The sequence below is a fragment of the Bartonella saheliensis genome (assembly GCF_902162175.1).
The window spans coordinates 1-57671 of record NZ_LR607202.1 but is presented as its reverse complement, the minus strand read 5'-3'; the positions used below and the strand labels follow the sequence as shown (position 1 = coordinate 57671).

The following is a 57671-nucleotide window of genomic DNA, read 5'->3' as shown; positions in this document are numbered from 1 at the left end:
CAGCGAGCCTTTATACAATTGGTCTTGCTCACCTAGGCGCACGTCTTAGGGGGCAAGAACTTGCTGCTGCTAATTCTGCTTTTACTTTTTGCTACGGAATTGGTATGCTCATAGGACCAACTTTCATCGGAAAGTCCATGGATATCTTTGATCTTTTTGGTTTTTCAATAGCTATGGCTGTTTTTTTTGGTTTATATGTCATTTTGGTATTTATCCAACTTATGAGAAAACTAATCAGCTCTTGACTTTTTTGAGAACATCCGTACTGTTGCCGGAAAATTTGATGATGTCGGAAATAAGTTCTGACAACAATGATATTTTTTCAATATAAATAGGGTTTTTACATTATGGCTAAAGCAGCAACCATTAAGATCAAGCTTTTATCAACTGCAGATACTGGTTTTTTCTATGTAACAAAGAAAAACAGCCGTACAATGACAGATAAAATGAGCAAACGTAAATATGATCCAGTTGTAAAAAAGCACGTTGAATTTAAAGAAACGAAAATTAAATAAATAAGCCAATCATTATTGATAGGTTTTATCCTCCAAAGGAAATGCGGGATTATTACTCTTCAAAGTTATTTTTTGAGGAGTATTTTTTGTTTTTTTTTATTTTATTTTAAAATCTGCATAACTTTAAATTTGTATAGCTTATACGGATTTAACTAAGTTGATTTATCGTTTAAGTCGCTTACATATTATACCAAATGCATATTTTATTTTGTAATATCTAACAAAAATTTTATCATTAAAACGGAATGTTTTTTCGTCATGTGAATAAAATTTTTTGAAAGAATTATAAGCAATGCTCAATAGAATGCATTATAATAATAGTGGCAGTTTCTTTATTTCATGAAAAAAAATTTTTCCCATTTTAATTTAAGAAACTTAAATAAAATTATCGGTTTTAGCATTTTTATCACTGCTAGCATTCTTATCATGATGGCAACTTATTTTAAGCCGACTCAACCGTTTCCTTCAAAAGAAAAATTTTCTTCTAAAAATTCTATTGAAGGAAAGGCTCTTGTCATTGATGGCGATTCTATCATGATTTCTTCCATTAAGATTCGACTGGTTGGCATTGATGCTCCTGAACTTCATCAATTTTGTGGAAAAGAAAAGGTACGATACCCTTGTGGGCTTGAGGCAAAAAAATATCTAGAACAATTGGTAGAAAACCAATCTGTTACATGTCATTGGCATAAAACAGATAAATATCGCCGTATCCTTGCAACATGTCAAACGCAACAAGTTAGCAATATCAACGCCGCACTTGTACAAAATGGTTGGGCTGTAAGCTATTATGATTACCCTAAAGAAGAGCAAGAAGCCAGAGGGAAAAAAAGAGGAATATGGGCATCAAGTTTTCAACGCCCTAAAGAATGGCGCAAAACACATCCTCGCACAGAGTAAAAAATATTTTTAAATTTTATTGACTAATGAAACAATGTAGCCCAATTATCAAACTTGAAAAAGAAATCTATTCCTGTCGGGTTTGTATCCAGCAGCCACATTATTTTCCTCCTCTTCCTCATGAACCAAATCCCGTTGTTTATTTATCCCATACGGCTTCGATTGCAATCGCAGGACAAGCCCCAGGATTGCGTGTTCATGAAACATCTATTCCTTTTAATGATCGCTCTGGTGAAAGATTACGTGATTGGCTTAACGTAACAAAAGAAGAGTTTTATAATAGATCTCTCTTTGCGTTTGTTCCGATGGGATTTTGTTTTCCAGGTTATGACAAAAATAAAGCTGATTTGCCACCAAGACGTGAATGTAGAGAAATATGGCATGAGAAGATATTTCAAGCGATGCCTCAAATAAAGCTTGTTCTTGCTATTGGCAGTTATGCGCAAAAATGGCATATTACAGAATTAAAACATAAAACCGTTTCAGCAACCGTTCGTGATTGGAGAAATATCCTTTCCATCTCTCAGCCTCGGGGCTATAATGTTATGCCTTTACCTCATCCATCATGGCGAAATACTTCTTGGTTACAGAAAAATCCATGGTTTAACGATGAGCTTATTGTATATCTGCGTCATTTAGTGCGTAAACTTTTATAAATTAAAATATTGAGAAAAAATATGGATCGTCTTGACCGAAAAATTTTACATCTTTTGCAAGAAAATGCGACACTTTCTGTTGCAGATATTGCTAAAAAAGTGGGGCTTTCGACCACTCCTTGCTGGCGTAGAATTCAAAAACTTGAAGAAGATGGCGTTATTCAACGTCGCGTTGCCGTTCTTTCTCCAGAAAAAGTAAATGCGCACGTTACTGTTTTCGTTTCTATTCGTACAAACACCCACAGTCATGAATGGTTTAAGCGTTTTTCAAAGATTGTGCAAGAATTCCGTGAAGTCATAGAATTTTACCGAATGAGTGGAGATATTGACTATCTATTGCGTGTTGTCGTTCCCGATATTGAAGCGTATGATCTCTTTTATAAAAAATTAATTTCTAAAATTGATATCCGTGATGTTTCATCTTCTTTTGCAATGGAACAGATTAAATATACAACAGAACTTCCACTTAATTATATTAAATTACACGAAAAGGCGAATGAACAAACTTAAAAGTTTTTTTTACATCCTTCTCATTATTCTTTTTTAAGTATTCAAACTTTCTTGTTCCAAAACTGCCATTTGCGCATGTGTTAAAACAGCAGCTTTAACGATACCAGCAGCCATAGCGGCTCCGGCCCCCTCACCAAGGCATATTCCCAAATCCAGAAGTGGTTCTTTGCCAATTTTTTTTAAAAGTTTACGATGAGCTTTCTCAGAAGAAACATGTCCAACAAGGGTATGTTCAAGAGCTCTTGGATGCATTTTATAAAGGATAGCAGCTGCTGCTGTTGCCACAAAACCATCTAAAATAACGGGTATTTTTTCCATTCTTGCTGCTAAAATAGCGCCAACCATCGCAGCAATTTCACGTCCTCCCAAGCGACGCATTATCTCAAAAGGATCATTAAAATGCTCTTTATGCAAAGCGACAGCTGTCTTAATCGCTGTTATTTTACGCTGATAAAAATCTCCTTCCGATCCCATAGCATTTTCTGTCCACTCTTCAACTTCTCCTCCAAATAATGCAAAACATAAAGCTGAAGCTATTGTTGTGTTTCCAATCCCCATTTCACCGATACATAAAAGATCTGTCCCACCAGCAATGGATTCCATGCCAAATGCCATTGTAGCAGCCGCACTCCGCTCGTCCATTGCGGCATCCTTTGTAATATTTATTGTTGGATATTCCAGTGCTAAATCAAATATTTTTAATCCAAGATCATAAGCTATACAAATTTGGTTAATAGCAGCACCACCAGATGCAAAATTTTGAACCATCTTTTGTGTCATAGATTGTGGAAATGGCGTAACATTCTCTTCCACGATACCATGGTTTCCAGAAAAAATAGCAACCAGAGGCCGCGTTACGATAGGTTTTTCTGTACCTCTCCACCCTGCATACCAAACAGCAATGTCTCCCAGTTTTCCTAACGATCCTCGCACTTTTGTTAAGTTTTCTTGGCGTTTTTTAGCCAAAATTATAGAAAACTCATCAGCAACAGGTAAATTTGTAAGCAAAGCACGAAAATCATCAAATGGACGAGCAGTCATGAGGATACCTTTTAAAATCTACAATATTTAATGAAAATCACGTCATATAGATAGGGTATGAATAATTTATTGCTTTTTTAAACAGTGTTTTAAAAATATTAAATATTATAGTAAAGACTTTTATATTCTATTTTCTCCCCCAGTAACAAACATGCAAGATTCAAAATAGCATCAAGATTTTATGATGACCTTTACAGGATATCTTTAACCTATTTTTCTGTCTAATCGACGTCATCAACATGCCGTTCAATATATAATTTCTAATATTCTTTCCATAATAAAAGTTCTAAGTTTCCCAAAACTATAAAATTCAAATAATCAAAATACAAAGGATCTGAGCTTTACACATGTTAATGTCTCCTTTTATCCCATGAGAGCGGAAAAAGCTTCTTTCAAAATATAGATATCTGCATTTGGTTTTGTCGCCTCATTAGATAATATTTGCCGCCATCGACGTGCCCCTCCCCGCCCATGAAATAAACCAATCATATGACGCGTCACGTGAGAAAGACGCCCTCCCGATGCAATATGTCGAGCCGCATAATCACACATGGTTTCAATAAGATCACTCTCACTCAAATTATTATGCGACTCACCATAAAGTTCAAAATCAATATGCTTTAACAAAGTTGGATCATGATAAACTTGGCGACCAACCATGGTAGCATCACAGAAAATCAAGTGCTTTTTTATTTCATCAATTGATTTAATTCCACCATTTATCCCAATGAATTTATGAGGATATTTACGTTTTAATTTATAAACTCTTTCATAATTAAGGGGCGGAATATTGCGATTTTCTTTTGGACTCAATCCTTTTAGCCAGGCTTTACGCGCATGAACCCAAAGGGCATCACATCCTGCATTCCAAACTTTTTCTGCTAAAAGATCTAAAGCTAATTCTTCATCCTGCTCGTCAACCCCAAGACGACATTTGACCGTTACAGGTATCGTAACTGCTTTTTTCATGGCTTCTACAGCATTTGCCACAGTATCAGGATGTAACATCAAACAAGCCCCAAATACACCTGCTTGAACACGATTTGATGGACAACCAACATTGAGGTTTATCTCATTATAACCAAAATCTTCAGCAATCCGTGCAGCCTCTGCTAATTTTTTTTGATCTTCCCCCCCTAATTGTAACGCAACTGGACATTCTTTATGGCTAAAAGCCAACAATTGTTCACGAACACCATGAATGACGGCATCTGCTACCAGCATTTCCGTATAAAGAAGTGCTTTTTTTGTTAAAAGACGATAAAAAAATCTGCAATGTCGGTCTGTCCAGTCCAACATTGGTGCTACTGCAAATTTTATAGGCGATGGAAGATTGTAAAATATCATGAAGGCACTGCTTTTATATCCCCGTATCTCTCTCTGAAAAATACGCACCTTTTAGTTTACAGAAAGCTTTATTCTCTAAAACCATTATGAATATACCAACAGCGCCTTTATTCAATTGATATAAAGGTTGACGATAATCAAGCACACTAAACTACAATTTTTATAGAGTAACGCTAAAGTATATAAACATGAAAAAGAAGATCTTCACCTGTAATGTAAAAAACTCATTTGCAAATCTTTTATGTCATTAACTTTTCATCCTCACGGATTTTACCAGAGAGTTTAAAATAATAAACTAAAACATTCCACAATTTTCCATGATCGGCTTATTTTTCTTTAGCCTTTTTCAATTCATTGTAAAACAAAGGTGATAGAAAGTACTTTTATTTTTTCCACAATGCATCTTTCTTGGTTATATTTATTAAATTTTCCCTCATAAGATAGACAAACTTCATTCTTTCATTAAGATCTTCTGAGGAAAAATATTTTGCAATATTTCAGGTAAAATCTGCTAAAATTAAACAGCTATAAACGTTTTTCAATTTCTTTTTGACTTTGCATATAGGAAGAAAGAATCTCAACCTCTTGATCATTAAAGAAAAGACCAAGTTTTGAACGACGCCATAACACATCTTCACATGTTTTTGCCCATTCCTTTTCCATCAACCATTTTACTTCTATTTCATAAAGTCCATGTCCAAAATTTTTTCCTCTATTCGCCTTACCATCTGCAAATATCACCAATGCTTCTGTACCATAGGAGCGTGCAAGTCTGCGATGTGTAAAAGCATCTAAATCTGGCGTCAAAAGAGCAATCCTATTTTCGATTGTATCTAATTGGTTATAAGGAAAATTACCGCCAGGAAGAACTGCATTAGCAGTCCATGATTCCCCCTTTTTACCAAGCGCTTTTTCAACGAATTTCATCGCATCTTCAGCCAATTTACGATAAGTTGTAATTTTTCCACCATAAAGATTAAGAATTTTTGGTGTACTTTCCGTTCCCACTTCTTTTAAAATATAATCGCGCGTAATTTCTTGTGCTTTTGAAGATCCATCATCGTAGAGTGGACGAACTCCAGAGTAAGACCAAACAATCATTGTAGGCGATACAGGTTGTATGAAATATTCACTGGCGGCTGCGCAAATATAATCGATCTCTGCATCTGTAATATGAACATTGGCTGGATTTCCCTGATAATTACAATCTGTAGTGCCAAGCAAAGTAAAATCTTCTTGATAGGGAATAGCAAATATAATACGCCCATCACCGTTTTGAAAAATATAAGCACGATCATGCGTATAAAGCTTTGGAACCAAAATATGAGAGCCTCTAACAAGCCGTACGGGTGGATGTTCTTTACAATCTAATACGCTTGTCAAAACATGATCAATCCACGGTCCTGTCATATTCGCGATATAAGAGGCTGTAATACTGTATTCTTTACCACTTAACTTGTCTTGCAGAACGATACACCATTTTTTCTCTTCTTTTTTTAAAGAGAGAACTTCTGTCCGTACTTTTATATCTGCCCCGCATTTTTCTGCATCACGCGCATTAGCAATGACTAAACGGGCATCATCGACTCTAGCATCAGAATATTCAAAACCTCTCTGATATTCTTTCTTCAGTGTAGAGCAAAACTTTTTTGAAAAATTAATCGTTTTACTGCGCCACAATTTCTGATTCCATTTCCCTAAATAATCATAAATAAAAAGTCCCAAACGCAACATCCAAGCAGGGCGCAATTCTTTATGATAAGGAAGAAGAAAACGTAAAGGACGCACAATATGCGGAGCCATACGTAAAATGATCTCCCGTTCTTTTAACGCTTCACGAACTAGTTTGAACTCATAGTGTTCAAGATAACGAAGCCCCCCATGAATAAGCTTTGTTGATGCACTCGATGTCCCCGATGCAAGATCATTCATTTCAGCTAATCCTACTTTAAAACCGCGTCCAGCTGCATCTCTTGCCAATCCACACCCGTTTATCCCTCCCCCAATAATAAACAGCTCATAATGCGTTGTGGTTTTCATAATTTTACTTTTCATGATTTAATTTTGTTTCACACTACTCAATAAAGTAACAGTAAAAAATCAATACAAGTGCACTTCATTGTATTATCAACCTGTTTTTTTCCACAATAAATATGCCTAAAATTTTTTTTTGATACCCTTTTATCAAAACAACATTTGACAAATTAAAGAGAGTTTTTTTATCCTTTAAAAGAACATAATCTTTAAAAATGTGCATCATATAAAGTTTTTTAGAGAAAAATTGACGTTTTTGCTCATTTGTGAATAACAACTATAGCTAATGCTTTATTGCACAGAGATAACGCTTTTCATATAGTTCACTTAAATAACACGATAGAAAATATGAAGGGATACAGATGACTCATCAACTTCAAAGCCCAAAAGGAACACTTGTTTCAAAAATTTTAGCCTCTGTTCTGTTGAGTAATTTAATTTTTTTCCCTTCTTTATCAAATGCAACATCACCCCTCAAAACAGAAAATCATTTAAACTTAGAAAATCTTAAAATACAACTTTTAGAAGATTCTAACTTTTTATCTAAGCTTAAGGAAAAAGTTACCCCCCATATCGATTCTCATCAAATTCAACAAATTGTGAGAGAGTATCTTCTTACTCATCCAGAAATTATGATTGAAATGCAGCTTATCCTTCAAGACAAGCTAGAAAAGCAAAATGAATACGAAAGCGAAAGACAAACCTCTGTCATCCATTCGTTAAAAAAGGAGATTTTTCACTCTCCTCATGACGCTGTTTTAGGTAATCCAAATGGCAAAAAAGTACTTGTTGATTTTTTTGATTACAACTGTCAGCATTGTAAGAATTCCTATTCGGATATAGAAAATTTGATAAAAGAGTACCCAGATCTACGAGTCATTATCAAGGATTTGCCAATTTTAGGACCTGATTCTATAGCGGTTCATACTGTTGCCTATGCATTTCGAAAACAATTTCCAGAAAAATATCCACAGTTTCACAAAGCGCTTTTAATACATCAGGGGCGTGTGAATGAAGCTAAAGCTATAAAAATAGCTGTTTCATTAGGAGCAGATGAAAAAAAACTCCGGAATGCAATAAAAGATCCTAATCTGCAAAAAACCTTTCAAGAAAATATTCAAATTGCCTCTACACTTCATATTACAGGAACGCCTTCTTACATTATCGGTAATAAAATACTCATCGGTGCAGCCAGCCAAGATCTGCTAAAACAAGAGATCGACAATATACAGTGAATAGCTTTTTTTATACCCAATCCATTTTAGGAAGAATACTGTAAATGAAGTGATTTTATGCTTTCTCTTTTTTAACAACAAGCTTATAAATGCAATTTTGTATACAGCAGATACGAGTTTTAAAAAATTGCAAAGTATAATGACTTAAAGGAAATAAAAATCTTTAAAGCCTCAAGAGATATCATCCCTAATCTAGAGATGTTCAGTCATAAAATGAGATAATGGTGATCTTCATTGATCAAGGAGTTAGAAATAAAATGGCAACAAAAAAAATAGATTCGGAAAAATATGCCGCAATTAATACGAAAATTATTCGCGATCTTGCTGAAATTTTGAATGATACAAATTTAACAAATATTGAAGTTGAACAAGGGGAACTTCGTATTTGTGTTTCACGCCAAAATAGCTCAACTTCTTCTGAACAAGTAATTTATTCCCCTGTTGCCACTCCTAGCTTTTCTGCAACATCTTCTCCAGTCTCAACAACCGAATCTCCCATACAACCTCTCCAAGAAGATAAATCAAAAAATACCATAACCTCTCCAATGGTTGGCACAGCTTATCTTGCCCCTTCGCCAGGTGCTCAACCATTTGTAGAAGTAGGACAAAATGTTTCTGAAGGAGAGACGTTACTAATCATTGAAGCCATGAAAACAATGAATCAAATTTCATCACCACGCTCAGGTAAAGTAACCACTATTCTTGTCGAAGATGGGCAACCTGTTGAGTTTGGTGAACCACTTATTATTGTTGAATAAAGCGAGGGGCAGCTATGATTCGAAAAATCCTCATTGCTAATCGGGGAGAAATTGCTCTTCGCGTTTTACGTGCATGTAAAGAACTTGGTATAAAAACCGTAGCTGTTCACTCTACTGCTGATGCAGATGCAATGCATGTTCGTCTTGCTGATGAAAGTGTCTGTATTGGCCCTCCTCCCGCTCGAGATTCTTATTTGAGTATTCAGCAAATTATAGCTGCTTGTGAAATTACAGGAGCTGATGCAGTTCATCCAGGTTATGGTTTTCTTTCTGAAAATGCAAAATTTGCAGATGTTTTAGAAGCCCATGATATTACATTCATTGGTCCAACGGCGGCTCATATTCGAATCATGGGCGATAAAATTGAGGCCAAAAAAACTGCCAAAAAACTTGGTATTCCTGTCGTTCCTGGTTCAGATGGCGCTGTCACAGAAGAAGAAGATGCTTTACGCACTGCTCGTGAAATTGGTTATCCCGTTATTATCAAAGCGTCTGCCGGTGGTGGTGGACGTGGTATGAAAGTCGTTCATTCTGAACAAGAGTTTTCGATAGCGCTTAAAACAACACGTTCAGAAGCAAAAGCAGCCTTTGGTGATGACTCTGTTTATATAGAGAAATATTTAGAAAGGCCTCGTCATATTGAAATACAAGTTATAGGTGATGGTGCGGGAAATGCTATTCATTTAGGAGAACGTGATTGTTCACTTCAACGACGGCATCAAAAAGTATGGGAAGAAGCTACGTCACCTGCACTTAATGAAACTGAAAGAAAAAAAATTGGTAGTATTGTTGCAAATGCCTGTGCTCAACTTGGATACCGTGGAGCTGGTACTATCGAATTTCTTTATGAAAATGGTGAGTTCTATTTCATTGAAATGAATACGCGTTTACAAGTCGAACATCCTGTAACTGAAGCAATTACAGGCATAGATTTAGTTCATGAACAAATTCATATTGCATCAGGTTGCAAGCTTTCAGTGACACAAGATGATGTTTGTTTCGTCGGTCACGCCATTGAATGCCGTATTAATGCAGAAGATCCTCTCACCTTTACCCCATCACCGGGAACCATTACACATTTTCATACCCCTGGAGGTTTAGGAATTCGTGTTGATTCAGGTGCTTATTCAGGTTATCGGATTCCTCCTTATTATGATAGCATGATTGGAAAATTGATTGTTCATGGACGTACCCGTTTAGAATGTATGATGCGTTTACGGCGTGCTTTAGATGAGTTTGTCGTCGATGGGATAAAAACAACACTTCCTCTCTTTCGTGAGCTCATTAACAATCAAGATGTTGCAAACGGTAACTATAATATTCACTGGCTAGAGAAGTATCTTTCTCAGCAACAAACTTCTTCAGACTTTTAATTCAAGAACGATAGACTATCATCAAATTTTATAAGTAAGGATAATTTCAACGCTGCTGTAAACATTGTTAAAAAAGAAATAAGCTGATTATTTTTTATTTGTTATATAATTTTCTTTTAATATGTACAAAAATTTATAATTTTCTATTTTCCTTTTTGTAAGTTTGTGCTAACTCCTACGTGGTCATGCCCTTATAGCTCAGTTGGTAGAGCACCTGATTTGTAATCAGGGGGTCGGGAGTTCGAGTCTCTCTGGGGGCACCACTTTTAAACTACCTTTCAAACCACATCTTGTAGTTTATATGGCTTTGAAAATAGCTCTTGAAGCACCCGGTTGCAAATCTTTATTGTGGTATACTAAAAAGATATACACATTCACGGGTATTAGACATCTATCGCTATCATCAAATATTATCTCATTACCCTTCTATTTTTTATATTATGGAAATGGTAGAGGTGATGGGAGAAGAAAGCGCCCCCATAACATCAAGAAACTTATATCAAGATATTCTTCATGCTTTGCCCTATTTTCTTAAAAAAACTTCGACAGCTTGATTGATCTGTTTAATTTCTTTCTCATCATAGTTGACGACGTATTTGATTTTTATGCGTAAGTGAAATGATCTGCCTACAAAATGCGAATTGTAGCTAACCAACTTGATCATTTACATCCAGCGTAAACTATTTATAACTGCATTGTTGCATATCCATGATTGATATCACCATCTATAAAGCAGCATAGATAGTCGATTTATTGTAGGCATTTAACCTCAATTAAACCATCTTCACCAACAAATCTATCAGGGCTTGCACCGGCCATTTCTATTGTGGGATGCTGGATAAAACAGCACTTTTTGATATTATATAAGATTAGCTTATTTCTCCTGTTAATCCGTCCTGTTATAAGCTTAATTTTGTATCCCTCACTTTTCTTATAAGTATTCCTTTTGCTCTATTACTGAGTATATTGTAAATATTTGATATCTTGGATATGAATATACTCGGCCTATTATCGTATAGCTGCATCTACCTTCTCTTGTTTATAAAGATGAAGATTCTGCTTTTAGTGTTTAATTTCCTGATTTTTAAAGTCTATTCTCTACAGTCAATAAAGAAAAAGGCTTATTACAAATGCAATCGAAGCCTTGCAACTTTATTGTGCAGATATGGATAAAGTGCTTGTTTCTTTAAAATTTGGAGAAGTGATACAACAGAAAGAAAGCAAAAAAGCTTTATCAGAAGGAGCTTTTTTAATATAGATTTTTTTACTACAAATAATACAGAATCCGTACGTGAAGATATATTAATTGAATAAAAACTTTTACGTGCAATTGATAATTGTGCACAAGAAAGAAGCTTAACAAGGTCAACTTTTTTCTAACAATAGCGTCTCATGAGCTTAATATTTAGCTAATCAATGTAGAGAAGCTTCTCATCCTAGATTTTGTAACTACATATGATCCACAAAGTATTAATAACACTCAAAAGGCGGCAGGCAAACAAAACGCTATAGTTAAGAGGGATATAACTATCATTGATATCACATGCATGACATATAATATTTCTGAACCTATCATTTCTTTTCCTTTTTATAATAATTGCTTAAGAATTTATAACATCCAAAATCTTCTAAAAACTCTATATATTTTTTTCAAAACAAAAAAACACAAGATCCAGATTTTTTCTATTAACAATGCATAAAAAATCGTAATCAATAGCATTTCTATGCTAGCATTAATTGTGTTTAAAATTCAAAGTCATTTCTTAAAGTTTAATAAAGTATTAAACTCTAAAAAGTTGCTTAATTCACTGTTTTTATTGATAAAATTAGCTAATCTATTTTATAAACATCAAATGCTATTAAGTACCCATGATGTCATTAATTAATTAATTGCTTCAAAAGAAGCGAAGATGAAAGTAATTATCACCAAGCCAACATGTATTATTGGCAATAATAAACACACTATTCGTTTTGAAGCATCAACTTCAAGTCATCCATTTTTAGAGGTTTTCAATCAAATCTATGCCCATTTCAAGCACGCCAATGCTGCAAAACCCTTTATTAAAATCAAAACCACAACAAAACTTGATAAGACAATTGAACAGATTAAACCAAAAGGTCTCAACATAGCCTAATAAAGCCAGCAGTGTGTGAACACGAAATAGAACATAGCTATTATGCAAATCAGTCTTTTTGACTGTTTATTCTAAAAAGTCATTAAACACATATTTAAAGCGATTTTCCCCCACTTCTGATTCAAACATAAACTCTTTGCCTCAAAAGTTAAGCTTCTCATTAGATAAATATTCAAAATGTATAGGATCAATCACTTTACAAGCAGCAGTAAAATATAGATATTAATTTAAAAGTAGCTATTATATTGCAAGCAATTTTTGGGAACTTCACCGTTATTCAACCAATTGATAGCATGCCATATGCTCACCTCCAATCGATTTTGTTAACCGATCGGCTTAAAGATGCTGTTATATTCTCCATAGTCAACATTATGATCCATTTCATCCTCCCTGTCACATCAACAGGTACTGGGAATGGGGAATATTGTTGGAGAAACAATGAGAAAATTAAAACATTTTGGAAAAAATAGTTCGATAATGCCAAGCAAAAGTAAAAGAATCTTCAGCTGTGTATTTCACGATATCTTCCATAAAACTTAGGCAGTTTTTCTTAAAGTATTGCTTGTAAAATTTAAAGATTTTCAACATCCAAATTAGAATGAGAGCAACAAAATAGTGCATTACAAGCTAAAATTTTTACTGTCTGTGTAAACAAAGAAGCATAATTATAAATGTTTTGATTTATATTTTAGCCATGAAAATCCCCTCAAGAATATCTTGTATAAATCTCTTCTACCGTTTTGAAAATAATATAAGCGTTATATAGTTGAAATAATAAAGACAAAATATCACAATGAATAATAAAAAAATGAGTGTCAAGAGTGAAGATTTAAAGGTAATTATTGGCTTTTTTCTTTTGTATCAAGGCTGTACACTATAGTAACGAAATGATATTTACTTATAAAATAAGCATTGTGATTGCAGTTTCTACCATGATTGGCTGTTTAGCCAATCATTTTTAATTTTTCAGAAACTGGATTAAAGAGAGTCAAATTTTATAAATCAACGCGACCTCTGCTGCCTTTCACTTCTTTAAAATCATCAGATATTTTTCCGCATACGGCATAGTTAATATATTTTCTCTCTTTGAAATAACACTTGAAATGCTCTATGAACTGATATTGTTAAAAAAATAAAAGGAAGAGAAAAATAACTGCAATTTAAATGTACTGTTTGCAATTAAAAGGAAAGTGTTTTTATCAATATACTTAGCTTTAGAAAATCTTTTTTTACTTTAACATTCTTTTTCAAAAAGATGTGGGCTTTCAACAATAAGCTTTTCTCGCGCTTTTTGTAACTGTTTAATGACCTCATCAATTTTTGATGGAGAATAAAGATATTCTTCGCTATTCAACAAATGCAACCTCTCCTTCCCCTCATATAAACATTGTATCTGAGATTGTAGTATTCTAATTTCTTGAAAGAAAAGACGTCCAGTTTCCTTAAAACCATTGTTAAGTGAAAAAAGTTGATCGGAAATGGAGAGCAAAATCTGTCTTAAAAAGCGCTCATTTTCTTGGCGTTTACGATATTCTAAAATAAGAGCATGGCTTATTTCATCTAATTGTTTTTTTGTAGAATCAATTTGACGCAATAAATTTGGTTTTTCCCCCATATCACCTTTTCTCACCTTCACAAGCATAGCATGAATTTCTAACAATTTAATTGCGGAATGAGATAAATAATCAACAATTGAAGGCGTATTGATATAGCTTTCCCGTGCAATCATCATAAATCCACCTAATAATAGTTTTTTACACCTCATCTCGCTATTTAGTTTTATTTTACAAAGCTATTCTAAAGAAAGTGCTAAAAAATATTCCTCCAATACATTATTTGATAGTCCCCGCTCCTCTTTTTTCGCTATCGACCTGGAATCCGTGGAGAGAGAAAACGTAAAGGTGTATAAAGAATAAGATGTGTTGTTTTCTCTAATACACTGCTACTATCAGCAAGAAGCGCCTGACTAGGTGATAACTCTGTTCCCTGCATAATTGTTGAAGCCAAAGACCCCTCTCGAGAAAGCGCCATCAACGTCGGTGAAGAAGCAAAAACATCATGCGTTCCACCATCAACATGAGAAAAATCAAGAACAGCTATGCCATTTTTACGTAACATTTCAATGTCTGAACCATCTCCCACCCGATGGTGTCCACCGGTAAGACGCCCTGAAACAGCAAGTGCTTTATCCGCACGAGATACTAAAATGGCGGTTGGTTGAGGTAGTTTTTTAATATCATTAAGTTGACGTTCAAATACATCAATATCAATATCTGGCGCTGCCATTAAAAGACTAATAATACGACGAATAGGTTCATATTTTCCCTGTAATGCTAAAGTCCTAAATGCTTCCATAATAACGAAGTTACCCATAGAATGGGCAATAACAGAAATTCGATCTGCCTTGGTTTTACTGATGAGTGTTAAAAGCTCTATGAGTCCATCACGAGCAAAATTGGCGCTATCACGATCATAAATATAAAGAGGGACTGACCCAGCAGAAGGCCACGAATAATGTACAGTAACAACATCTAAAGAATAATCATATGTAAACTGAGCAGTACGAAATGTGCCATCTGCAAAATTGTTATTATAACCATGGATAAAAAGAAAAATTTCTCTTTTTCCTTTTGGCTTTTTTGCTAAAGCAGCATTTAATTGTTGTTTAAACTGTTCTTTATTATCATATTTTTGCAATGAGACTGCTGCAAAATATTTATCATGGGTAGGCTTATACGCATTTATTTCAACAAGTCCCTTTACATGTTGCTGAGGAATTCCTACGTCGACGCGATTATAGTGTACTTTATTCGATCGCTCTGAGCCATAAGGTTGAGCATAATCATTTTGCATCATACGACTTGTTGCAACATACACCGGAACAACAGCTTTCGGAAGAATTGGTTTGCTTTCAACTTCCTTTTGCACTGCAATCATAGATGGCGTTGCATGTATCCCATGCCACAGGACGGCACGTGAATCACTACATGCTGATAATAAAGAAATACAAATAAGAAGTGTTAAATATCTTAGAATCACTCTACTTCTCACCGTAACTCCACCCCACCTATAAAAAATATAACGTTTTAAATGCACAAATAAAGTAATAAAAAATGAACAAACTATGAAGAAAACACCAAAAATAACACACAAAGAAATATTTTTCTATAATGGGAAACTTTTTTCTATAATTTGCATAAACCACCCTCTCTTCTCTATATAACTTCTTCTCATTACAAAGAAATTAATTGCCGATGGTGCGGTCGAGAAGACTCGAACTTCCACGGGTTGCCCCACAGCGACCTCAACGCTGCGCGTCTACCAATTCCGCCACGACCGCACGTGGTTAAGCAAAACATTCTGGCTTTCAGCCTTTAACAAATCACAAAGAAAGGTACAAGCCAATTTTCTCTTTCTTATAATTTATTTTATTCAAACGATTTATAACTTAATAAAGATTACATGAAATATGGGCTTTACGATGATTTTTGAACCATTATCATGAAATGAGCTTGTGCAGTTTGATCTTTTTCATAATGACCATGAAATTTTTTTGTAATTGTTGTAGATCCCTGCTTTTGGATTCCTCTCATAGCCATACACATATGCTCAGCTTCGATCAATACGGCTACACCACGAGGTTTAAGGTGCATTTCTAAAGCATGAGCCACTTGTGCTGTCATCGCTTCTTGTGTTTGTAAACGACGAGAAAAAATATCTACGATACGCGCGATTTTTGAAAGGCCAACAATTTTTGCATCAGGAAGATAGGCTATGTGCGCCTTTCCAATAATTGGAATCATATGATGTTCACAATGCGAATAAAAAGGAATATTTCTTACGATTACCGATTCATTGTATCCTGAAACCTCTTCAAAAACTGTTCCTAAGGTTTCTTCAACTGATTGACGATAACCATTAAAAAGCTCGCGATATGCTTTGGCTATACGTTTTGGAGTCTCTAAAAGCCCTTCTCTCCCTGGATTTTCCCCTACCCATAAGAGTAATGTACGAATCGCTTCTTCTACTTCTTCAATACTCGGACGTTTTTCTTCAGATAAAAAAGAATCTTTTGCACCTTCTTTAACAACATTACGCATTCAAAAACTCCAACCTTACTCTATACAAAAACATTTGCTACAGACCTATTTCATTTTGTATAATCTTTATATAAGCGAATTAAAAGTTTAAACAATCACGTCTCTCAAAATTTCAGGCAATAGCGCATGAATGGCAATATCTATAGTGATAAAATACTTGAATATGCTGCGCATATAAGCAGAATTGGGCGTCTTAATAATCCTGATGCAACATCAAAAAAACAAGCACATCCTTGTGGCTCAACAATCACTGTAGATTTAAAAGTGAAAGATCATATCGTGATAGATTTTGCTCATGAAATACATGCATGTGTTCTAGGCCAAGCCTCAGCGTCACTTTTAGCATCTCATATCATCGGACAAACAACACAAGATCTTAAAATATTACGTAACGTTATCTATCAAATGCTAACCCAAGATGGTCCTTCTCCTCAAGCTCCCTTTGAGGATTTTTCTTGCTTACAGCCCATTAAAAACTATAAAGTGCGCCATGCTGCAACACTACTAGCCTTTGATGCAACGATAGACTGCATTCAACAAATAGAAGAAAATAAATGCTCAAATCACAGTTTCGACAAAAAAAAATAACTCGAAATTACACAGGGACTTGGCAAAAAACACCTGGACGATTACTGGGCATTTTTTTAATACGTTTCTATCAAATAACACTTTCGAGCCTTATAGGCAATCAATGTCGCCATGCCCCAACCTGTTCAGAATATATATATGAAGCGATCGCACGCCATGGGCTTTGGGCTGGTGCATGGATGGGTCTCTTTCGTATCATACGTTGTGGTCCCTTTGGAACAGATGGCTTTGATCCAGTCCCTCCTTCACTTGGAAATTCTTGCTGTTTTTATAAACCTTGGCGTTACTGGAAAATTTCTGAAAAACACAACAAATAATCCTTTTCTTTTTTCATATGTATTGATAAAAATTAATTTATAAGCTTTTTGCTCAGTTTTCACGAAACCATCCGCAATCGTTGGCGGAATTGGATTAAAAGGGTATTTTTATGTCTTGCTCTATTTCTCTTTCTTTTCCCGATGGTTCAAAACGTAATTACCCTGCCGAAATGACGGGCTTGGAATTAGCAGAATCCATTTCTAAATCACTTGCAAAAAAAGCCCTCGCCTATCGTCTTGATAGCATCATGCGAGATCTATCTGATCCATTAGGGCAATCTGGTCAAGTAGAGATTATTACCCGAGAAGATTCACGAGCTCTTGAGCTCATAAGGCATGATTGCGCCCATGTCCTTGCTGAAGCAGTGCAAGAACTCTTTCCTGAAACGCAAGTGACAATAGGTCCTGTGATTGAGAACGGATTCTATTATGACTTTGCACGCCAACAACCTTTCACATTAGATGATCTTAGCGTCATTGAAAAGAAAATGCGTGAAATTATCCAACGCAATAAACCTTTTAGAAAAGAAATTTGGTCTCGTGAAAAAGCAAGAAAAGTTTTTTCTGAAAAAAAGGAATTTTATAAAGTTGAACTTATTGACAGTATCCCTGACAATCAAGATTTAAAAATCTATTATCAAGGGGAGTGGTTTGATCTCTGTCGCGGACCGCATATGCAATCTACAGGGCAAATCGGAAATGCTTTCAAATTAATGAAAGTTGCAGGAGCTTACTGGCGTGGCGATGCCAATAATCCAATGCTTACGAGAATTTATGGAACAGCATTTGCAAATGAAAATGACTTAAAAGCTTACCTTCATATGCTAGAAGAAGCTGAAAAACGTGATCATCGCCGTTTGGGACGTGAAATGAACTTATTTCATTTTCAAGAAGAAGGGCCAGGAATGATTTTTTGGCACCAAAAAGGCTGGAAAATGTTCCAAAATTTGATCAATTATATGCGTAGACGCCTTGATGATCATCAATATGCCGAAGTAAATGCACCACAAGTTCTCGATAGATCACTTTGGGAAATATCGGGGCATTGGGGCTGGTATAAGGAAAACATGTTCAAAGCAATTCCAGCAGCAGAAGATTCAGATCATGGGAATGTTTATGCCCTTAAACCAATGAATTGTCCTGGTCATGTGCAAATTTTTAAACATGGTTTAAAATCTTATCGTGATTTGCCTATTAGACTTGCTGAATTTGGTCTCGTTCATCGTTATGAGCCTTCAGGATCTTTGCATGGTCTTATGCGTGTGCGTGGTTTTACACAAGACGATGCGCATATTTTTTGTACTGATGAACAATTAGCCGATGAATGTCTCAGTATTAATGATCTTATTTTATCAACTTATGCTGATTTTGGGTTTAAAGAAATCAGTCTTAAGCTTTCAACACGTCCAGAAAAACGAGTTGGATCTGATGCATTATGGGATCATGCAGAAAGTATCATGGAATCTGTCCTTAAAACAATTGAAACAAAATTTGCGGGACAAATCAAAACAAGTATCCTTCCTGGTGAGGGAGCCTTTTATGGTCCAAAATTTGAATATACATTAAAGGATGCTATCGGTCGTGAATGGCAATGTGGAACAACACAAATAGACTTTAATCTTCCTGAACGTTTTGGTGCATTCTATATTGATAAAAATTCAGAAAAACGCCAACCTGTTATGATCCATCGCGCCATTTTTGGATCAATGGAGCGTTTTCTTGGTATATTAATCGAAAATTTTGCTGGACATATGCCACTTTGGCTTGCTCCTGAACAAATTATTGTCGCGACAATTACATCCGAAGCAAATGAATATGCCAAAAAAATAACGGCAAGACTTAAAGCTGCTGGGCTTTCGGCAACAACAGATCTCCGTAAAGAAAAAATTAACTATAAAATACGGGAACATTCTTTACAAAAAGTTCCCGTCATTTTGGTCTGTGGTAAACGTGAAGCTGAAACAAACAGCGTAAATGTGCGTCGCTTAGGAAGTCCGACCCAAACCTTTTTATCTGTAGAAGAGGCAATTAAGCAACTCTTAAATGAGTCTACGCCTCCAGATTTACAACGTGTAATAAATGCATAAAATCACAGAAGATGGTAAGATATTAATTTCTTACTATAAACCATCAATTTTGTATAAGATCAAATGATTTGATAGTGTCGTGTTTTTTGTTTCATAGATGATTATCTGTAAAATACGTTATGATAATTTACGGGGGCGGCTGAGGAAAGAATTTAATGTAAGCACTATAAGCTACTGAAATGCAATAATTTTAAACAATTGAATATTAATAACTAATTGATAGAAATTGATCTTTTATATAATAGGATGATGACACTACTATCACGGACAGATCATTACAATATTTACATCAACATCAAGAAAAAAATTAAAAACAAAACTATTATAAATTAGTTGAATAATGATGTTTCTTATTTATTAAAAGATAACTTCATCAAAAAAAGATAATAATTTGATTTATAATGATAATATACTGTTATTTATCTTAAATAAGATTCTTAAATATCATAGGATTCTCTCATTTTAAATCTGTTTATGTGGCAGCAATCGAAATCATTCGTTTGCACGTGATAAGAAAGATAAGCCCGTGTGATAAAAGCTACTTTGAAAAGACTAAAAATACTTAAACCATTTCAAGTGCCAAGGTTTTATTGCAATATTGAGTGCTGAGAAAATGTGTGAAGATACTCAACTTATTTCTTCAAAAACGCAAAAATAATGGTGCTCAATGAATTTAACGTTCTTATTCATGGGAGGCTGTCGTGAAATAAGCTTGAGAAGCTTAAGAAAGATCTCTTAAAAACAAGGACGTGAATGAGCACATCCAATAAATAGTGCTTCTATAAAAGCACCTTGCAATCTACACTGATAAGGATATCGCTTATAACTGCTCTTGAGAGTTATAAAACTAAATCAAAGGAGAATGATAAAATTCGCTATTCATTCTTTCCTCTCTTCATATTTGATCAAATAAAAATTATTTCTAAAAAAGATAGTCAACTACGCACACGAGGCATATGAGTTGCTCATTTAATATAGTAAATCCTGAGCCACATTTATAAAGCGTCTAAATATCTACAAAATACCTTGCGGTGCTAAACGCTAAATATTGATTTATAAAAAACTTTCAAAACAAGTGTTTTGCTAAAAATGAAAAATATTATTGTTATCGTGCTCTATCAAGAACACGCTTACATTCAATGAGTTCAAACAGGATTTCTTGCAATAATGCTTTATCAGTTTTATCTTTGTAAAGATTTACAGAACCAACAGAGGTTTCTCCCTCATTTCTCATAAAACTCAAAAGCCCAAAAGAAGATTTTTTAGGTTTATTGCTCGTATTTTCAAAAGTTTGTCCTGCTTGTCTTTTCTCTATGACAATATTCATAGCCTCAAGATCACCATTACCAAATGCAGACACAAAAGCAACACCATTTTCTTTCAAAAGGCGCTGCACACCTTTTATCGTATAACCCTGATCGTACAATAACTGCTTAATACCATTAAGCAAATCAACGTCGACAGGACGATAGTAACGCCTTCCTCCTCCACGTTTCATTGGTTTAATCTGCCTAAAACGTGTTTCCCAGAATCTTAAAACATGCTGCGGAAGCTCCAATAATTCGGCTACTTCGCTAATTGTGCGAAAAGCATCAGAGCTTTTATCCATTTTGCAACACCTTATCTAAAACACAACAAATGGTTTGATAATGATTCATTACGTCTCAATCTCTCAACAAGATTAGTCAAAAATAGGACCTTAACTACTTACTAAACAGCTTTTTTAAAACATAAGTCTTTATTTTATACATTTTTTAACAAATACCAAACATTACCATAGTATTTATTTATGAGAGATTATTTTTCTGTCTTGCACGATGCGAATCTAAAATTCTCTGTTTAAGGATATTTGCAGCCTTAAATGTCACAACACGTCGCGGCGGAATAGGTGCTTCAACACCTGTTTTAGGATTGCGCCCAATACGTTCATTCTTACTGCGAACCTGAAAAGTTGCAAAAGAAGATAATTTAACCGCTTCACCTCTTACAAGTGAGTTGCAAATCTCATCCAAAACCAATTCCACCAAAGCTGCTGATTCAGTATGTGACAAGCCCACTTTTTTACAAACTACGCTCGCTAAATCTGCACGCGTTACTGTCTTACTTGTCATTATAACCACCTATTAAAATATTAAAAATTACAAAATGACTTATACGTTTTATTCAAATATGGTCAAGTAACCATCATTTACCAACGAATAAGAACTGCTCCCCATGTAAATCCACCTCCCATGGCTTCTAACATGATAAGATCTCCTTTTTTTATTCTTCCATCACAAAGAGCTGTCGTTAAAGCTAATGGCACCGATGCTGCAGAGGTATTACCATGTTGATTAATAGTAATTACAACTTTATCTGGCGAAATCTTTAGTTTTTTAGCAGATGCTTCAATAATGCGCTTGTTAGCCTGATGAGGCACAAACCAATCGAGTTGTGAAGAATCCATACCTGCAGCTGCAAAACAATCATCAACCACATCCGTTATCATACCAACAGCATATTTAAAAACTTCTCGTCCTTCCATACGCAAATAACCTGTTGTTTGTGTTGTTGAAGGTCCACCATCAACATACAACTTATCGATATAAGCACCATCAGAACGCAATTTTGCAGACAATATACCACGCTCAAAAGCACCTTGCCCTTCAACTTCTTGTGCTTCCAAAACAGCAGCCCCCGCACCATCACCAAACAAAACACATGTTGTACGGTCTTCCCAATCTAAAATTCGAGAAAATGTATCGGACCCAATCACTAAAATTCTTTTAGCGGCTCCACAGCGTAAATAAGAATCTCCTGTTGTTAAAGCAAAAATAAAACCAGAGCAAACAGCTTGAATATCAAAAGCAAATCCATGGCTCATTCCCAAAGCATTCTGAATTTCAACAGCAGAAGCAGGAAACGTACGATTTGGCGTTGAGGTTGCTAAAATAATACAATCAATATCCTTTATTGTAAGACCAGCATTTATAAGAGCTGCTTGCGCAGCTTCAACGCCCAAAGAAACCGTTGTTTCATTTTCATTGGCAATATAACGTTGATGTATTCCTGTACGTTGAACAATCCATGAATCTGACGTTTCAACAAACTTTGCAATCTCATCATTTGATAAACTTCTTTTCGGCAAAGCACTTCCTACACCACGTATAATTGATCGAATCATTCAGCTCTCACCTTTTCTTCAAACTTTTTATTTCCATTATAAGAGCTTATCATAAGGATTCTCCGCTCATCACCACTTCATCTTCCTGATCAAAAAGTGTATCTTTATTCTCATGAAACCGCCGTAAATCAGCCGTTATTTTTTGTAAAAGCCCATTATTAACCATTTCATAACCAACACGGATAGCAGAAGCAAAGCCATTAGCGTTCGCACTGCCATGACTTTTTATGACAACACCATTCAAACCTAAAAGCACACCTCCATTCACCCTATCGGGATCCATTTTATTTTTCAGTGTACGAAAAGCCCCCCGCGATAAAAAATAACCAAGAGATGTTAAAAAAGAACTGCGCAAGGCAGAATTTAAAATCTCTGCTATTTGTCGCGCGGTCCCTTCTGCAGTTTTTAAAGCAATATTACCAGAAAACCCTTCTGTTACAACAACATCGACTGTCCCTTTTCCAATGTCATTTCCCTCAACAAATCCTTTATATTCCAATCCTTCTAATTGCACTTCACGCAATATCATGCCTGCTTTTTTTATTTCATAAAGTCCTTTAACCTCTTCCACCCCCACATTTAAAAGTCCAACACTTGGTTTTTCCGTATGATATAAAGCGCGAAACATCCCCGCTCCCATAACCGCCAAATCGACCAACTGACGGGCAGATGCACCAATCGTTGCTCCAATATCTAAAACGATACTCTCCCTGCGAAGGGTTGGCCAGATACCCGCAATACCAGGACGTTCAGCCTCTGCCAACATTTTTAAACAAAAATAAGACATGGCCATAAGAGCCCCCGTATTACCAGCAGAAACGCAAGCATCAGCTTCACCATTTTTTACCGCTTCAATGGCATACCACATTGATGATTTACCACGTCCATTGCGAAGGGCTTGGCTTGGCTTTTCATCCATGCGTGTGTAGCTTTCTGTAGAATAAAAGCGCGATACAGAATCTAAACGGGGATATTTTTTTAAAACTGGCCGAACAACCTCTTCTATCCCATAAAACAGAAAATAAACATCTGACAAATATTTTTGGACAATTGCTGCTCCTGCAATAGCTGCTTCTGGACCGTAATCACCACCCATGACATCCACAGAAATTCTAATCACGCTTTCATATCCCACATCTTTTCATTTACATTTTTAAATACATATTATGATTTTGGGTGATTAAACACTCATAAAACATATCTTGTAAGAACAGCTCCACAGAAAGTACCGTTTTTATCATAGCATACAATAGATAATTTTTTTATGTTTTTACAATCACTTCCAACTTTTCAAAACAGAAAATGGCGAAAACTTTTTTTCTGCTTCTTCTAAATTTTTAACCACATGCATTTCTATCCCCTCTTTACGTGGATAATGATTAATAGACAACTCAAAAAACTCTTCCATGATTGCACCAATATCAATTCGATCATTATAAAATACTTCTGGTGTATCAAGCCCTTCTACATCTAAAAACAATTCTCGTGTATCTTCTGATATTTTGGGCTTCGTTAAATTTGAATCTTCGGGAACAAAAACAACCTCAATATTTTCACGAAGAATATTTTCTAATGGTTCTAATGTAACAACACATAACTGTACTATATGCGCTTGCAACAAACCTTTTATACGCACACCGCGTTTTTTCCACGGAAGAATATGAAATTTTCCCTCACAAGATTTTACTTCAACTAAATCATGGTTTTGAGCTAAATTTGTACATTCTTTTTTGTTTGCACAAAGATGAACTCTTATCCCTTTAGCAGGAAGGGAACGGACCGATATTGGATAGGCCAAAGCAAATGTCATTTGAGAAACGTTTTGAACATTCATTGACAACTCCCAAATATGAAAACCTATAAAACACTGTGCCTTTATTTAGCTCAAGTATATTTCATTCATTTTTTTCTTTTCTAAAGAAATTCTATATGGCATAATTTGCCTTATAACAGGGAAACTCAATGTAAGCTACGGTAGATTAAGCTAAAATTAGAAAAACTTGAGATTGCCTTCTTGTCGTACATCTCAGTATAAAAAGGAGATATCATTGTTTCAAATGCCTCACATAATGGCCTTAATCAAACGTAAATTGTTGGTTGGTCTATCAATAGCAAGCATCGTAACACTTGCGGGTTGTAGTCTTCTTGATTCTTCAGGGTCAAGCCAAATTTATAGAGAGGGTTATATTCTTGATAAAAATGCTCTAAGTTCTATTTCTGTTGGCTCAAGTCAAGAGCAAGTTCTTTTAACTTTAGGAACACCTTCATTAAAAACAAAATATGATAATGAAGTCTTTTATTACATCTCACAAACACGTTATCGTGGGATGCAATTTATGAAAACAAAAATTATTGACCGCAAAGTTTTAGCTATTTACTTCAATAAAAACAATCAGGTTACAAAAGTTGCTCACTATGGTCTACAAGACGGTCAAGTATTTGATTTCATTACGCAAACAACACCAACTATAACAAAAGAACACCCTTTCTTAATTCAAATTATAAAAGGTCCTGCGAATCCACCAGTTCCTAATTAAAGTATATTGTCTAGTTACCTTTTTAATCTTATTAGGCCTGATACTATCAGGTCTAATAAAGGAAGGGTTTTTAACTCTTAAAAACGAACTTTTTTTGCCATACTGTCGAGAACTGCATTAACAAGTTTTGGCTCATCACCTTCAAAAAATGCTTTGGCTATATCAACATATTCATTCATGACGACCGCAACAGGAACATCTTTACGGTTGATCAGCTCCCATAAAGCAGCTCGTAAAATTGCTCGTAATATAGAATCAAGACGTGAAAGAGACCATTCTGCAGAAAGCTGTTGATGAAGCAGAGGATCAAGCTGCTTTTGGTCTTTTACAACACCCGTTATAATCGCCAAAAACCATTGAAAGTCAGCTTCAAGATACTGGTCTCCATCAATATCTTTTCCCAAACGATAAGTCTCATACTCAGCAGCTGTTTCCATCACTCCCGACCCCACAATATCCATTTGATAGAGAGCCTGAACCGCGGCAAGTCTTGCTGCTCCACGTTTATTGGCTGAACGCGGGAAATCTCTGCTTTTTATATCAGCCATAGTTAATAATTATCTCCAAATCTCTTTTTTAGAGCGATCATGCATAAAGCAGCTTCAGCCGCAAAACCACCTTTATTTTTGTCATCTTGTTTTGCACGTACCCATGCTTGCTCTTTATTTTCAACTGTCAAAATACCATTTCCAATAGCTAAGTGCTTATGAACGGCTAAATCCATCAAGGCCCGACAGGAATCATTGGCAACAATTTCAAAGTGATATGTTTCACCCCGAATAACACACCCCAGTGCAACATAACCATCATAAGATATCTTATTTTGTTCAGCAAAAGCTATTGCAGCTGGTATTTCTAAGGCTCCTGGAACTGTTATAATATCATAACTTGCTTCAGCTTTTTGCAAAGCGCTCACAGCACCTTTTAAAAGTGCATCAGAAATCTGTTCATAAAAACGTGCTTCAACAATCAATACGTGAGGCCTTTTACGTATCTCTTTCATCATAATGAAATTCCACAAAAAACGAATCAAAAAACTCAAAGCTATAGAGCATAAAATGCTAAAAACGATCAATAGAGTTGTAGTTTATTCAACTTCTCTTTTAAAAGCAAAAAGCTTAGCAGCGTAACGAGCAAGTTGGTCAATTTCCAAATTAACCCAATCTCCAATTTTAGCTTGTCCCCATGTTGTCATTTCAAGTGTATGGCGAATAATAAGAACATCAAAAATACAATCTTCAACACCATTAACAGTCAAAGATGTCCCATTAAGCGCAAGTGATCCCTTAGGAACAATAAAGGGCATAAATTTTTTTGAAACTTTTAAATAAAAACGAATTGCATCCCCTTCATTTTTTTGTTCAACAATTTCAGCTAAGCCATCAATATGACCAGAAACCAAATGCCCTCCCATTTCATCGCCCAATCGCAGCGAACGTTCTAAATTAACAAAAGTTCCTTTTTTCCATTGGGCAAGATTTGTTAAACGTAATGTTTCTTCCCACGCCTCAACAACAAACCAGTTGGAATCTCCTTGTTTAAAGCCTCGTTCCACAACTGTAAGACAAATTCCTGAACACGCAATTGACGCACCAATTGCTAAGCTTTCTATAGCATAGCGTGTAGAAATCTTTACACGCCTCCCCTGCTTTAAAGATTGAACATCTTCAACACAACCGATATCCGTTACAATTCCTGTGAACATAATGTCTTACGTCTCCATTTATAAAAACGATCATTTCCAAACATTTTTGTCTCAACCTCATGAAATTGCGAAAGATAATTTTCAAAATGAGGTGCTTCAATACGTTTTTTTCCTAAAACAACGGGACTATAAAAACATATTAAATGATCAACACAACCAGCATTCAAAAACTTTTCCCCTGTCTTTACACCCCCTTCCAGTAAAACACTATTAATCCCCTGTTTATAAAGCATCTGTAAAAGAGAAAAAGGTTCAACAAAACCATTATTCATCTCTACCGAATAAACAGACACACCATATTGCTCCAATGCATTTTTTTTGCTTTTTTTTAAAAGATTCTCATTACAAATAACCCATGTAGGAATTTTTATGGCTGTTTGGACAACTTTCGCATCAAGGGGAATAGATAAATCTGCATCCAAAATAATACGAATTGGTGAGCGCATTTCCATTCCTGGCAAGCGGCAATTGAGTTGTGGATCATCTGCTAGTATAGTCCCAATACCAACGAGAATAGCATTGTTTTGAGCTCGTAGAATATGTGTATGGGTACGAGAAAGCGCTCCACTAATTTTTATTCCCCCCTCCTTTCTTTTTCCCACACTATTATCGGCAGAAATTGCCATTTTAAAAGTGACAGCACAACGTTGCAACTTTCTTATACACCAATGCGTCCATAAAGCTTCAAAAGCCTCTTCAGCTAAAATGCCCTCAACGACTTCAATACCCGCTGCACGCAAAAGAGCAAGACCACGACCATCCATACGCTTATCACAATCGGTCAGAGCAACAACAACTCGGGAAATACCTGAATCAATAAGTGCACTAACACAGGGAGAAGTTTTTCCATAATGTGCACAAGGTTCTAAAGTAACATAAGCGGTCGCTCCTTGAGCCAAAGAACCAGCCATGCGTAAAGCTTGCGCTTCCGCATGAGGCCTTCCATGAAGAGCTGTTACGCCATAGCCAACAATAAATGAACCCGCACCGCCATCATTTTGCACAATTAGCGTACCTACGGAAGGATTCTCACCTGTAAGTCCTACATGACGCTCTGCTAAACGGATAGCGGCAGCCATAAACCGTTCATCTTGCACTTTTTTATTCATCAAAACGAGATTCTGTATCCGCTACACCCTTTGACAACTCATCGATAATATCGTGAAAATCGCTTGCATTACGAAAATCTCGATACACAGAAGCAAAACGGATATAAGCAATATCATCAATCCTTTTTAATGCTTCCATTACAAGATGCCCAATTTTTTCTGAAGCAATCTCTGGTTCCCCCAAACTCTCAAGCTGGCGTACAATGCCAGAGATTGCTCGTTCAATACGATCAGGATCAATATTGCGCTTACGTACTGCCACATCAACTGATCGCATTAATTTATCACGATCAAATGGCTCACATCGTCCACTTTTTTTAGTAACCAAAAGCTCACGCAATTGAACACGTTCGAAAGTTGTAAAACGACCACCGCAAACGGAACACACACGGCGGCGGCGAATCACCGCCCCCTCTTCTGCTGGACGTGAATCTTTTACCTGTGTATCCTCATATTGACAGTAAGGACAGCGCATTTCTCTTGCATCCTTAACAATTACGAAGATAAGAGTAAAGAGGAAATCGATTCGTTATATCTATCACTTTTTCCCTAACAGCCATTTCAACGCCACTATTATTCTCATCGCTTTTTGACACCCCAAGACCATCAAGAACTTCCGAAATTAGTTCACCAACTTGAATAAATTCTTTTTCCGAAAAACCACGTGTCGTTGCAGCGGGTGATCCTAAACGAATTCCTGAGGTTATCGACGGTGTTTCAGGATCAAAAGGAATACCATTTTTATTACAAGTAATATTTGCCCGTCCCAAAGCTAATTCAGCGCGTTTTCCTGTTATATTTTTAGAACGCAAATCAATCAATAATAAATGATTGTCTGTACCACCAGAAACGATATTAAAACCATTACTCTGCAATGTTTTTGCTAAGGTCTTGGCATTGGCAACAACATCAGCAGTATAATTCTTGAAAGAAGGCTGCAAAGCCTCTGCAAATGCAACAGCCTTAGCCGCAATCACATGCATCAAAGGGCCACCTTGAAGACCGGGGAAAATCGCTGAATCCATTTTTTTCGCTAAAACTTCATCATTTGTTAAGATCAAACCACCCCGAGGACCTCGAAGCGATTTATGTGTTGTTGTCGTTACAATATGTGCATGGGGAACAGGGGAAGGGTGCACACCGCCAGCAACGAGGCCAGCAATATGCGACATATCAACAAGGAGATAAGCACCTATTTCATCTGCTATTTCACGGAACCTTTTCCAATCCCATAAACGAGGATAAGACGATCCTCCTGCTATGATAAGCTTAGGCTTACGCTCTTTTGCAAGCCGCTCAACTTCCTCCATATCAATAATCTGATCTTCTTGACGCACACCATAAGAGATAACATTAAACCATTTTCCAGACATATTGACAGATGAACCATGGGTAAGATGACCACCAGCATTTAAATCCAATCCCATAAATGTGTCACCAGGCTGAAGTAATGCCAGAAAGACAGCTTGATTCATTTGGCTACCAGAATTGGGTTGTACATTTGCAAAAGCAGCACCAAAAAGCTGTTTTGCTCGCTCAATTGCTAAATCTTCAACAACATCAACAAATTGACACCCCCCATAATAGCGTCTTCTTGGATAACCTTCTGCATATTTATTTGTTAAAACAGATCCCTGTGCTTCAAGAACTGCTCTTGAAACAATATTCTCTGAGGCAATCAGCTCAATCTCATGTTGTTGCCGCTCAAATTCTCCTTTAATGGCATTAAAAATAGCACCATCAACTGTCTGTAAATTATCATTAAAAAAGCGCTTTTGTGCGTCATTTTCTTGCTGAGTCATAAAATACATTCCTAACATTGAAAAATAAAGTCTCTAGACGATAACACAGCAAACCATGCAAACCAAATATTTTAAACCATTTACACTCAAAAATACTGATACAAATATCTATCTTATTCCTCGTCATAGCGACAGCAAAAAACTTCTCTCACAAGAAGAGTAAAAAATGAAGTTAAGTTTTTTCTTTACGCCCTGATTGATAGCTTTTACAAAAAATATCTATAATCTAAAGAAATTCAATAAGTTAATGATTATTATTTAAGTTGGTAATGATTTAAAATAATTTATAATCTAAAGAGCTGTATATCGTAGGGAAAATTAATACAAGGCAAGGCAAGGCAAGGCAAGGCAAGAATGGTAACCAAAGTCTTTATTGATGGTGAACACGGCACAACCGGACTACAAATACAAAAACGCTTAGAGAAACGTACGGATTTAAAACTACTCTCTCTTGCTCATAAAGATCGCCATAATGTCCATCTGCGACAAGACTATCTTACTCAAACGGATATTGCTATCTTATGTCTTCCAGATGATGCAGCACGCCAAACTGTTCATTGGCTTAAAAAAAATAAAAACATTAGGATTATTGATAGCTCAACAGCTCACCGTGTTGCACCAAACTGGGTCTACGGTTTTCCTGAAATGACTGCAGGCCAAAAAAAACGCATTCAAGAAGCCCATTACGTCTCTAATCCTGGATGTTATTCCACCGGTGCTATTAGCTTGATTCGCCCCCTTCGCGAAGCAGGATTGCTAGATGCCGATTATCCCATCTCGATTCACGCAATCTCCGGCTATACCGGTGGTGGAAAACAATTGATTACACAAATGGAAAATCAATCTAAAGAAAATATTCAGGAAAACTATTTTATTTATGGCCTCAATCTTGAACACAAACATGTGCCAGAAATTAAACTCCATGGACAAATTAATCAAACGCCACTTTTTATACCCAGTGTTGGTCGTTTTCCTCAAGGAATGATTGTGAATCTTCCACTACACCGCCATTTATTCACAAAATCAGCAAACTGTTCTGATCTGCGTGAAATTCTTACAAACCATTACGAAGGCCAAAATATCATTTCAGTTGTATCACAAGATGAAATAGCTTCTCTTCAAAGATTAAATCCAGAATGTTTTGCCAATAAAGATGGTATGAAATTATTCGTTTTTGGAAATGATCGCGAAGGAATTTTTAATCTCTGTGCCCTCTTCGATAACTTAGGAAAAGGTGCATCAGCTGCTGCTATCCAAAACCTCGATTTAATGCTCTCAAGCAATTAAACACCATCTGGATACACACTTTTATTCAACAACGCGATATGCCCCTTTTGTTGCTCGCCAGTGTGCAACCGCAAAACATAACACGGCTAATGCCATACTTTGATGAATGAGCCCTAAACTTATTGGCACCTCATGTAATAGTGTTAAGATGCCTAAAAGTGCTTGGATAACAATCATAACACAGATAAGAAATGCCCGACGAGAGTGGGTTGAATGCGGAACATTTTTTTGCACATAGAAAGCATGAAAAGCCGAGACAATAAATAAAAAATAAGCAAAAAACCGATGAATAAATTGAACCGTCAAGGGATTTTCGAATAAATTAAGCCAAACAGGACGATGCTGCAACAATCCATCAGGAATAATCTGACCATCCATAAGGGGCCATGTATTATAGACTTTTCCAGCGTGAAGCCCTGCAACCAAAGCTCCTAAGTAAATCTCTATCAAGACGAAAATAACGAGCCAAGCCGCAAAATATTGCACCTTTTGATTGGCTGGTTTTTCTGAATATTCTGTAAGTCCGCGCGATAAATAAGTAACAAAAATAATAACCAAACATGCTGTTATAAGATGAAAAGCCAAACGATATTGGCTCACACTTGTTAAATTACTTTGCCCAATTCCTGAAGCGACCATCCACCAACCAATAAAACCTTGAAAGGCGATAAGGATCGGCACAATGATAAGCGGAAGTAAAATATTTTTTTCAATACGCTTCGTCGCCCAAAACCAAATTAACCCAAATAAAGCGACAAGACCAACAAGACGCCCGAGAACACGGTGCGCCCATTCCCACCAAAAAATGACCTTAAAAGCACTTAAAGTCATATCAGAATTAAGCAACTTATACTGCGCTATTTGTTGATATTTTAAAAACTCCTCTTGCCATTGATCCACACCAATCGGTGGAATAACACCATGTATTGGTTTCCATTCCGTTATTGACAATCCTGATCCCGTCAAACGGGTTGCTCCCCCTACCAAAACAATTGCTAAGCAAAGCAATAAAATAGAATAAAGCCACACCTGAATTTGCTTTCGATTTCTCTTTTGCACAGGTGTTAAAAGGTTATTGTTTAATCTTTTTACTGCCATCTCTAATTACCCCACGCTTCTCTCCAACTACAATGCATTTTTTAATTTAAAACACAAAATCTTCGCATTCTAGTATGTACTATAACTTTAGCAAAAAACAAGCGTACCACTATAGCATGCGATACATGTTTCTTATTTTACGAAATTCATAATGCAACAACACGATACACAGTCTTTGGAAAGCGACTGACCATCCGCATCATCCAGTCCTGCTCATTAAGAACAGTATTAGAAATATAATAGTCCGTTAGCTCTGCAAATTGCTCAAATCCATATTTAGGTTCGCTCGCCATCTCTAAAACGATAAAATCATACTCTTTTTTAAATTCTTGTAATATATGAGAAATATTATTTGAAAAATCTTGTGCAGAAACAGCGCTTGTTAACCCTTGAGGGAGAATATCAACCCCCGTATCATAATCACGGTAAATAACATCATGCAACTGAGCATTACCCGTTAAAATATCACTCAATCCCCGATGTGGACCAATGACTTTCTCGATTTGTTGACCAGAGATATCAACCAACAAAATTGTTTTGTGCTCTTTTGTAAGATGAAGTGAAAGTTTTGCCGCTGTCCGTGCAGCTTCTGGTCCAATAATTGAAATAACAGTTGAAGCACGCCATTTTAAAATATCAGATAATCCCTCTATCGTAATAAAAGCTTCAAGATTTTTCATTTCTTGAGAGACTAAAATACTCTCATTCTTCTTGAGAGAATTTTCTTTTGGTCTCAAATCCTCTTCTAAGAGTTGATCTTTTTTGCTTCTAAAGCACGAAGAAAATAACATTATTCCGAACAAAAGGGGCAGGAAGCTCGCCAATGTACTCACAAGAATATTTTTTCCATAAAGAGCCATAAAGGAAATTGGCGCTAACGTTGTTGGTTTAACCACGTGAATCTTTGCATTTTGCAAGAGAAGAGAATCATCATTCAATCCCCGATATGAACCAATAACTTTTTCCCTCTCTTGAGCAGACTCACGCATCGCTTTATTTTGTACATCAATCTCTGCTTTTATTTTATTTTCAAACGCGCTAAAGATTTGATTCAAAGAATGTGATTGATCTTTTACAAAAAAGCCCATCTTTTTTTTGAGCTGTTTTTCTAACTCCGTTGCAATAATCTCATCTAAATGAACTTGATCAACAATCTGTGAAATTTTATTTTTTAATTGATAAGAAACCGCCTCTAATTCCGCAGTCATGGCCTTAATTTGAGGATGTGTCCACCCCAATTGTACAGCCATATGTGCTCTTTGTGCTTCCAAGAGATTACGTTTAGATTCCAGAGATACAATTGCTGAATTGCCTGCAATAAATGATAAAGACAGTAAAGACTGCCCCTTTTCACGCATCATGTTAATTGTTGAATTCAAACTTGTTAAATGAATACGCTTTAAAGTTGCTTGCGTTAATTGCAGCGAAAGATCATGAAGCTCTGTTTGTTTGACATCATGCTGAATAAAAGAATCAACAGAAGCACGAAATCCCTGCATGATATTAACGATGGCAGTATTATCATATCGTTTGTCTTTTAAATTCTCATTTAACAAAAATTGTTTTTGTTTTACAATAACTTGTAAAAACGTAGAAAACCAAGTTTCCACCCCCTGTTGGGCTGCTTCAAGTGTTTCAGCTTCAAAAGTAAGATTGATAAGATCATCATGACGCGATAAACGAATATTTTCCTGTTTTTTTTTCTTATAAAAAGCACTTAAAGAAAAATGCGAATCATCTAAAAATATAGGCTGTGAAAATAAAAAGGTGATAATATTATCTTGTTTTTCAATGGGGAGTGGCTTTCCTGCAGAATCAGATAATGAAAAGACTATAGTTGCTTGATAACCACGAGGCTGAATAAAATAATAAAACCAAATCAAAGAGATAGACAGAACCTGCAACAGCAAAACAATCAAAATGTTTCGCCATACTGTACGTACGAACAGTCTTTTATTGCATTTAAGACTCATCTTTATTTTAACCAGCAAAATACTTCTTCATACTGTTTTATTAAGAGAAAGTAGTAACTATCCTCTTAACTTGCTGTCATATTATTTTGAAATAAGAAAAACATAAAATTTGAGTAAAAAAGTTCAACAATAACTTTTAAAAACTTAATTCATATTTTTTTTGATGTTCTCTAGTTGTTTTTTTGCTTCAGAAGTAAGAACGGCTCTAATAGTAACAGAGCCATCATCATGTCCTTCCTGCTTTATTTCTGCAGAGTTTTCATAAAACCAATCAATAAGCGACATTTCATGAGGTTTTAAAAGATATTCAATATTTTTCACCTCTCCAAAAATTTGCTTTTCAATTGTTCTTAATAATTGATCGAGTCCATCTTCTTTAAGAGCTGATACCATGAGAGCAGGATTTAATCGTGTTTTTGCGCTCGTTTGTAAAACATTCAATGCTTGCTCATCTAACATATCAATCTTATTCCAAACTTCTATGATATGCTCTGTATCATCAGTATCGATATCAAGACTTGAAAGCACTTCTAAGACATCTTGGGCATGGGCTCGATGATCAAGATCAGACATATCTCTTACATGTAGAATAAGATCTGCCTCAACCACTTCTTCAAGGGTTGCTCTAAAAGCGGCAATCAAGTTTGTTGGCAAATTAGAGATAAAACCTACAGTATCAGACAAAAGAATCGTTTTTCCATGGGGAAGAACAACTTTACGCAAAGTCGGATCAAGCGTTGCAAATAACATATTCTTTGCTAAAACATCAGCACCGCTTAAACGGTTAAAAAGAGTTGATTTTCCTGTGTTCGTATATCCAACCAAAGCAACAACAGGATAGGATGTTTTTTTTCTTTTTGCTCTATGAAGTGTACGTGTTTTAATAACCGTTTCTAATTCGCGGCGAATACGAGTAATTTTTTCTTGTAAAAGACGTCTGTCTGCTTCAATTTGCGTTTCACCAGGTCCGCCTAGAAAACCGCGCCCTCCCCGTTGCCGTTCCAAGTGTGTCCAACTCCGCACAAGTCGCCCTTTTTGATAGGACAAATGTGCCAATTCTACTTGCAAAACACCTTCTTTTGTTCGTGCACGATCACCAAAAATCTCAAGAATCAAAGCCGTTCTATCAATAACTTTACAATTCCATAATTTTTCTAAATTACGCTGCTGCACTGGCGTTAAAAAATGATCTATAACCGCAAGCTCAATAGAATATTCATCGATATAATCGGCAAGCACATCTGCTTTACCTTTTCCAAAGAGAGTCGCAGGACGAGGTGTTGTAATATTAATTGTTTCATAATGAACAACTTCTAACCTTATAGCACGCGCTAACCCCAATGCCTCTTGAACGCGAGAAGACATAGAACACTCCCTCAAAGGGTTTTCTGTTCTATTCTCTTGAAAAATCGGTATCAAAACAAGTGTGCGCACTTGTTTTATAATTTGCGAAAATACTCCTCCTAATCTCTCATTTTCATTTATCATAGCAATCTAAGTACTTTAAAAATGGGATAAGAAGTTTATCTTAAAATGATGTGTTTACTCAGGACTTTCTCCTTCAAACATCTGTACAGGCTGTCCGGGCATAATTGTAGAAATAGCATGCTTATAAACCAATTGCGCGTGTCCATCTCGGCGCAAAAGGACACAAAAATTATCAAATGAAGTTACAATACCCGTGAGTTTAACGCCATTAACAAGAAAAATGGTAAGGGAAATTTTTTGCTTACGCACCGTATTTAAAAACACATCTTGCAGGTGTTGTGATCGCTCTGCCATTATTCTTACACCTTCATCTCGATTGCATAAAATATTCGTGCATGCATATCGACTGAAAAATATTCAATTGTCAACGTAGAAGCTTCAAATTTTAGCAACAAATAACTGAAATTAGAGAAAAAACCGCTCTTTAAAGCAATAATAAAGCATAGCTTATGAAAATCTATCGTTAAATTCAAAAATTTTTCACGTTTACTTTTTTATGAACTTACAGTTGAGAAACAAATTTTTATACATCCTAATCTATTAGAGATGATGTACGAGATAATGAACCCTTTCCTTTAGAATCAGTAAAAGTAAGCAGACAACAACATTTATTATCGAGTATCGATACTCAAAAATGCATTCGCACCACACTATTTTTTAACATTAATATATAATTGCCCTTAAATTGTCTTTATCTCACAAAAAATAAGTTAATAATTTTTTTTATAAACACAAGTTGTAAACAGTATTTTTGTCTTTTTGAGAATCAAATAATAAATTGTTTTTGTTGCATTTTATAACCTTCTTAAACAGAATATGAGTTACCACGTTAACTTTATTTTGATAAGTTTTTAATTTTTTTTCCTCGGCATATTCCTTTCTAAATAATTAACAGCTAGTATGCAAAAATTATGTGGAAGAGCACGTATCCCTTTTTCCGTTTGTAAGAGTACGAGGCGAGTATGGCACGCAGAACCAAATTGCAAACATTTGAAGTTGAAGTTGAAGAAGCCCTCACCAAAGCGATGAACTTTGATTTCGATGACACAGCATTTGAAACGATATCATCAAATAATTCTGAAAATATTGTTAATGTTGATGATTTGATTCAAAAAATTGCAATGGCAGAAGAAGAGTTTCTTGCTGAAAATGGTCCTTCAATTTTTGTTTCTAATATTCATGATGATGCTGTTATTGACAAATCCGTTGTTGGACAGCTTTTTGCTCCAAAACCTTCGTCTGATATTTCAGGGGGAACGGTTCACAATACGTTATTGCCAAAAAAACTTCTTCCTGCAAATGATGATATAACAAGCCCTGTAAATTTTGGACACTTAAGGCAACGTTCTTCCTCTCGAATCTATTGGTATACAACAGCGCTTAGTGCTTTATGGGCAACGGGGGGAGCTTTTATTGCGCATAAGCTTGCCCCTGCTGGACTCAGCTCCTTATCCAGTATTAGCACTTTTATAACATCCCCAACAGGACTTGCTGTAGCGGCCGGAACAGCAATTCCTATCCTTATATCTTGGGGCGTTGCTCAATTAACAAAACGCTCGAATGAATTGCATAATATTGCTCTTCTTATGACAAATGCTGCACAACGCCTTAGTGAGCCACAACAATTATCTGAAAAACAAGCTATTGCTATAGGGCAAACTATTCGTGAAGAAGTCGCGGCAATGAATGAAGGTATTGAACGTACTCTCGGACGTGCTGTTGAACTTGAAGCAATCATACAAGGTGAAGTTCACAACCTAGAACAAGCCTATGCTGAAAATGAATCACGCATTCATACACTCATCAAAGAATTGAGTAATGAACGCATAGCCATTTTAAATCACGCCGATCGTGTACAATCAACAATTAAAGGAACTCAAGAACAACTGAGTGATGAATTTGGCTTGGTTACCTCTAAAATTGTAACCAATGTTGAAAAGCTTGCACAAACTCTTTCTCAAACTTTACAAAAACAAGGTGAAGACCTTGTTGAAAAACTTTCCTATGCCGGTGATGGTGTAACAAATCAGCTTGTTGAAAAATTTAACAAAACAACAACACAAATTCAGCAGAAAAATACAGAATTTTTCAATGAATTAGGAAAAAACTTTGATAGTTTTGCAAAAAAATTTGATCATAATGAAAAACAAATAGAAAAAACCTTTAATGAAACAGCAACAAAAGCAGAAGTGCATGCTGCTAAAATTGCAACACATATACAAGCAGTAACAGATCAAACTTTGCACGTTGTCGATGAAAAGTTTAAAGTTTTAGATAAAGCTCTTCTTGATCGCAATAATCAATCTCTACAGAGTTTCGATGAGAAGATTTTAAAGCTTGACGACCAGGCACATAAACTCTCTTCTAAATTTGATAATGTAACCTCACAAGCAATTGGAGCCTTTGAACAACGTTTAGCAACTGTTGACCTCTCTCTTAAAAAACACAGTAACTCCATTATTGATTCCTTTATAGAACGCACTCAAGTTTTAGAGAATAATGCTGAAAAACTTGGTAACTTTTTGGAAGCTCATATCTTGAAAATAAATGAAAACCTCCAAGAAAAAACAACGGACATTACCCATGCATTTACAAATGGACGTGAAGCTATTTTGTCTGCTATTGATAAAAGTAAAGAAAATCTGAGAGAAGAAATTCAATATGTCGATAATGCCATTGTTGATATTATACAAGAACGTTCACAAGATTTTAAATTGCAACTTTCTGATCAACGAGCTGTCATGGCAGATATGCTTGATAACGAGAAGAATAAAATCACTGATGCATTAAGAAATCAGATTGATATCTTGGTCCAAAATACTTCTCATATTGAAAAAGTTTTGACTGACAATGCTCAACTCGTTGATAAACAAGCTGAAAATCATATTGAAAATATCATTCAATGCACTGGAAAACTACAAGAAGTCATTGTACAAAGCTGCAATACAACGCAAGATGCTTTAGAAGCTCAAGCAAGAAATATTGATATCCGTGCCGATGCTTTGCGCGACTCTTTAGCAATTAATAGCTTTTCTCTTAATGAAGTTCTTGCTGATCAAGCACGCACACTCGAGCAACGCATGGAAACAATCCATAACCTTATCGCAAAAAGTGATATACGTGTCGATGTTGCATTGAAACAGCAAATAGATTTAGTTGAGAGTGCAATTATCGCCAATAATAAAAACATTACTGAAACCGTTCAAGGTCATATTAAAAGCCTTGAAAGCCATGCCGAAATTTTAAAGAATACTCTCTCTCAATCGAGTGGTGTTCTCTTTGAAACCCTTGAAACGCGCATGGAATCGTTTGATACAAATTTAGAAGATTGTGCACATAAAATTTTTGCACGGACAACAACGCTAGAAGAAACATTATCTGAAAAATTTAGCCAAGTCTGTGAAGCTATTGATATACAAACATCTGTTATTGAGGAACGTTCTGACACGTTAAAAACGTCTCTCATGTTGAGTAATGAGCAAAGTCAGATAGTTCAACAAGCGCTGGAAAACAGTGTTGACAATTTGCGTATTAGCTTAGAAGATTCTGTTAATACAGTCACGGATAATCTGCATAATAAGATTATAAAAGCTTCTGATATTCTTTCTTCTACGGGTGAACAAATTCTCTCTTCTGTTACGAATGTTACCGCACAAGCTGAAAATATTCTTTCGGAGTCAGGCAATCGAATTGTATCAAACGTTAAGAAAACAGTTTATGATACCAGTGAAAAAGTTCTATCTGTTCTTTCTGAACAAACAGCGCATACTGTCGAAGCTTTCGCAACAGCCAGTCATAATGCACAAGCATTATTGAATGAAACAATTCACACATCAACAACAGCAATAGAGCAAGTTCTTAACGAACGTTGTGATGTTCTTCATCACTCTATACAAAATCTTAAAAATAATTTAGGTTATCAGCTCTCTGATGTAACAAACCGTCTGGAAGATGCAAAGAATCAGACAGCAACACAAATTTCAGAACATGTTGGAAAAATAACAGAGCTAACAAATCACTTAAATCAAGCAGCACAAAGTACAACAGAATCAATTGGTTCTTTAACACAGCATATCGGTGAACAACTCTCTCTCTCCACACAAGATGCTGAACAAAGAATTTATGCACATAATGAATCTTTAGTGAATAGCTTAAACAAAGCGAACTCTGAAACACTTCAAACAGTAACGGTGATGAAGGAAGAGCTTGTTAATAATGTTTCATCCATTTTACAGCAGTTAAATCAATCAATTTACAACTTTCAAGAAAATAATAATGTTTTATTATCAGCCGTTCAAAATATTGATGATCAGTTTAATGAAACTGCAAATAATTTTTTCCGCAATACGAACCAAGTAGCGGAGCGTTTATCAGCTTCAAATCAAGCTCTTAATAATAATGTTGAAATTCTACAAGGACTTTCAAACAACACCTTTGAACAAATTAATCATATAACGAGCAGTTTTGGTGAACATGCTAAAACACTTTCCCAAACTATTCACGTTCTCGAACAGTCTGAAAATTCATTGAGTGCAACGCTTGAAGAAAAACATAATACGCTTTCTGTATTAAGCGATGCCCTTGTTTCAAAGTCTCATGAAATTAATCAAATGATTGAGCATTATGAAAAAATATTCAACTTAGCCCTTGAACGCTCTGATAAGAATGCGCGTAACGCTACGGATTCATTCCAACAATCCCTTAATAGGCTTATTAGTGAAGCGTCAACGCGTTTTTCAGGAGCAGCAGAAGATATACGTCGCTCCGCGGATGAAGTTCGTTTAGAGCTTTCAAAGATTAATAATGATATTCATGAAAATGCTAAAAAGCTTCCTGAAAAAACAAAAGAAACAACGCAAACAATTCGTACAGCTTTGAATGAGCAAATTACGGCATTAAAAGATCTCATCAGTGTTATACAACATGATCAAAAGAGTGCAAAAGAACAGTTAATGTCGGCATTTTCTACTTCATCAGTGCTTAATAAGAGAAGTGAGAATTCTCCTGAGTTTATTAAAAAGATCATTCCTCCTAAACCTGTATTACAAGAAGATCAAAGCATAAAAAGACCCAATAAATGGGTGTCAAATCTCTTAGAAAGAGCTTCACGTGAAGAAACATTTTATGATGAAACCCCAAATGACGCTGTTTTAACATCAGTGCAAACAAAACCACGTTCTACAAACAATTCTCTTAACGCATTAGCATCAGGTATCGTGCAAGCAATTAATCACAATGCCATTGTTGAGTTATGGGATCATTATCAACGTGGACAAAAAAACATCGCAACAGAACGCCTTTATACTTTGAGTGGAAAAACAATATTTGAAATGATTAAGAAAAAATATATGAGCGATTTTGAATTTAAACGTTTAGTGAATCAATATGTTGCGGATTTCGAAAAGCTCTTACGTGATATATCGCATAGTTCTGGTTCTTCCAACTCAGTTCGCAAATACCTGATATCAGATACAGGAAAAGTTTATACCATGCTTGCTCATGCAAGTGGACGAATTCAATAGACAATAAGAAAAGTGGAGAAAATATTTTTCCACTTTTCTCTTTCAAGTTGCCTTAAGTGCTGATCATAGAGTACTTTGCGATTAACTGGAGCTTTGTACTTCAAAGGCTGAGATAATTGGTATACAGTTTTTATGATATTCTAAGCAATACCCCTAAAGAAACGTAAAGGCTATCAAATAACATATCATTCTAAAAATGAGAAAGCTTATAAGAAACATTTCTATCCCTTTCTTAGATGTTTTTTATACACATATTAATTTTGCTTTAAGTATGTAAGTAAATATTTTTTATTATAATAGATAGAATTGAAATGAATAAATCTTATTGTATTCAAATTTTCCATTCAGCATACAAATGATTTATCATTAGAGCACCGTGTTATACGGAATATACGAATCTAGGATAAAATGTGCAATTATAGATGACACAGCGATATCTTCTTTATTAAAGACTTGCTTGTCAATATATAGGAAATACCGCTCTAAAGAATTAAGAATTTCATTGAACAATAAAAAACATAACTTCCATTTTCAACGTTTCAATCTCCTTATAAAACAATTTATAATTTTCAAATTGTTTCTTCTACCTACGTATAGAAATTTATATAAAGTATATATTTTATATAAACTGGATAAAAATAATATGAAACACTCTTCTATTCTTTCCTTAATTTGTAAGCATTGCAAAAATAATAATGGCTTGGTAATGTGAGCATTATTAAATATTTTATTTGTTTATAGACTAATCAATTTTTACGCGTTTTATTAAGGATAAGAAAAACAAATGTGCTACTGTCAATGAAATTATTCATGCGTACAAATGAAAAGAAACATCAAACTGGTTTTACGATCCAGAAAAATTTGCTCATGCTCATGCATTTTGATATTCAGAGAAATGAGGATTTATTAGTGGACAAAACCTTATCGTAGATGAAACACTCATAATAAACACACTAACTTGGATATCATAAAAATGTCTAGAGAACGAAAGAGTAATTTCAGTTCACCAATGGCTGAACGTGACAGTGCCGCACTTTTTTATCACCAACATCCCAAACCTGGAAAATTAGAAATACAAGCAACAAAGCCTCTTGATAATCAACGTGATTTAGCTCTTGCTTATTCCCCAGGCGTTGCAGCACCATGTCTTGCAATTCATGAAGATCCCAATCTTGCTGCTCAATATACATCTCGTTCTAATTTAGTCGCTGTTATATCAAATGGAACAGCTGTTCTTGGTTTAGGAAACATTGGCCCACTTGCTGCAAAGCCAGTTATGGAAGGCAAAGCTGTTTTATTCAAAAAATTTGCCAATATTGATGTTTTTGATATTGAGATTGATGCATCCGATATAGAACAAATGGTACAAACGGTATCTACCTTAGAACCTACATTTGGTGGTATTAATCTTGAAGATATTAAAGCTCCTGAATGTTTTGAAATCGAAGAAAAGCTGCGCGCTAAGATGAATATTCCAGTTTTTCATGATGATCAACATGGAACGGCCATTATTGTTTCTGCTGCTGTATTAAACGCCTTAAATCTTTCAGGAAAAAAAATTGAAAATGCAAAAATAGTAACTTCAGGTGCAGGTGCTGCTGCCCTCGCTTGTCTTAATCTTTTGGTTCGTCTTGGAGCAAAAGTTGAAAATATTTGGCTTAGCGACTTAGAGGGGGTTGTTTATGAAGGTCGCCAAACCCTTATGGATCGTTGGAAAGTCAATTACGCACAAAAAACTGACGCACGAACTTTATCTGATATTATTGATGATGCAGATATTTTTTTAGGCTTATCAGCGGGGGGTGTTTTAAAGCCTGAATATCTTAAAAGAATGGCTCAAAATCCACTTATTTTAGCGCTGGCTAATCCAGTACCAGAAATTATGCCGGAAGAAGCACATTCTATACGCCCCGATGCGATGATCTGCACAGGGCGCTCTGATTATCCCAATCAAGTTAATAATGTCCTTTGTTTTCCCTATATCTTCCGTGGTGCATTAGACGTAGGTGCAACTGCAATTAATGAAGAAATGAAAATGGCTGCTGTTCATGCGATAGCTGCCCTTGCTCGTGAAGAAACTTCAGATGTTGTCGCACGTGCATACGCAAAAGAACCGCCCAATTTTGGACCAGATTATCTTATCCCCTCTCCTTTTGATCCGCGTTTAATCCTACGTATTGCTCCTGCTGTTGCTAAAGCAGCAATAGCAACGGGCGTTGCACTTCGTCCTATTGAAGATATGGAAGCCTACCATGATATCCTCAATCGATTTGTCTTTCTTTCTGGTTTAACAATGAAGCCTGTTTTTGCTGCTGCAAAAACAGCAAAACGTAAACGTGTCATCTATGCCAATGGTGAAGATGAACGCGTTCTTCGCGCAGCACAAGTTGTTATTGAAGAACAAACAGCAACACCTCTTCTTATCGGCCGTCCACATGTCGTAGAAGCAAGATTAAAGCGCTTTGGTTTGAAAATTCGACCTAATATAGATTTTGAATTAACAAATCCTGAAGATGATCCACGTTTTCGTGATTATGTTAATTTATTGTTTCATTATACAGGAAGACGTGGTGTTACGCCTGAAATGGCAAAAACGATAGTGAGAACATCAACAACCGCTATTGCTGCCCTTGCCGTCATGCGTGAAGAAGCAGATGCAATGATTTGCGGCTTAGAAGGGCGTTTTGAACGTCAACTTGAATTGATCGAACAAATTATAGGACTTGATCCTCATGTTCACCGTTTTTCTGCTATGAGTTTGCTTATCTCTCAACAGCGTACTCTTTTTCTCACAGATACTTACGTTAATGAAAATCCTTCTGCAGAAGAAATTGCTGAAATGACTGTATTAGCAGCCCAAGAAGTTGAAGCTTTTGGGATAACACCCAAAGCCGCTTTATTATCACACTCAAACTTTGGTTCTAAAAACACAGAAAGTGCGCGTAAAATGCGTCAAGCAACAGAAATTCTTGCAAAATTACACCCTCATTTAGAAGCAGATGGTGAAATGCATGGTGATGCAGCTCTTTCCAAAGTTTTTCGTGATCGTGTTTTTCCTGATTCTCGTCTTAAAAGTGAAGCAAATTTGCTTGTTTTTCCAACACTTGATTCAGCCAACATCACGCTTAATACCGTTAAAAGCCTTACAAATGCGCTTCATGTTGGTCCTATCTTAATAGGGGCAGCACGTCCCGCCCATATACTAACGCCTTCAGTAACTTCACGAGGCGTTGTTAATATAACAGCCCTTGCCGTCCTTGCAGCAAATAGAAAAAATAAGCTTGTAAAATAAATATGCAATAAAACTTCAAAGTTTTTTAAATATTGAGATATAGTATTTCACATACTGTAAAGCTCTTTTCTTTCTAGAAAAGACAGTTATATTCTGGATTAAGGCTTTTTTTTTAAAAGAAAAAAGGCTAGAAGAATGATATTAAATGTATTTTGAATTTTCTAACTCTATAATAAGGAATCCATACATTGCCTTCTACGTTTGATAAAGTTGCTGATATTATTGCAGAAATCAGTGAGATTGATCGCAATACAATCACACCCGAAAGTCATACAATTGATGATTTGGGAATCGACAGTCTTGATTTTCTTGATATTGTTTTCGCTATTGATAAAGCTTTCGGAATAAAAGTTCCCCTAGAACAATGGACGCAAGAAGTCAATGAAGGTACAGTTGCTACAGAAGAATACTTTGTTCTCAAAAACCTTTGTGCAAAAATTGATGATCTCGTTGCCTTAAAACAGGCGGAGTAATTTTTTCACTATGTATGATCAATCTGTATTCATCACTGGTATAGGTCTCATAAGCTCTCTGGGGGAAGGAACTGATCAACATTGGAAACTCTTAAATGATCCTATTTGTACACCAAACCTAGATTGTACAACTTTTTCGCCCTACACAGTTCATAAATTGCCTGAAATTGATTGGAATTTACAAATTCCTAAAAAAAGTGATCAACGGCAAATGGGAACATGGCAACGTCTTGGTACCTATGCAGCTGGTCTTGCTCTTGATGATGCCGGCATGAAAAATAATGAACAATTCACCTCAACAATGGACATGATCGTAGCAGCAAGTGGAGGAGAACGTGATATTACTGTCGATACGCAGATTCTTTCTAAAGCGCGTGCAGTCACAGATCATGCCTCTATGTTAAATGTTGCACTTTCAACCGAACTTCGTCCAACATTATTTTTGGCACAACTTTCAAATCTTCTAGCAGGAAATATTTCAATCGTTCATAAAGTTACTGGATCATCTCGCACATTTATGGGAGAAGAAGGCAGTGGACTTTCTTCACTTCAAATTGCTGTAGCCCGTATTAAATCAGGACAAAGTACCCATGCTCTTGTAGGAAGTTCCTATAATGCACAAAGTTATGATATGTTGTTGGCCCATGAACTTGGCGGGCTTCTAACCCATAATGGATGGAGCTCGGTGTGGGATCGTGAAATTCGCCCAGGTGGTGGTATTATCACCGGTTCTGGTGGTGTCTTTCTTGTTCTTGAAAGTGGTGAACATGCAAAAAAACGAAATGCACGTGCTTATGCTGAAATTAGCCAAATTATTACAGACCAAACAGATAGAACAAAAATGCCGCTTAAGGAATCAATTGCAACAATGTTAAAAGCAGTGGGCGCTAAGAATTCCTTAGCCATTTCAGCAGCATCAGGTGCTCACGAAGCAACAAAAGCAGAACAAAATGCTCTTGATGATGCCGATCTATCTTACCGAGGTATTACAACATTATTCGGTTATATGCGAGAAGCACAGTTTCCTTTAGCACTTGCCCTTGCAGCACTTTCAATTGAAAAAAAACGCTGTTTTCCAGCGTTATGTCCTCATGAAAAACCTTTTTCTAAAGAAGTCCATGAAATATTTGTTACCACTATTGGTATAAAAAGAGCTGAAGGTGTTGTGCGTCTTACGGCTGTTTGAAGGGGAATTTCTATTGTGAAATATCATGATCATTTTGGACGTCCACTTGTAGCCATAACTGGAGTTGGCGTTGTTACATCACTAGGACAAGGGAAACATGAAAATTGGCAAAAATTAATAAGCGGTATAAGCGGTATCCATAAAATAACGCGTTTTCCTGTTGAAGGATTAAATACATATATTGCTGGGACAATTGATTTTCTTAAAGAAAGTACGCTTGGTGCTTCGGCTCTTTCTGAAAAGCTTGCACATCTTTCTGCTGAAGAAGCTTTAAAACAAGCTGCTCTTGATAAAACAAGTTTTAATGGTCCACTCTTTTTAGCTGCGCCTCCTGTTGAGCTTGAATGGCAAGCACGTTTTAGTCTTGATCAAGAGGAAGAATTCAATAATGAGCCTTCTTATGCACATCTTCTTAGAATCTGTAAGCATAAACGCCATGAGGCACTTTTTGAAACCACACAATTTGGTGCCATTGCAGAAAAACTGCAAAAAACGTTTGGCACAAAGGGACTTCCTATTACACTTTCCACGGCTTGTGCATCTGGTGCAACAGCAATTCAATTAGGTGTTGAAGCTATTCGACGAGGCGAAACAAATCGCGCTCTTACCATTGCGACAGATGGATCCGTTTCAGCAGAATCTCTCATTCGCTTTTCATTACTCTCTGCTCTTTCCACTCAAAATGAACCTGCAGAAAAGGCAGCAAAACCTTTTAGCCGCGATCGAGATGGATTTGTTATGGCAGAAGGTTCTGGCGCTCTTGTTCTTGAATCTCTTCAAAGCGCATTAAACCGAAATGCTACAATTTTAGGAATTTTAGCGGGCTGTGGAGAAACAGCCGATGATTTTCACCGTACACGTTCAAAACCCGATGCATCACCAGCCATTGGATCCGTTCGCAAAGCCTTAAATGATGCACAAATAGCCATCCATGAAATTGACTATATTAATGCCCATGGAACTTCAACGCCTGAAAATGAGAAAATGGAATATCTAGCGTTATCGACAGTCTTCGGTGACATTCTAGAACATATTCCTGTTTCTTCTAATAAATCAATGATTGGGCATACCTTAACGGCTGCTGGTGCCATAGAAGCTGTTTTTTCGCTTTTAACTATTCAATCGGGAATACTTCCACCTACAATAAATTACGATAATCCTGACCCTGCTATCCCTTTAGACGTTGTTCCTCATCATAGCCGTAAAGCCAATGTCAATGCGGTTTTGTCAAACTCATTTGGATTTGGTGGTCAAAATACGAGTCTTGTTCTCACAGCCTATAAAGGATAATCTTTTCCATACTGACCAAAGTTAATCATACTGAAGCAATAGCAATTATCAATTGAAGGGGAATAATAATGCGTGCGCTACAATTGCTAAATGAACGTCAGCTTGAAATTACTAATATTTCCTCACCACCTTCACCTAAACCAGATGAAGTAACAGTGCGGATCAAAGCCGTTGCTCTTAATCATATTGATGTATGGGGCTGGCGTGGGATGGCTTTCGCGAAAAGAAAAATGCCCCTTATCATTGGTGCAGAAGCTTCCGGTGAGGTTATACAAGTAGGAGATGACGTTGAACATCTTCAACTTGGACAGATTGTTTCAATTTATGGAGCACAAACCTGCGGGGTATGCCAAGCTTGTCATGAAGGACGGGATAATCTTTGCACGGATGTAAAAGGAGTCTATGGTTTTCATCTTGATGGTTTTGCTTGTGAATTTGTCAATCTACCCGCACGTTTATTGGTTCCAGCCCCTCCCCAATGTGATGAACTCCAAGCCGCTGTTGCTCCAATTACTTTTGGTACCGTAGAACATATGCTTTTCGATAATGCAAAACTACAAACAGGAGAAACAATCCTGATACAAGCTGGTGGTTCCGGTATTGGCTCTGCTGCCATTCAACTTGCAAAACATATAGGATGTACCGTTATCACGACGGTAGGTTCAGATGAAAAAATTGCAAAAGCACAGTCTCTTGGAGCAGATCATGTGATTAATTATCGTAAAGATCGTTTTGAAGGTGTGGTGCGCAAATTAACCCAAAAAAAAGGTGTTGACGTTGTTTTTGAGCATGTTGGAGTCGATACATGGAACGGTTCTTTATTGTGTATGAAAAAGGGAGCACGCTTAGTAACTTGCGGTTCTACCTCTGGTGTTTCAGCATCAATAAATCTTATGCAATTATTTCAGCAACAACTGAAGATATTCGGTTCATTTGGCTGCCGTATGGAAAATATGAAAAATGCCATGCAAAAAATGGCACAAAAAGCCGTACATCCTGTCATTGATACAATTGTTGCTCTTGATGAAATTGGTACAGCTTTAAAACGAATGGAGAGCCGTGATATTTTTGGTAAAATTATTCTTAAAATAAATTAAATCATGATGAAGTTTTTTCTTAAAAATCTTATATATCGTATTAAAGTTATAGCTAAAAAGATATCCGACTTGTTATGGGCATATCTGCTTTTCGGTTCTTTATTTATTCTAAAATGCTTTCCAGCCAAAATGGGAATTTCTTTTTTTTCTTGGTTGGCAAAAAAAATCGGTCCCTTCGTACAGCGGCATCAAATAACCCTTGCAAACCTCAAGAATGCATATCCAGAAAAAACAGAGCAAGAACACTACGCGATTGCAATCGAAATGTGGGAGAATATAGGACGCTTCTTAGCCGAATATATTTTTCTTGATAAAATTTTTGATTTTGATCCTCATGCGGAAGAGCCAGGTTTTATTGAAGTTAAAGGAATTGAAATCTTTGAACGATTAAAAGAAGAAAAAAAGCCCCATATTTTTTTCACAGCGCATACTGGAAATTTTGAACTTCTGCCTATTTGTGCACAAAGTTTTGATCTGAATGTTACGGTCTTATTTAGACCCCCCAATAATCCTTATGTCGCCAAACGAGTCCTTAAAGCACGACAAACTTCTATGGGACATCTTGTTCCCTCAAAAGCTGGTGCAGCATGGACATTAGCAGGAAAATTAGCAGAAGGTGAAAATGTTGGTATGCTCGTTGATCAAAAATTTCGCCGTGGTATCATGGGAACATTTTTTAACAGACCTCTTAAAACAAATCCCTTAATTATAAAGCTTGCACGACAATATAACTGTGATATTTACCCAGCACGTTGTATTCGTCTGCCTGGAGGACGTCATCGTTTAGAATTATATGAACGTGTAGAACTTCCATGTGATGAAAAAAATGATATCGATATCGTTGCTTCTACGCAAAAATTAAATGATATTGTTGAAAATTGGGTTCGTGAATATCCCGGACAATGGATGTGGTTACATAGACGTTGGGACATCTAACATAAGCTTTATCGCTTACAGAGAAAGTACAAATGTTAGCCTCAAAAAATATCAAAGATCTCACCGCAATTATCACTGCTTTACGCAATCCTGATAATGGTTGTCCCTGGCATAAAAAACAAACTTCTAAATCCCTCATACCCTATATGCTGGAAGAATCTTACGAAGTCATTGACGCCATTGAACGAAAAAAACCTAAAGATCTCTGTGAAGAACTTGGGGATCTTCTTTTACAGGTTGTTTATCATGCTACCATTGCACAAGAAGAAGGTAGCTTTACTTTTGAAGATGTCGTTTATGCAATTACGGAAAAAATGATTCGACGCCATCCTCACGTTTTCGGAAATGCCGAGCAAAAAAAACGAGGGTTTATAAAAGAAGAGTGGGAATATATAAAAAAAGAAGAACAGGCTAAACGAGAGAATTTGAGTAAAGAAAAAAACAAAAATTCAAGTATTCTTGCAAAAGTAAAACCGATCCAGCCAGCAGAGCAAGAGGCTTTTGCTTTACAAGAAGAAGCAGCTAGAGTGGGTTTTGATTGGCAAGAAAGTGATAAAGTTTTTGCAAAAATAGAAGAAGAACTAGAAGAACTCAAAGAAGCCATCAAAAATAAAAAAAAATTAGAAATAGAGGCAGAATTTGGAGACCTCTATTTTATTCTTCTTAATCTCGCACGCCACTTAGCAATTGATTCACAAAAAGCGTTAAAAAAGACAAATATAAAATTCCGAAATCGTTTTGCCTATATTGAAGAAAAATTATCCACTCAATCTAAAACACTCACTGACGCATCCTTAAATGAAATGGAAGAACTTTGGAAGCAAGCTAAAAATGAACAATAAAAAATATCAGATTTATTCTCTCAAAAGAACAAGACTCCTAAAATTTCTCAATAATAATTGCTTTAGGCTTGGATAATTTCACGAAGCGCGATTCGTTTTATATTGATCTTGGGAAACAGGACGAAGTTCTACCGACTCGCCACACCCACATGCTGAAACTTGATTAGGATTTTTAAAAACAAAGCCAGAGCGAAGCGTTGTTACTTCATAATCCATCTGTGTTCCTAACAAAAATAACACCGCATCATGCGCAATAAAGACACGAGCACCATTAACTTCAACAACATCCGCATCTATTCTCTCTTCTTTGACAAGGGTAATTGTATATTCCATCCCTGCACAACCGCCTTTTTTGATCCCAATAAGAATACCTCGTGCATCTTTTGCATCCATAATCGCTTTAACGCGATTCACAGCAGCTTGTGTTAAACTTATTACCGAAAAACGACTCATCGTTTACTCTTTTCTTGGCTCAATAGACACTTTAAACATTTTTTCCCTACCATATTCTATCTGGTGGTATTTTAGAAGAAAAACAACAAGACATAAATTAAAACACCCTCCCCTTTTTATTGAGATAAAAATTTATTAGGATAGAAATACACCCTCATAAAATAAGATTTTTGATTGTACAATCCAGAATTTACAATTTTTTATCCTCATAAAAACACAAAATACCTCTGCTATAAAAACTCTAAATGAAAGAAAATATTTCAATGCTATACATTCAATTTCAAAGTTTTAAAAACATTCATTTTTATGACCTATAAGATAAGGAAACTTATGGGCATTCCTCTCCTTCCCCGATACCCTTAAAATCACAAATCTTCTCTCGTCTCAATCTGCAAAAAGAATTAAATCTATAAAGCTATTAATCATAGAGCTCAAATTTTAACGATAACAAAAAACTTTATAGATTCGTGACTTAATCTTGAACAAATAACAATCTATTGGTGAGAAAAATTCTTCACTTACAAAAGTTGTAAGTGTAAGAGCTTTTTAGATTTTGTTCTGTTTATTTTTTCTCTTGCCTTTAAAGAAACAGTCATTTAATCGTTTTACACAGACTCGGAGCGTAGCGCAGCTTGGTAGCGCACTTGACTGGGGGTCAAGGGGTCGTGGGTTCAAATCCCGCCGCTCCGACCATTTTTCAAACGCTATAAAATATAGCTTATTTTAAAATTTTTCATTTCAATTGCACATCCATGATTTTTTTCTCCAACATGAAACGATATACAATAATAAACGATGTGCAATAAACTTTTATCATCAATTTAAAAGAGAGCGTTTTTATGAGAATCATCTTCATTCTCACGAGAACATACAGGAAACGCGAGACCTTTGCCTCGCGTTACATTATCTTTAAAAACTTATAATTATTTACTTTTCATATTTTCTAAATTTTCTTTATGCGACAATGCTGCTGTTATCATTTTCTGTAATGGATGGTGATGTTTGCACAGTTATTTTTTTGGGTTTTAATTCAGCTGGCATTTCCCTTTTTAGCTGAATATGAAGAAGACCATCCCCAAGCTCTGCTCCAATAACCTTTACATGATCAGCTAAATGAAAACGTCGTTCAAAAGCACGCGACGCAATACCTCGATAAAGAAACTCTCGTTCTTCATCATCCTTTTCATGTTTTTTATCTCCCTTAACGATCAGCTGATTACAATGCGTTTCAATATCAATTTCATCTTGAGAAAAACCTGCAACAGCCATAGAAATTCTATAAGAATCTTCAGTTAAACGTTCAATATTATAAGGGGGATAAGAAGAAATTTCTTCTGGTTGTGTTCTTGAATCAAACCAGTTAAAAAGATGATCAAAACCTACTGTGGAACGATAAAATGGTGAAAAGTCTACTTGACGCATAATACTGCCCTCCTCTAGAGCGACTAAAATTTATAATTGATTCACAAAATTCCCAAATGGCAAACTTACTTGTAAATCCATGGACCCATCATGGCGACCACATTGTATTATCTGGTAATCGTTTTCTCTTATTTCAACTCTTTTATAGCTGAATTGATAAAAACTATCTAAAAAACAACTTACCCCTTTCTTAATCCTTCTTCATCATTACATAAATATCAAAGTCCTCTCATTATTTCACGTTAAACTCGGTGGCAAATACACTTAAAGGATTTCAATTGAAAACACCTCTTTATCCTATAGACTGGAGCTCCACTCCTCCTAATATCCATCATGGTACCCTTAAAATAGCAATAGATCGCGAAATTCGTTTTGCAACAACATATCCTGAGGTAAAACAATCTAAGGGAACAATTGTTATTCTTGAAAACAATATAAATGCTTTAGAAACATATTTTTTACCCATAAATGAAATTTCTAAACGCGGTTTTCATACAGCAATATTCGACTGGTTTGATCAAAAAAAAATATCCCTCACAACAAGAAAAAAAAACCGTCATTATTACTTTGATATAAATAATGATATTAATGACTTATATGAATTTCTTAAAAATATTGTTTATCCTACTTGTCCTCCCCCTTACTCTATGCTCGCCTATGGTATGGGGGGATTGATCGCCCTTAGCGGCTTAGATATCATTAATCATCAGTTTAACAGATTGCTCTGTATTTCTCCCCTTTTAGCTCCATTTGGTAATAAAACGAACGGTTTTCAACATAAAATAGCACAACTTCTTTCTGATATAGGCCTTGGTTTTATACCAGTAAAAAACGGAAAAAAGTTTAAAAAAATAAATATAAAAAATATACAGTTAGAGCACATGCATCAAGGGCTATTCCATTCCATTAAGCCCCCAACATCCCGATGGATGGCTTCGGTATTTAATGCGATTAATTCTGTGAAGAAAAATATAGGTCACGGACATTTACAAATCCCAACACTTTTTATTCTCGCCAATCAAAATAATCTTGCCAACAACATTGAAGTACGGGAATTATGCCAACACACCCATCTGATAGAAAGTATTACTATTACAGGCGCTGAACTTGATACAATTATGTACAACGAAGATTATAAAAAACAATTTTGGGCAGCATTTGATGCATTTATCTGCGATAATGCATCTATAAAATAATACAAAGCCTTAACTTCTACTTCTTTCCACCAAAAGCAAAAATTTCCATGAGCAACATGCTTTATAATGGATTCCATTTTCTAACCACTTATATGATTTGTTTTATAGCTTTTATAAGCAACCCATGAAACAAATATTCATAACAAAAATAACGAATGTGTAATTTACATTATCATATCAAACGATAACAGTATTATAACCATTATAAATAATTCAATAAAATAACTATAACAAACTTATTTTAGTATATGATGATAAATCTCTTAATAAATAAGAAATCAAAATACTAATCTTGATATATAAAAAGCTCTGAAAATAAAAATTATTTATAACATTTTTTTGCTAGTTTTTATAAAATAAATAACTATAAAAATTCTATTTTTTAAGATAACCTTTTAAAAACAATAAATTAACATAATATTCTCCTAATTTTCTAATATAAGGTCTCCCTACAGTAACGACTTTTATAATTTTTTAATGGAGTTCTGGTAAAAAACAGACAAATTAAAAGAAAAAATAGCAATGAATCATTTTAAAAATTTTAGATCATTCCTTCTTTTTTTAATCACATATATTCCGAATTTAACCAACTCACAACGAATATGTTGTATTTTGAATAAGAATAAAGAATTAACCATTTTGCCATTCATTTCAATTACGAGTATTTTACCATCTTTTTTATAAATATTCTATATTGTATAATTGGTGTGGCAAAACTCTTACAAATGGAGCCATTGGAACACAATCATGAAACGAATCCTGCTCGCAGAAGATGATAACGATATGCGTCGCTTTCTCGTAAAAGCCCTAGAACGTGCAGGCTATGAAGTTGCCGATTTCGATAATGGTATTAGCGCATACGAACGTTTACAAGAAGAACCATTTTCTCTTCTCCTGACTGACATTGTGATGCCAGAGATGGACGGAATCGAACTGGCACGACGCGCTACTGAGATTGACCCTGACTTACGAGTTATGTTCATTACAGGTTTTGCAGCGGTTGCACTCAATTCAAATAGTGATGCTCCTCCCGATGCAAAAGTTCTTTCTAAGCCATTTCACTTACGTGAACTTGTCAATGAAGTTGAAAAGATCCTTATTGCTGCTTAAAAGGATGTTTTTCTAAATTATTTGTATCAGTTGTTAAGAGAAAATGAAATTAAGCATTGACGTTTGTCATTCTATATGGTGTATGCAACATCAATGAATGGGCGTGTAGCTCAGCGGGAGAGCACTACGTTGACATCGTAGGGGTCACAGGTTCAATCCCTGTCACGCCCACCATTGCATTTTGTATCACTAATAAGCTATTAATTTCTCATACCTTTTTTACAGTGAGGGATAAATAAAAGTTAGGGAATAGGATTTTGCAACATGACTCTATAAAGAGAATACCTCATGGAGCGATTCTAACAGTTCTTTGGAGTCTGCTGAAGTGTCTTAGTGTAAGCCATTTAAAAGCATCACAAATACGGAAACAGTTTTAGTTGCGACAACTTAGAAGGCTTTACTGTAAAATTCTTTCGACAAACTTCTACTGCTTTTCTAAAAGACGTTATCTACCTTCTGATCTATCATCCATTTTTTTGATTCTTTTTTCTCTATTAACGGAACATCTGTTATCAAAATAGTTAGATATAACAATAGTCTCTTCAGTGCGTAAAACACTTGCTTTTTAGAGCAGTATTTTAAGCTTACCAATAACAAATTATCATGAAATATTAAAAAGAGTAAAAAATACGATAAAAGCGATTTTTTATTTGCTCAACTCATTATTTATAATCATATTTTATTATTTGACATGTTAAATAAGAAATCCCAATCTTGTAAAATACTCTTATTTCAAACTTCTCCCGTATTAAATCAATCAAAACTATTCCTCTTGCACATCACAAGAAGGATTGGCATGTAGATAAAAATTATACAAGAAAGCATAAAATACCTATAATGATCTAAAAAGCTAAGGTTTATAGCAATATTGGCAGCTAACAAATAGGCAAAATATACGATATACTAGCTTGTTCTTTCATCGGCATAAAGATGATGGTACTTAATGGATTCAGCCATTACATCATTCACGGGCATTAGCGTAAAATAAGACTTTTGAGAGTTTTAAAAGTTATTTCTTTAAAAGAATCGCATAAATTGTAATACAATAGCACTCTCTTCTTTGCACGATCTTTCTATTAAAAAAGTATCTTATCTATGCAGGCATACACAGCCTTTTTTATATAAAAAGAACTCTAAAATCGTAACATATTATAAGGCTCAGCTTTCAAGACAAGAAGACACCCTTTATCCTCAAGGATATATTTCTAAACCCTCATCATAAACAGATCTATTTTTATGCTTCAGTATTCCATAAAACATTTCTAAACGAAATCTATCATGCCTTGAAAACCAATATCTTACCAAAATATCACACTGAAAAACTTAGTAATATTATTCATAAAAAAATTTAAATTAGGCATTTTTGCAATTTTATCGGCATTAGCCGTAATGTTTAAGACACAACTAAGAAATAGCACATTCATTTTTAGAAAAATGAAAAGAAGCATCTAAAAGAACGTTTTAGAAAACAGTTTTCTAAAGCATGAAATGCAGCTGCATTAAAATAGAATCAGCAATACGTGGCAAGAAAATAGGAGAGCAGGTATAGCCAACACTCATGGAAGTACTTTGCTAATAATTTTGTGTTGTTAAGGTTGGCATTCTGGTTTATCTTTATATTTTTGACAATAAGCACTCTTTAAACGTCTCTCGACGCTGCGCTTCGGAATAACAGCACCAGGAACACATATAGGAAGATCTTCGGCATTATAATTATGACACCGGTCTCTCAATCCAACCTGAAAGAGTCTATGATAAAAGCCTGACTTCACAAGATACATACGAACCGCAGTATTTGCATTCATGCTTAAGCCTTCTGAGTCCACTTAATAGTTTTATGACGTGTTTCATTTTTTCCTCCATGATTTACTTGCATTAATTTGTATACTGTTATGCACACCATAATCGTTTTGACATGCTTGACTCGCATTTCCATAACAAAGATGAGGACTAGGGTAACCAAATAGTACTTTCTCTATCTCTTTCAGTGCATTTCTACCAGGAGGTTTTTGATAAAAAGTAGCAGGATTGCCACCGATCACAACACCAAAAATATCATCTGTGCGGCTTTCCAACTCAATAGAGGTTTGTTTGCCATCTCTCAAATACCTTCCTTAATAGACCGGCTGCAGCTAAAACATTAAAGGTAAAACGTTCACATCATGGGCTGCCGAGACATTAATATTTTCTCGTGCATTAAAATCAGAGCTAACCACGTTCACATCTTCTTTTGTAGCGGTGATGGTGATATTTTTCCCATTGAACGAAGAGCCTTGATGTTCAAAACTTTCTTCATTCTCTGTCTTTCCCTCACTCCCGTAGATTGAGACAAAGCCCTTGCCTAAGCCCACACCAAAACCGGTTTCATGGGGTTCTGAATGGCTCTTATGATGGTCTGTCATGCCATTAATCGTTACATTTTCTGCTGTAACATTGATATTTTCATTGGCAATCATATGAGAAGCGGTAATCGTGGCATCTTTTTTTGCTTGTAAATCAATATTGCCCGTCGCCCCAAGAATAGAGGAAACCGTTGTGGTATGGGATTCAGCATTCTCGGAAGATTTGCTACTCAAAAAGCCACTTTCTGACGATTGTGCTTGCTGGTCGTCGTGTTCTTGTGCACCTTTGATGGTAATATTGCGTAATTTTGCATCTAAATACAGCTACAAAAATGTATTTTGTCCTCTTCCCCTTGTGATAAAAATTGGCCTTGTATCGATATTATTAACATTATAACAAAAATTCGCAAAAAACAGTCAATAAAACTATAAAAAAGTAAACTTTCTCTATGCTTTTTTGATAGCCATAACAGAATCGTAAAAAATGGTTACAGGATCATGTTTTTTTTAGATTGACCCTTTATAAGATTTTATTGTGATATCTTTCTGCTTCTTTATTAAAGCTTTTGCAAACACAATGATCCAATGACTTGTTATCTGCTATTTTCTACCAGCGCCAATTCTCTTTGAAGAAATGATAATAAAAATAAAAAAACTCCTCCTCTTTAGTAATAAGAGCAATATCCTTTTAGAGGACGCTGCCTTTCTTTATAAGGGAATGCACAAAAATTTCACCTTCGCTTCTAAAAGAC

General features: G+C 35.6%; 49 protein-coding genes, 4 tRNA genes and 2 pseudogenes (1 of these 55 running past the window's edge). 27 read left to right on the top strand and 28 right to left on the bottom strand.

Features of this window, described 5'->3' with window-relative positions:
* From FS875_RS04300 to FS875_RS04280, 5 genes are all read left to right on the top strand, one after another.
* Positions 1–245, top strand: the final stretch of a protein-coding gene (locus FS875_RS04300) for an MFS transporter (protein ID WP_144753504.1). Its footprint begins 925 nt before the window's first position; the window shows 245 of its 1170 coding nt (coding positions 926–1170); its start codon lies beyond the left edge, outside the window; it ends in the stop codon at positions 243–245.
* A 102-nt stretch (positions 246–347) separates the two neighbouring features.
* Positions 348–515, top strand: coding sequence for a 50S ribosomal protein L33 (rpmG, locus tag FS875_RS04295; RefSeq protein WP_004864083.1), 168 nt, complete (start codon positions 348–350; stop codon positions 513–515).
* 339 nt (positions 516–854) lie between these two features.
* Positions 855–1415 (top strand): thermonuclease family protein, encoded by a 561-nt coding sequence (locus FS875_RS04290; RefSeq protein WP_144753501.1) that lies wholly within the window; start codon positions 855–857, stop codon positions 1413–1415.
* A 26-nt stretch (positions 1416–1441) separates the two neighbouring features.
* Entirely contained in the window at positions 1442–2071 is a 630-nt protein-coding gene (locus FS875_RS04285) for a uracil-DNA glycosylase family protein (RefSeq protein ID WP_144753497.1), read from the top strand.
* A 21-nt stretch (positions 2072–2092) separates the two neighbouring features.
* Entirely contained in the window at positions 2093–2581 is a 489-nt protein-coding gene (locus FS875_RS04280; RefSeq protein ID WP_005773501.1) for an Lrp/AsnC family transcriptional regulator, read from the top strand.
* A gap of 33 nt (positions 2582–2614) precedes the next feature.
* Here the strand turns inward: FS875_RS04280 and cobT are convergent, their stop codons facing one another.
* The 3 genes from cobT to glpD form a co-directional block, all read right to left on the bottom strand.
* A complete protein-coding gene (cobT, locus tag FS875_RS04275) occupies positions 2615–3622 on the bottom strand; it encodes a nicotinate-nucleotide--dimethylbenzimidazole phosphoribosyltransferase (protein ID WP_144753494.1) in 1008 nt (335 codons plus the stop codon).
* A gap of 363 nt (positions 3623–3985) precedes the next feature.
* Positions 3986–4969 (bottom strand): tRNA dihydrouridine(20/20a) synthase DusA, encoded by a 984-nt coding sequence (gene dusA, locus FS875_RS04270; protein WP_144753491.1) that lies wholly within the window; start codon positions 4967–4969, stop codon positions 3986–3988.
* 525 nt (positions 4970–5494) lie between these two features.
* A complete protein-coding gene (gene glpD, locus FS875_RS04265) occupies positions 5495–7027 on the bottom strand; it encodes a glycerol-3-phosphate dehydrogenase (protein ID WP_144753488.1) in 1533 nt (510 codons plus the stop codon).
* Positions 7028–7365: 338 nt separating this feature from the next.
* Between glpD and FS875_RS04260 the strand changes: the two genes are divergently transcribed.
* From FS875_RS04260 to FS875_RS04245, 4 genes are all read left to right on the top strand, one after another.
* Entirely contained in the window at positions 7366–8238 is an 873-nt protein-coding gene (locus FS875_RS04260; RefSeq protein ID WP_144753485.1) for a DsbA family protein, read from the top strand.
* A gap of 257 nt (positions 8239–8495) precedes the next feature.
* Positions 8496–8996 (top strand): acetyl-CoA carboxylase biotin carboxyl carrier protein, encoded by a 501-nt coding sequence (gene accB / locus FS875_RS04255; protein ID WP_144753483.1) that lies wholly within the window; start codon positions 8496–8498, stop codon positions 8994–8996.
* 14 nt (positions 8997–9010) lie between these two features.
* Entirely contained in the window at positions 9011–10369 is a 1359-nt protein-coding gene (accC, locus tag FS875_RS04250) for an acetyl-CoA carboxylase biotin carboxylase subunit (RefSeq protein WP_144753480.1), read from the top strand.
* 187 nt (positions 10370–10556) lie between these two features.
* Positions 10557–10632, top strand: a tRNA-Thr gene (locus tag FS875_RS04245).
* A gap of 231 nt (positions 10633–10863) precedes the next feature.
* Here FS875_RS04245 and FS875_RS10970 read toward each other — a convergent pair.
* Positions 10864–11394: pseudogene (locus tag FS875_RS10970) on the bottom strand (PDDEXK family nuclease).
* An 885-nt stretch (positions 11395–12279) separates the two neighbouring features.
* Here FS875_RS10970 and FS875_RS04230 point away from each other — a divergent pair.
* Complete coding sequence (locus tag FS875_RS04230; RefSeq protein ID WP_144753477.1) at positions 12280–12504, top strand: hypothetical protein; 225 nt, start codon at positions 12280–12282, stop codon at positions 12502–12504.
* Between the two features lie 1234 nt (positions 12505–13738).
* Here FS875_RS04230 and FS875_RS04225 read toward each other — a convergent pair.
* From FS875_RS04225 to folE, 4 genes are all read right to left on the bottom strand, one after another.
* Positions 13739–14233 (bottom strand): hypothetical protein, encoded by a 495-nt coding sequence (locus tag FS875_RS04225; RefSeq protein ID WP_144753569.1) that lies wholly within the window; start codon positions 14231–14233, stop codon positions 13739–13741.
* Positions 14234–14367: 134 nt separating this feature from the next.
* Positions 14368–15555 (bottom strand): alpha/beta hydrolase, encoded by a 1188-nt coding sequence (locus tag FS875_RS04220; RefSeq protein WP_144753474.1) that lies wholly within the window; start codon positions 15553–15555, stop codon positions 14368–14370.
* A 204-nt stretch (positions 15556–15759) separates the two neighbouring features.
* A tRNA-Leu gene (locus FS875_RS04215) sits at positions 15760–15844 on the bottom strand.
* 136 nt (positions 15845–15980) lie between these two features.
* Complete coding sequence (gene folE / locus FS875_RS04210; protein ID WP_144753471.1) at positions 15981–16604, bottom strand: GTP cyclohydrolase I FolE; 624 nt, start codon at positions 16602–16604, stop codon at positions 15981–15983.
* A gap of 126 nt (positions 16605–16730) precedes the next feature.
* Between folE and FS875_RS04205 the strand changes: the two genes are divergently transcribed.
* From FS875_RS04205 to thrS, 3 genes are all read left to right on the top strand, one after another.
* On the top strand, positions 16731–17192 hold the full coding sequence (locus FS875_RS04205; protein ID WP_144753468.1) for an iron-sulfur cluster assembly scaffold protein: 462 nt from the start codon (positions 16731–16733) through the stop codon (positions 17190–17192).
* Entirely contained in the window at positions 17159–17509 is a 351-nt protein-coding gene (gene yidD, locus FS875_RS04200) for a membrane protein insertion efficiency factor YidD (RefSeq protein ID WP_144753466.1), read from the top strand. The genes FS875_RS04205 and yidD overlap by 34 nt, the downstream gene beginning before the upstream one ends.
* 110 nt (positions 17510–17619) lie before the next feature.
* Complete coding sequence (gene thrS / locus FS875_RS04195) at positions 17620–19596, top strand: threonine--tRNA ligase (RefSeq protein ID WP_144753463.1); 1977 nt, start codon at positions 17620–17622, stop codon at positions 19594–19596.
* A 1105-nt stretch (positions 19597–20701) separates the two neighbouring features.
* Here the strand turns inward: thrS and FS875_RS04190 are convergent.
* From FS875_RS04190 to FS875_RS04170, 5 genes are all read right to left on the bottom strand, one after another.
* Complete coding sequence (locus FS875_RS04190; RefSeq protein WP_144753460.1) at positions 20702–21205, bottom strand: MerR family transcriptional regulator; 504 nt, start codon at positions 21203–21205, stop codon at positions 20702–20704.
* Between the two features lie 178 nt (positions 21206–21383).
* Complete coding sequence (locus FS875_RS04185; RefSeq protein WP_005773477.1) at positions 21384–21707, bottom strand: integration host factor subunit alpha; 324 nt, start codon at positions 21705–21707, stop codon at positions 21384–21386.
* 77 nt (positions 21708–21784) lie between these two features.
* Positions 21785–22759 (bottom strand): beta-ketoacyl-ACP synthase III, encoded by a 975-nt coding sequence (locus FS875_RS04180; RefSeq protein ID WP_144753457.1) that lies wholly within the window; start codon positions 22757–22759, stop codon positions 21785–21787.
* Positions 22760–22808: 49 nt separating this feature from the next.
* Positions 22809–23879, bottom strand: a complete 1071-nt coding sequence (gene plsX / locus FS875_RS04175) for a phosphate acyltransferase PlsX (RefSeq protein ID WP_144753454.1) — start codon at positions 23877–23879, stop codon at positions 22809–22811.
* A 156-nt stretch (positions 23880–24035) separates the two neighbouring features.
* Complete coding sequence (locus tag FS875_RS04170) at positions 24036–24593, bottom strand: YceD family protein (protein WP_144753451.1); 558 nt, start codon at positions 24591–24593, stop codon at positions 24036–24038.
* Positions 24594–24816: 223 nt separating this feature from the next.
* Here FS875_RS04170 and FS875_RS04165 point away from each other — a divergent pair, with 223 nt between their 5' ends.
* Positions 24817–25296 (top strand): outer membrane protein assembly factor BamE, encoded by a 480-nt coding sequence (locus FS875_RS04165; protein ID WP_144753566.1) that lies wholly within the window; start codon positions 24817–24819, stop codon positions 25294–25296.
* Positions 25297–25373: 77 nt separating this feature from the next.
* Here FS875_RS04165 and nusB read toward each other — a convergent pair whose 3' ends face one another.
* The 6 genes from nusB to glyA form a co-directional block, all read right to left on the bottom strand.
* On the bottom strand, positions 25374–25844 hold the full coding sequence (gene nusB, locus FS875_RS04160; protein ID WP_144753447.1) for a transcription antitermination factor NusB: 471 nt from the start codon (positions 25842–25844) through the stop codon (positions 25374–25376).
* Between the two features lie 2 nt (positions 25845–25846).
* Positions 25847–26302 (bottom strand): 6,7-dimethyl-8-ribityllumazine synthase, encoded by a 456-nt coding sequence (locus FS875_RS04155; RefSeq protein WP_144753444.1) that lies wholly within the window; start codon positions 26300–26302, stop codon positions 25847–25849.
* Between the two features lie 81 nt (positions 26303–26383).
* A complete protein-coding gene (locus FS875_RS04150) occupies positions 26384–27001 on the bottom strand; it encodes a riboflavin synthase (RefSeq protein ID WP_144753440.1) in 618 nt (205 codons plus the stop codon).
* Entirely contained in the window at positions 26983–28110 is a 1128-nt protein-coding gene (gene ribD, locus FS875_RS04145) for a bifunctional diaminohydroxyphosphoribosylaminopyrimidine deaminase/5-amino-6-(5-phosphoribosylamino)uracil reductase RibD (protein ID WP_144753438.1), read from the bottom strand. Before ribD ends, FS875_RS04150 begins: the two co-directional genes overlap by 19 nt.
* Positions 28103–28585, bottom strand: a complete 483-nt coding sequence (gene nrdR, locus FS875_RS04140; protein WP_144753435.1) for a transcriptional regulator NrdR — start codon at positions 28583–28585, stop codon at positions 28103–28105. Before nrdR ends, ribD begins: the two co-directional genes overlap by 8 nt.
* A 13-nt stretch (positions 28586–28598) precedes the next feature.
* Positions 28599–29912, bottom strand: coding sequence for a serine hydroxymethyltransferase (glyA, locus tag FS875_RS04135; RefSeq protein ID WP_144753432.1), 1314 nt, complete (start codon positions 29910–29912; stop codon positions 28599–28601).
* 354 nt (positions 29913–30266) lie between these two features.
* Between glyA and argC the strand changes: the two genes are divergently transcribed.
* Positions 30267–31199: an N-acetyl-gamma-glutamyl-phosphate reductase gene (gene argC / locus FS875_RS04130; RefSeq protein ID WP_144753429.1), complete on the top strand. Its 933-nt coding sequence runs from the start codon at positions 30267–30269 to the stop codon at positions 31197–31199.
* A 21-nt stretch (positions 31200–31220) separates the two neighbouring features.
* On the opposite strand, the gene FS875_RS04125 is transcribed toward argC, so the two are convergent.
* The 4 genes from FS875_RS04125 to hfq all read right to left on the bottom strand — a co-directional run bounded on the left by FS875_RS04125 (position 31221) and on the right by hfq (position 36052).
* The gene (locus FS875_RS04125) at positions 31221–32297 is read right to left on the bottom strand and encodes a COX15/CtaA family protein (RefSeq protein WP_144753426.1); all 1077 of its coding nucleotides are present in this window, start codon (positions 32295–32297) and stop codon (positions 31221–31223) included.
* A gap of 146 nt (positions 32298–32443) precedes the next feature.
* Positions 32444–34270 carry a hypothetical protein gene (locus FS875_RS04120; RefSeq protein WP_144753422.1) on the bottom strand — a complete coding sequence of 609 codons (1827 nt, stop codon included), beginning with the start codon at positions 34268–34270 and terminating at the stop codon, positions 32444–32446.
* 144 nt (positions 34271–34414) lie between these two features.
* Positions 34415–35758, bottom strand: a complete 1344-nt coding sequence (gene hflX, locus FS875_RS04115) for a GTPase HflX (RefSeq protein WP_144753419.1) — start codon at positions 35756–35758, stop codon at positions 34415–34417.
* Positions 35759–35812: 54 nt separating this feature from the next.
* Positions 35813–36052: an RNA chaperone Hfq gene (gene hfq, locus FS875_RS04110; protein ID WP_005773461.1), complete on the bottom strand. Its 240-nt coding sequence runs from the start codon at positions 36050–36052 to the stop codon at positions 35813–35815.
* Positions 36053–36720: 668 nt separating this feature from the next.
* On the opposite strand from hfq, the gene FS875_RS04105 reads away from it, so the two are divergent.
* From FS875_RS04105 to mazG, 8 genes are all read left to right on the top strand, one after another.
* Positions 36721–41280 (top strand): rhoptry family protein, encoded by a 4560-nt coding sequence (locus FS875_RS04105; protein ID WP_144753416.1) that lies wholly within the window; start codon positions 36721–36723, stop codon positions 41278–41280.
* Between the two features lie 973 nt (positions 41281–42253).
* Positions 42254–44572, top strand: a complete 2319-nt coding sequence (locus FS875_RS04100) for an NADP-dependent malic enzyme (RefSeq protein WP_144753413.1) — start codon at positions 42254–42256, stop codon at positions 44570–44572.
* Between the two features lie 188 nt (positions 44573–44760).
* Positions 44761–45045, top strand: a complete 285-nt coding sequence (locus FS875_RS04095; RefSeq protein ID WP_005773457.1) for an acyl carrier protein — start codon at positions 44761–44763, stop codon at positions 45043–45045.
* A 10-nt stretch (positions 45046–45055) separates the two neighbouring features.
* A complete protein-coding gene (locus FS875_RS04090; RefSeq protein ID WP_144753410.1) occupies positions 45056–46231 on the top strand; it encodes a beta-ketoacyl-ACP synthase in 1176 nt (391 codons plus the stop codon).
* Positions 46232–46246: 15 nt separating this feature from the next.
* A complete protein-coding gene (locus tag FS875_RS04085; RefSeq protein WP_144753407.1) occupies positions 46247–47521 on the top strand; it encodes a beta-ketoacyl-ACP synthase in 1275 nt (424 codons plus the stop codon).
* A gap of 68 nt (positions 47522–47589) precedes the next feature.
* Positions 47590–48618: a zinc-binding dehydrogenase gene (locus FS875_RS04080; protein WP_144753404.1), complete on the top strand. Its 1029-nt coding sequence runs from the start codon at positions 47590–47592 to the stop codon at positions 48616–48618.
* Between the two features lie 6 nt (positions 48619–48624).
* The gene (locus FS875_RS04075) at positions 48625–49554 is read left to right on the top strand and encodes a lipid A biosynthesis lauroyl acyltransferase (RefSeq protein WP_144753564.1); all 930 of its coding nucleotides are present in this window, start codon (positions 48625–48627) and stop codon (positions 49552–49554) included.
* A 32-nt stretch (positions 49555–49586) separates the two neighbouring features.
* Positions 49587–50396 carry a nucleoside triphosphate pyrophosphohydrolase gene (gene mazG, locus FS875_RS04070; RefSeq protein ID WP_144753401.1) on the top strand — a complete coding sequence of 270 codons (810 nt, stop codon included), beginning with the start codon at positions 49587–49589 and terminating at the stop codon, positions 50394–50396.
* A 78-nt stretch (positions 50397–50474) separates the two neighbouring features.
* On the opposite strand, the gene FS875_RS04065 is transcribed toward mazG, so the two are convergent.
* Positions 50475–50849 (bottom strand): iron-sulfur cluster assembly accessory protein, encoded by a 375-nt coding sequence (locus tag FS875_RS04065; protein WP_144753398.1) that lies wholly within the window; start codon positions 50847–50849, stop codon positions 50475–50477.
* 616 nt (positions 50850–51465) lie between these two features.
* On the opposite strand from FS875_RS04065, the gene FS875_RS04060 reads away from it, so the two are divergent.
* Positions 51466–51542 (top strand) — tRNA-Pro (locus FS875_RS04060).
* 261 nt (positions 51543–51803) lie between these two features.
* On the opposite strand, the gene FS875_RS04055 is transcribed toward FS875_RS04060, so the two are convergent.
* Positions 51804–52271 carry an Hsp20 family protein gene (locus FS875_RS04055; RefSeq protein WP_144753395.1) on the bottom strand — a complete coding sequence of 156 codons (468 nt, stop codon included), beginning with the start codon at positions 52269–52271 and terminating at the stop codon, positions 51804–51806.
* Positions 52272–52549: 278 nt separating this feature from the next.
* Here FS875_RS04055 and FS875_RS04050 point away from each other — a divergent pair, with 278 nt between their 5' ends.
* From FS875_RS04050 to FS875_RS04040, 3 genes are all read left to right on the top strand, one after another.
* Complete coding sequence (locus FS875_RS04050; RefSeq protein ID WP_144753392.1) at positions 52550–53467, top strand: serine aminopeptidase domain-containing protein; 918 nt, start codon at positions 52550–52552, stop codon at positions 53465–53467.
* A gap of 747 nt (positions 53468–54214) precedes the next feature.
* Positions 54215–54577 carry a cell cycle two-component system response regulator CpdR gene (cpdR, locus tag FS875_RS04045; RefSeq protein WP_005773448.1) on the top strand — a complete coding sequence of 121 codons (363 nt, stop codon included), beginning with the start codon at positions 54215–54217 and terminating at the stop codon, positions 54575–54577.
* A gap of 99 nt (positions 54578–54676) precedes the next feature.
* Positions 54677–54751 (top strand) — tRNA-Val (locus FS875_RS04040).
* Between the two features lie 1415 nt (positions 54752–56166).
* Here FS875_RS04040 and FS875_RS04035 read toward each other — a convergent pair.
* The 3 genes and pseudogenes from FS875_RS04035 to FS875_RS04025 all read right to left on the bottom strand — a co-directional run.
* Positions 56167–56382, bottom strand: coding sequence for a hypothetical protein (locus tag FS875_RS04035; protein WP_246067848.1), 216 nt, complete (start codon positions 56380–56382; stop codon positions 56167–56169).
* 42 nt (positions 56383–56424) lie between these two features.
* Positions 56425–56682 (bottom strand): hypothetical protein, encoded by a 258-nt coding sequence (locus tag FS875_RS04030; protein ID WP_144753389.1) that lies wholly within the window; start codon positions 56680–56682, stop codon positions 56425–56427.
* A 42-nt stretch (positions 56683–56724) separates the two neighbouring features.
* Positions 56725–57219, bottom strand: a pseudogene (locus FS875_RS04025) (hemagglutinin repeat-containing protein); the annotation flags it as partial.
* Positions 57220–57671 lie beyond the last annotated feature (452 nt).

Coding starts and splice junctions, on each gene's coding strand:
- rpmG (WP_004864083.1), top strand. CDS start 348: ATGGCTAAAGCAGCAACCATTAAGATCAAGCTTTTATCAACTGCAGAT.
- FS875_RS04290 (WP_144753501.1), top strand. CDS start 855: ATGAAAAAAAATTTTTCCCATTTTAATTTAAGAAACTTAAATAAAATT.
- FS875_RS04285 (WP_144753497.1), top strand. CDS start 1,442: ATGAAACAATGTAGCCCAATTATCAAACTTGAAAAAGAAATCTATTCC.
- FS875_RS04280 (WP_005773501.1), top strand. CDS start 2,093: ATGGATCGTCTTGACCGAAAAATTTTACATCTTTTGCAAGAAAATGCG.
- cobT (WP_144753494.1), bottom strand. CDS start 3,622: ATGACTGCTCGTCCATTTGATGATTTTCGTGCTTTGCTTACAAATTTA.
- dusA (WP_144753491.1), bottom strand. CDS start 4,969: ATGATATTTTACAATCTTCCATCGCCTATAAAATTTGCAGTAGCACCA.
- FS875_RS04260 (WP_144753485.1), top strand. CDS start 7,366: ATGACTCATCAACTTCAAAGCCCAAAAGGAACACTTGTTTCAAAAATT.
- accB (WP_144753483.1), top strand. CDS start 8,496: ATGGCAACAAAAAAAATAGATTCGGAAAAATATGCCGCAATTAATACG.
- accC (WP_144753480.1), top strand. CDS start 9,011: ATGATTCGAAAAATCCTCATTGCTAATCGGGGAGAAATTGCTCTTCGC.
- FS875_RS04230 (WP_144753477.1), top strand. CDS start 12,280: ATGAAAGTAATTATCACCAAGCCAACATGTATTATTGGCAATAATAAA.
- FS875_RS04225 (WP_144753569.1), bottom strand. CDS start 14,233: ATGATTGCACGGGAAAGCTATATCAATACGCCTTCAATTGTTGATTAT.
- folE (WP_144753471.1), bottom strand. CDS start 16,604: ATGCGTAATGTTGTTAAAGAAGGTGCAAAAGATTCTTTTTTATCTGAA.
- FS875_RS04205 (WP_144753468.1), top strand. CDS start 16,731: ATGAATGGCAATATCTATAGTGATAAAATACTTGAATATGCTGCGCAT.
- yidD (WP_144753466.1), top strand. CDS start 17,159: ATGCTCAAATCACAGTTTCGACAAAAAAAAATAACTCGAAATTACACA.
- thrS (WP_144753463.1), top strand. CDS start 17,620: ATGTCTTGCTCTATTTCTCTTTCTTTTCCCGATGGTTCAAAACGTAAT.
- FS875_RS04190 (WP_144753460.1), bottom strand. CDS start 21,205: ATGGATAAAAGCTCTGATGCTTTTCGCACAATTAGCGAAGTAGCCGAA.
- FS875_RS04185 (WP_005773477.1), bottom strand. CDS start 21,707: ATGACAAGTAAGACAGTAACGCGTGCAGATTTAGCGAGCGTAGTTTGT.
- FS875_RS04180 (WP_144753457.1), bottom strand. CDS start 22,759: ATGATTCGATCAATTATACGTGGTGTAGGAAGTGCTTTGCCGAAAAGA.
- FS875_RS04170 (WP_144753451.1), bottom strand. CDS start 24,593: ATGAATGTTCAAAACGTTTCTCAAATGACATTTGCTTTGGCCTATCCA.
- FS875_RS04165 (WP_144753566.1), top strand. CDS start 24,817: ATGCCTCACATAATGGCCTTAATCAAACGTAAATTGTTGGTTGGTCTA.
- nusB (WP_144753447.1), bottom strand. CDS start 25,844: ATGGCTGATATAAAAAGCAGAGATTTCCCGCGTTCAGCCAATAAACGT.
- FS875_RS04155 (WP_144753444.1), bottom strand. CDS start 26,302: ATGATGAAAGAGATACGTAAAAGGCCTCACGTATTGATTGTTGAAGCA.
- FS875_RS04150 (WP_144753440.1), bottom strand. CDS start 27,001: ATGTTCACAGGAATTGTAACGGATATCGGTTGTGTTGAAGATGTTCAA.
- ribD (WP_144753438.1), bottom strand. CDS start 28,110: ATGAATAAAAAAGTGCAAGATGAACGGTTTATGGCTGCCGCTATCCGT.
- nrdR (WP_144753435.1), bottom strand. CDS start 28,585: ATGCGCTGTCCTTACTGTCAATATGAGGATACACAGGTAAAAGATTCA.
- glyA (WP_144753432.1), bottom strand. CDS start 29,912: ATGACTCAGCAAGAAAATGACGCACAAAAGCGCTTTTTTAATGATAAT.
- argC (WP_144753429.1), top strand. CDS start 30,267: ATGGTAACCAAAGTCTTTATTGATGGTGAACACGGCACAACCGGACTA.
- FS875_RS04125 (WP_144753426.1), bottom strand. CDS start 32,297: ATGGCAGTAAAAAGATTAAACAATAACCTTTTAACACCTGTGCAAAAG.
- FS875_RS04120 (WP_144753422.1), bottom strand. CDS start 34,270: ATGAGTCTTAAATGCAATAAAAGACTGTTCGTACGTACAGTATGGCGA.
- hflX (WP_144753419.1), bottom strand. CDS start 35,758: ATGATAAATGAAAATGAGAGATTAGGAGGAGTATTTTCGCAAATTATA.
- hfq (WP_005773461.1), bottom strand. CDS start 36,052: ATGGCAGAGCGATCACAACACCTGCAAGATGTGTTTTTAAATACGGTG.
- FS875_RS04105 (WP_144753416.1), top strand. CDS start 36,721: ATGGCACGCAGAACCAAATTGCAAACATTTGAAGTTGAAGTTGAAGAA.
- FS875_RS04100 (WP_144753413.1), top strand. CDS start 42,254: ATGTCTAGAGAACGAAAGAGTAATTTCAGTTCACCAATGGCTGAACGT.
- FS875_RS04090 (WP_144753410.1), top strand. CDS start 45,056: ATGTATGATCAATCTGTATTCATCACTGGTATAGGTCTCATAAGCTCT.
- FS875_RS04080 (WP_144753404.1), top strand. CDS start 47,590: ATGCGTGCGCTACAATTGCTAAATGAACGTCAGCTTGAAATTACTAAT.
- FS875_RS04075 (WP_144753564.1), top strand. CDS start 48,625: ATGAAGTTTTTTCTTAAAAATCTTATATATCGTATTAAAGTTATAGCT.
- mazG (WP_144753401.1), top strand. CDS start 49,587: ATGTTAGCCTCAAAAAATATCAAAGATCTCACCGCAATTATCACTGCT.
- FS875_RS04065 (WP_144753398.1), bottom strand. CDS start 50,849: ATGAGTCGTTTTTCGGTAATAAGTTTAACACAAGCTGCTGTGAATCGC.
- FS875_RS04055 (WP_144753395.1), bottom strand. CDS start 52,271: ATGCGTCAAGTAGACTTTTCACCATTTTATCGTTCCACAGTAGGTTTT.
- cpdR (WP_005773448.1), top strand. CDS start 54,215: ATGAAACGAATCCTGCTCGCAGAAGATGATAACGATATGCGTCGCTTT.
- FS875_RS04035 (WP_246067848.1), bottom strand. CDS start 56,382: ATGAATGCAAATACTGCGGTTCGTATGTATCTTGTGAAGTCAGGCTTT.